Source organism: Vibrio sp. MACH09, assembly GCF_033238805.1.
Taxonomy (GTDB): Bacteria; Pseudomonadota; Gammaproteobacteria; order Enterobacterales; family Vibrionaceae; genus Vibrio.
Window position 1 is genome coordinate 1,439,779 of record NZ_BSFZ01000002.1, and the last position, 57,671, is coordinate 1,497,449.

58 protein-coding genes (2 of these 58 only partly in view) are annotated in these 57,671 nt (G+C 41.4%); 24 read left to right on the top strand and 34 right to left on the bottom strand.

Annotation, left to right across the window (positions count from 1 at the left end; translation table 11 throughout):
• The 3 genes in view from CHJ_RS21710 to CHJ_RS21720 are tightly spaced (at most 38 nt apart) and all read right to left on the bottom strand, a layout consistent with a single transcriptional unit that may run on beyond the window.
• A protein-coding gene (locus CHJ_RS21710; protein WP_317919011.1) for a sugar ABC transporter ATP-binding protein crosses the window boundary here: on the bottom strand, positions 1–91 show its beginning. Its footprint begins 1,409 nt before the window's first position; 91 of the gene's 1,500 nt are visible here — the first part of the coding sequence; its start codon is at positions 89–91; the stop codon falls past the left edge of the window.
• 14 nt (positions 92–105) lie between these two features.
• Entirely contained in the window at positions 106–1,743 is a 1,638-nt protein-coding gene (locus CHJ_RS21715) for a hypothetical protein (protein ID WP_317919012.1), read from the bottom strand.
• Between the two features lie 38 nt (positions 1,744–1,781).
• Positions 1,782–3,371 carry an FGGY-family carbohydrate kinase gene (locus tag CHJ_RS21720; RefSeq protein WP_317919013.1) on the bottom strand — a complete coding sequence of 530 codons (1,590 nt, stop codon included), beginning with the start codon at positions 3,369–3,371 and terminating at the stop codon, positions 1,782–1,784.
• A gap of 223 nt (positions 3,372–3,594) precedes the next feature.
• Between CHJ_RS21720 and CHJ_RS21725 the strand changes: the two genes are divergently transcribed.
• Entirely contained in the window at positions 3,595–4,587 is a 993-nt protein-coding gene (locus CHJ_RS21725; protein ID WP_317919014.1) for a substrate-binding domain-containing protein, read from the top strand.
• Between the two features lie 535 nt (positions 4,588–5,122).
• Here CHJ_RS21725 and CHJ_RS21730 read toward each other — a convergent pair.
• Entirely contained in the window at positions 5,123–6,166 is a 1,044-nt protein-coding gene (locus CHJ_RS21730; protein ID WP_171752516.1) for a GMP reductase, read from the bottom strand.
• 372 nt (positions 6,167–6,538) lie between these two features.
• Here CHJ_RS21730 and CHJ_RS21735 point away from each other — a divergent pair, with 372 nt between their 5' ends.
• The gene (locus CHJ_RS21735) at positions 6,539–7,048 is read left to right on the top strand and encodes a DUF2301 domain-containing membrane protein (protein WP_317919015.1); all 510 of its coding nucleotides are present in this window, start codon (positions 6,539–6,541) and stop codon (positions 7,046–7,048) included.
• A 56-nt stretch (positions 7,049–7,104) separates the two neighbouring features.
• Here the strand turns inward: CHJ_RS21735 and CHJ_RS21740 are convergent, their stop codons facing one another.
• The 7 genes from CHJ_RS21740 to CHJ_RS21770 all read right to left on the bottom strand — a co-directional run bounded on the left by CHJ_RS21740 (position 7,105) and on the right by CHJ_RS21770 (position 13,082).
• Positions 7,105–8,598 (bottom strand): NAD(P)H-hydrate dehydratase, encoded by a 1,494-nt coding sequence (locus CHJ_RS21740; RefSeq protein WP_317919016.1) that lies wholly within the window; start codon positions 8,596–8,598, stop codon positions 7,105–7,107.
• A 68-nt stretch (positions 8,599–8,666) separates the two neighbouring features.
• On the bottom strand, positions 8,667–9,101 hold the full coding sequence (locus CHJ_RS21745) for a PAS domain-containing protein (RefSeq protein ID WP_171752519.1): 435 nt from the start codon (positions 9,099–9,101) through the stop codon (positions 8,667–8,669).
• Positions 9,101–10,105, bottom strand: coding sequence for a response regulator (locus CHJ_RS21750; RefSeq protein ID WP_171752520.1), 1,005 nt, complete (start codon positions 10,103–10,105; stop codon positions 9,101–9,103). The genes CHJ_RS21745 and CHJ_RS21750 overlap by 1 nt, the downstream gene beginning before the upstream one ends.
• Before the next feature lie 363 nt (positions 10,106–10,468).
• Entirely contained in the window at positions 10,469–10,702 is a 234-nt protein-coding gene (locus CHJ_RS21755) for a hypothetical protein (protein ID WP_171752521.1), read from the bottom strand.
• A 222-nt stretch (positions 10,703–10,924) separates the two neighbouring features.
• The gene (locus tag CHJ_RS21760; RefSeq protein WP_171752522.1) at positions 10,925–11,275 is read right to left on the bottom strand and encodes an NADH:ubiquinone oxidoreductase; all 351 of its coding nucleotides are present in this window, start codon (positions 11,273–11,275) and stop codon (positions 10,925–10,927) included.
• Positions 11,276–11,642: 367 nt separating this feature from the next.
• Positions 11,643–12,305: an HAD-IA family hydrolase gene (locus tag CHJ_RS21765; RefSeq protein WP_411861579.1), complete on the bottom strand. Its 663-nt coding sequence runs from the start codon at positions 12,303–12,305 to the stop codon at positions 11,643–11,645.
• A 258-nt stretch (positions 12,306–12,563) separates the two neighbouring features.
• Complete coding sequence (locus tag CHJ_RS21770) at positions 12,564–13,082, bottom strand: hypothetical protein (RefSeq protein ID WP_171752523.1); 519 nt, start codon at positions 13,080–13,082, stop codon at positions 12,564–12,566.
• Positions 13,083–13,433: 351 nt separating this feature from the next.
• Between CHJ_RS21770 and CHJ_RS21775 the strand changes: the two genes are divergently transcribed.
• Both CHJ_RS21775 and CHJ_RS21780 read left to right on the top strand, forming a co-directional pair.
• Positions 13,434–13,904 (top strand): CreA family protein, encoded by a 471-nt coding sequence (locus CHJ_RS21775; protein WP_171752524.1) that lies wholly within the window; start codon positions 13,434–13,436, stop codon positions 13,902–13,904.
• Between the two features lie 406 nt (positions 13,905–14,310).
• Positions 14,311–16,059, top strand: a complete 1,749-nt coding sequence (locus tag CHJ_RS21780) for a formate--tetrahydrofolate ligase (protein WP_317919017.1) — start codon at positions 14,311–14,313, stop codon at positions 16,057–16,059.
• A gap of 81 nt (positions 16,060–16,140) precedes the next feature.
• Here the strand turns inward: CHJ_RS21780 and CHJ_RS21785 are convergent, their stop codons facing one another.
• Positions 16,141–16,758: an OmpA family protein gene (locus CHJ_RS21785; protein ID WP_317919018.1), complete on the bottom strand. Its 618-nt coding sequence runs from the start codon at positions 16,756–16,758 to the stop codon at positions 16,141–16,143.
• A gap of 155 nt (positions 16,759–16,913) precedes the next feature.
• Between CHJ_RS21785 and CHJ_RS21790 the strand changes: the two genes are divergently transcribed.
• Together CHJ_RS21790 and CHJ_RS21795 are read left to right on the top strand one after the other, a co-directional pair.
• A complete protein-coding gene (locus tag CHJ_RS21790) occupies positions 16,914–17,543 on the top strand; it encodes a thioredoxin domain-containing protein (protein WP_317919019.1) in 630 nt (209 codons plus the stop codon).
• Positions 17,544–17,553: 10 nt separating this feature from the next.
• On the top strand, positions 17,554–18,027 hold the full coding sequence (locus tag CHJ_RS21795; protein ID WP_171752527.1) for an FKBP-type peptidyl-prolyl cis-trans isomerase: 474 nt from the start codon (positions 17,554–17,556) through the stop codon (positions 18,025–18,027).
• A gap of 69 nt (positions 18,028–18,096) precedes the next feature.
• Here the strand turns inward: CHJ_RS21795 and CHJ_RS21800 are convergent, their stop codons facing one another.
• Entirely contained in the window at positions 18,097–18,702 is a 606-nt protein-coding gene (locus tag CHJ_RS21800; protein WP_317919020.1) for a beta-phosphoglucomutase family hydrolase, read from the bottom strand.
• 61 nt (positions 18,703–18,763) lie between these two features.
• Here CHJ_RS21800 and arfB point away from each other — a divergent pair, with 61 nt between their 5' ends.
• The gene (arfB, locus tag CHJ_RS21805) at positions 18,764–19,183 is read left to right on the top strand and encodes an alternative ribosome rescue aminoacyl-tRNA hydrolase ArfB (protein WP_171752529.1); all 420 of its coding nucleotides are present in this window, start codon (positions 18,764–18,766) and stop codon (positions 19,181–19,183) included.
• Between the two features lie 57 nt (positions 19,184–19,240).
• On the opposite strand, the gene torS is transcribed toward arfB, so the two are convergent.
• Positions 19,241–22,132: a TMAO reductase system sensor histidine kinase/response regulator TorS gene (gene torS, locus CHJ_RS21810; RefSeq protein ID WP_317919021.1), complete on the bottom strand. Its 2,892-nt coding sequence runs from the start codon at positions 22,130–22,132 to the stop codon at positions 19,241–19,243.
• Between the two features lie 83 nt (positions 22,133–22,215).
• Here torS and torT point away from each other — a divergent pair, with 83 nt between their 5' ends.
• From torT to CHJ_RS21830, 4 genes are all read left to right on the top strand, one after another.
• Positions 22,216–23,250: a TMAO reductase system periplasmic protein TorT gene (torT, locus tag CHJ_RS21815; protein WP_317919022.1), complete on the top strand. Its 1,035-nt coding sequence runs from the start codon at positions 22,216–22,218 to the stop codon at positions 23,248–23,250.
• A 58-nt stretch (positions 23,251–23,308) separates the two neighbouring features.
• Positions 23,309–23,767, top strand: coding sequence for a methylglyoxal synthase (locus CHJ_RS21820; RefSeq protein ID WP_171752532.1), 459 nt, complete (start codon positions 23,309–23,311; stop codon positions 23,765–23,767).
• Between the two features lie 389 nt (positions 23,768–24,156).
• On the top strand, positions 24,157–24,303 hold the full coding sequence (locus CHJ_RS21825; protein ID WP_171752533.1) for a hypothetical protein: 147 nt from the start codon (positions 24,157–24,159) through the stop codon (positions 24,301–24,303).
• Between the two features lie 41 nt (positions 24,304–24,344).
• Entirely contained in the window at positions 24,345–24,473 is a 129-nt protein-coding gene (locus CHJ_RS21830) for a hypothetical protein (RefSeq protein WP_301338353.1), read from the top strand.
• 288 nt (positions 24,474–24,761) lie between these two features.
• Here the strand turns inward: CHJ_RS21830 and CHJ_RS21835 are convergent, their stop codons facing one another.
• Positions 24,762–25,118 (bottom strand): VOC family protein, encoded by a 357-nt coding sequence (locus tag CHJ_RS21835; protein ID WP_317919023.1) that lies wholly within the window; start codon positions 25,116–25,118, stop codon positions 24,762–24,764.
• Positions 25,119–25,161: 43 nt separating this feature from the next.
• Positions 25,162–27,231, bottom strand: a complete 2,070-nt coding sequence (helD, locus tag CHJ_RS21840) for a DNA helicase IV (RefSeq protein WP_317919024.1) — start codon at positions 27,229–27,231, stop codon at positions 25,162–25,164.
• A 434-nt stretch (positions 27,232–27,665) separates the two neighbouring features.
• Here helD and yccS point away from each other — a divergent pair, with 434 nt between their 5' ends.
• The 4 genes from yccS to CHJ_RS21860 all read left to right on the top strand — a co-directional run bounded on the left by yccS (position 27,666) and on the right by CHJ_RS21860 (position 31,519).
• Positions 27,666–29,864 (top strand): YccS family putative transporter, encoded by a 2,199-nt coding sequence (yccS, locus tag CHJ_RS21845; protein WP_317919025.1) that lies wholly within the window; start codon positions 27,666–27,668, stop codon positions 29,862–29,864.
• 288 nt (positions 29,865–30,152) lie between these two features.
• Positions 30,153–30,314, top strand: a complete 162-nt coding sequence (locus CHJ_RS21850; protein ID WP_171752537.1) for a hypothetical protein — start codon at positions 30,153–30,155, stop codon at positions 30,312–30,314.
• A gap of 96 nt (positions 30,315–30,410) precedes the next feature.
• The gene (locus tag CHJ_RS21855; protein ID WP_317919026.1) at positions 30,411–30,710 is read left to right on the top strand and encodes a hypothetical protein; all 300 of its coding nucleotides are present in this window, start codon (positions 30,411–30,413) and stop codon (positions 30,708–30,710) included.
• Between the two features lie 149 nt (positions 30,711–30,859).
• The gene (locus CHJ_RS21860; RefSeq protein WP_171752539.1) at positions 30,860–31,519 is read left to right on the top strand and encodes a PilZ domain-containing protein; all 660 of its coding nucleotides are present in this window, start codon (positions 30,860–30,862) and stop codon (positions 31,517–31,519) included.
• 44 nt (positions 31,520–31,563) lie between these two features.
• On the opposite strand, the gene CHJ_RS21865 is transcribed toward CHJ_RS21860, so the two are convergent.
• The 6 genes from CHJ_RS21865 to CHJ_RS21890 form a co-directional block, all read right to left on the bottom strand.
• Positions 31,564–34,140, bottom strand: coding sequence for a LuxQ periplasmic sensor domain-containing protein (locus CHJ_RS21865; protein WP_317919027.1), 2,577 nt, complete (start codon positions 34,138–34,140; stop codon positions 31,564–31,566).
• A complete protein-coding gene (locus tag CHJ_RS21870) occupies positions 34,137–35,234 on the bottom strand; it encodes a substrate-binding domain-containing protein (protein ID WP_317919028.1) in 1,098 nt (365 codons plus the stop codon). The genes CHJ_RS21865 and CHJ_RS21870 overlap by 4 nt, the downstream gene beginning before the upstream one ends.
• A gap of 166 nt (positions 35,235–35,400) precedes the next feature.
• Positions 35,401–36,555 (bottom strand): conjugal transfer protein TraF, encoded by a 1,155-nt coding sequence (gene traF / locus CHJ_RS21875; protein ID WP_317919029.1) that lies wholly within the window; start codon positions 36,553–36,555, stop codon positions 35,401–35,403.
• A 178-nt stretch (positions 36,556–36,733) separates the two neighbouring features.
• Positions 36,734–37,027, bottom strand: a complete 294-nt coding sequence (locus CHJ_RS21880) for a GIY-YIG nuclease family protein (protein WP_317919030.1) — start codon at positions 37,025–37,027, stop codon at positions 36,734–36,736.
• A 14-nt stretch (positions 37,028–37,041) separates the two neighbouring features.
• Positions 37,042–37,713, bottom strand: a complete 672-nt coding sequence (locus tag CHJ_RS21885) for a YceH family protein (RefSeq protein WP_171752543.1) — start codon at positions 37,711–37,713, stop codon at positions 37,042–37,044.
• Between the two features lie 56 nt (positions 37,714–37,769).
• Positions 37,770–37,937 (bottom strand): hypothetical protein, encoded by a 168-nt coding sequence (locus CHJ_RS21890; protein WP_171752544.1) that lies wholly within the window; start codon positions 37,935–37,937, stop codon positions 37,770–37,772.
• A gap of 374 nt (positions 37,938–38,311) precedes the next feature.
• Between CHJ_RS21890 and CHJ_RS21895 the strand changes: the two genes are divergently transcribed.
• On the top strand, positions 38,312–38,626 hold the full coding sequence (locus tag CHJ_RS21895) for a DUF496 family protein (RefSeq protein WP_171752545.1): 315 nt from the start codon (positions 38,312–38,314) through the stop codon (positions 38,624–38,626).
• 558 nt (positions 38,627–39,184) lie between these two features.
• Positions 39,185–39,439: a YgjV family protein gene (locus CHJ_RS21900; RefSeq protein ID WP_171752546.1), complete on the top strand. Its 255-nt coding sequence runs from the start codon at positions 39,185–39,187 to the stop codon at positions 39,437–39,439.
• 62 nt (positions 39,440–39,501) lie between these two features.
• On the opposite strand, the gene CHJ_RS21905 is transcribed toward CHJ_RS21900, so the two are convergent.
• Entirely contained in the window at positions 39,502–39,969 is a 468-nt protein-coding gene (locus CHJ_RS21905) for a TetR/AcrR family transcriptional regulator (RefSeq protein WP_317919031.1), read from the bottom strand.
• 423 nt (positions 39,970–40,392) lie between these two features.
• Here CHJ_RS21905 and CHJ_RS21910 point away from each other — a divergent pair, with 423 nt between their 5' ends.
• A complete protein-coding gene (locus CHJ_RS21910) occupies positions 40,393–40,704 on the top strand; it encodes a DUF406 family protein (protein ID WP_171752548.1) in 312 nt (103 codons plus the stop codon).
• A 273-nt stretch (positions 40,705–40,977) separates the two neighbouring features.
• Positions 40,978–41,577 carry a hypothetical protein gene (locus CHJ_RS21915; RefSeq protein ID WP_411861580.1) on the top strand — a complete coding sequence of 200 codons (600 nt, stop codon included), beginning with the start codon at positions 40,978–40,980 and terminating at the stop codon, positions 41,575–41,577.
• A 90-nt stretch (positions 41,578–41,667) separates the two neighbouring features.
• Here CHJ_RS21915 and CHJ_RS21920 read toward each other — a convergent pair whose 3' ends face one another.
• Positions 41,668–42,777: a 1-acyl-sn-glycerol-3-phosphate acyltransferase gene (locus CHJ_RS21920; RefSeq protein ID WP_171752550.1), complete on the bottom strand. Its 1,110-nt coding sequence runs from the start codon at positions 42,775–42,777 to the stop codon at positions 41,668–41,670.
• Positions 42,778–43,051: 274 nt separating this feature from the next.
• Here CHJ_RS21920 and CHJ_RS21925 point away from each other — a divergent pair, with 274 nt between their 5' ends.
• Positions 43,052–43,669, top strand: coding sequence for an AraC family ligand binding domain-containing protein (locus CHJ_RS21925; RefSeq protein WP_317919032.1), 618 nt, complete (start codon positions 43,052–43,054; stop codon positions 43,667–43,669).
• Between the two features lie 44 nt (positions 43,670–43,713).
• Here the strand turns inward: CHJ_RS21925 and CHJ_RS21930 are convergent, their stop codons facing one another.
• Positions 43,714–44,211: a hypothetical protein gene (locus CHJ_RS21930; protein WP_171752552.1), complete on the bottom strand. Its 498-nt coding sequence runs from the start codon at positions 44,209–44,211 to the stop codon at positions 43,714–43,716.
• A gap of 14 nt (positions 44,212–44,225) precedes the next feature.
• Positions 44,226–44,765 (bottom strand): nicotinate-nicotinamide nucleotide adenylyltransferase, encoded by a 540-nt coding sequence (locus tag CHJ_RS21935; RefSeq protein ID WP_317919232.1) that lies wholly within the window; start codon positions 44,763–44,765, stop codon positions 44,226–44,228.
• Positions 44,766–44,857: 92 nt separating this feature from the next.
• On the opposite strand from CHJ_RS21935, the gene nadE reads away from it, so the two are divergent.
• Positions 44,858–45,688 (top strand): ammonia-dependent NAD(+) synthetase, encoded by an 831-nt coding sequence (gene nadE / locus CHJ_RS21940; RefSeq protein WP_317919033.1) that lies wholly within the window; start codon positions 44,858–44,860, stop codon positions 45,686–45,688.
• Positions 45,689–45,825: 137 nt separating this feature from the next.
• Positions 45,826–46,158 (top strand): hypothetical protein, encoded by a 333-nt coding sequence (locus tag CHJ_RS21945; protein ID WP_171752554.1) that lies wholly within the window; start codon positions 45,826–45,828, stop codon positions 46,156–46,158.
• A 17-nt stretch (positions 46,159–46,175) separates the two neighbouring features.
• Here CHJ_RS21945 and CHJ_RS21950 read toward each other — a convergent pair whose 3' ends face one another.
• Positions 46,176–47,999, bottom strand: coding sequence for a hybrid-cluster NAD(P)-dependent oxidoreductase (locus CHJ_RS21950; RefSeq protein WP_317919034.1), 1,824 nt, complete (start codon positions 47,997–47,999; stop codon positions 46,176–46,178).
• Between the two features lie 171 nt (positions 48,000–48,170).
• On the opposite strand from CHJ_RS21950, the gene pyrC reads away from it, so the two are divergent.
• Entirely contained in the window at positions 48,171–49,211 is a 1,041-nt protein-coding gene (gene pyrC / locus CHJ_RS21955) for a dihydroorotase (RefSeq protein ID WP_317919035.1), read from the top strand.
• Positions 49,212–49,473: 262 nt separating this feature from the next.
• Positions 49,474–49,872, top strand: a complete 399-nt coding sequence (locus tag CHJ_RS21960) for a DUF2061 domain-containing protein (protein WP_317919036.1) — start codon at positions 49,474–49,476, stop codon at positions 49,870–49,872.
• Positions 49,873–50,015: 143 nt separating this feature from the next.
• Here the strand turns inward: CHJ_RS21960 and CHJ_RS21965 are convergent, their stop codons facing one another.
• The 7 genes from CHJ_RS21965 to CHJ_RS21995 form a co-directional block, all read right to left on the bottom strand.
• Positions 50,016–50,864: an ABC transporter permease gene (locus CHJ_RS21965; RefSeq protein ID WP_171752558.1), complete on the bottom strand. Its 849-nt coding sequence runs from the start codon at positions 50,862–50,864 to the stop codon at positions 50,016–50,018.
• Positions 50,865–50,868: 4 nt separating this feature from the next.
• Positions 50,869–52,149: an ABC transporter permease gene (locus CHJ_RS21970; RefSeq protein ID WP_317919037.1), complete on the bottom strand. Its 1,281-nt coding sequence runs from the start codon at positions 52,147–52,149 to the stop codon at positions 50,869–50,871.
• Positions 52,146–53,267: an ABC transporter ATP-binding protein gene (locus CHJ_RS21975; protein ID WP_317919038.1), complete on the bottom strand. Its 1,122-nt coding sequence runs from the start codon at positions 53,265–53,267 to the stop codon at positions 52,146–52,148. The genes CHJ_RS21970 and CHJ_RS21975 overlap by 4 nt, the downstream gene beginning before the upstream one ends.
• 131 nt (positions 53,268–53,398) lie before the next feature.
• A complete protein-coding gene (locus CHJ_RS21980; protein ID WP_317919039.1) occupies positions 53,399–54,313 on the bottom strand; it encodes a dihydrodipicolinate synthase family protein in 915 nt (304 codons plus the stop codon).
• Between the two features lie 78 nt (positions 54,314–54,391).
• On the bottom strand, positions 54,392–55,357 hold the full coding sequence (locus CHJ_RS21985; protein WP_317919040.1) for an ornithine cyclodeaminase family protein: 966 nt from the start codon (positions 55,355–55,357) through the stop codon (positions 54,392–54,394).
• A 66-nt stretch (positions 55,358–55,423) separates the two neighbouring features.
• Complete coding sequence (locus tag CHJ_RS21990) at positions 55,424–56,503, bottom strand: polyamine ABC transporter substrate-binding protein (RefSeq protein ID WP_317919041.1); 1,080 nt, start codon at positions 56,501–56,503, stop codon at positions 55,424–55,426.
• A gap of 148 nt (positions 56,504–56,651) precedes the next feature.
• A protein-coding gene (locus CHJ_RS21995) for an NAD(P)/FAD-dependent oxidoreductase (protein ID WP_317919042.1) crosses the window boundary here: on the bottom strand, positions 56,652–57,671 show its 3' portion. It continues 246 nt past the right edge of the window; the window shows 1,020 of its 1,266 coding nt (coding positions 247–1,266); its start codon lies off the right edge, out of view; it ends in the stop codon at positions 56,652–56,654.

Sequence of the window (57,671 nt, forward strand, 5' to 3'; positions counted from 1 at the left end):
CTTTACGTAGGTCAAAATTGACGCTATCCAGCGCTAACACCCCAGGAAAGCGCTTGGTAATCTCATTCATTTGTACGATCGTTGTGTTCATACTTCCGTCCGCTGTTATTTAGCTAGAAATACTTTCATATTTTGAGTTAACGCTTGTGCGACAAAAGCTGTGACTACGGTTTCTAAGTAGTCTTCCTCAACGTAAGCAACCGTTATATGGTTACTTTGATGACCAGCCATTAAATCGTTTTTCGATACTCCATCTAAGATGCAATTCATTAATGGCCATTCGCGGGTTGTAGCTTCAAGTCGACGAGTAAATTCAGCTTCAGGTAGCTCAAATGCTGATCCCGTACCTACATGCATAATCACTTGTTCACCTTCATAATGAGCTCGCGCCCAAATGAACTTGCCCGCTTTACATTGGCCTGCAATCGAGGAGCCGCCAAGAGGGAAATACATGGCTGGCTGACGATAACCTTGAGCAGATGAAATCCCCCCCTTTAGGTGTTCAAACGGTACCGAACCAGAAATTTCAAAATCCCAATAGAAGGTTCCTTCATACTCACTCCCCCAACGAATATCGTGAAGGGTCGTTTCTGATGGAAGGCTTAATGAATCTAACAATCGATAGAGCATTGTCTGCGGGATACCGGTTCCCATATCTACCTCATTGATACAAGGAATGGGTTTACCCTCACGGATAATCTCTCCATTTTCATCCGGGATAGGAAAGCGGGTAGTTGAGCCAATAGCGCCCTCAGCGAAATCAGATGCCGCGCAGCTATCTTTCAAGCCTTGTTGATATTGAACACCAACACTGGTTAAGCCAAATCGCTTAGTGAATCGAGCCATCGCAATCATCATTGCGCACTGTTCAAGCACTTGCTGACGCGTTAACTCTGTTTCTTGGTCACTGCCATAATGGAATGTCATTCCACGATCTTCATACCACTTTAAGCACTCTTCTCTTAGCTCTGGTGAGACCAAACTCATTTCATGCAGCAATGCTGACTGAGACAAAGCCTCCATCGGCATACCTATGTCTACAAGGCTCTTTTGTGGAAAGACACCATTCATCATCCCCATGCAGAAACTATCGAATAAACCCATAATTTCTTTATTCTTAACAATGTATTCTCCAACCTCACAACCTATTTTTGCAGCTGCTGTGCTCATCATTGGCGATTCAAATGTGACTTCATTTAAATACGATGTGTCGTAATTGATTTTTTTCGAAGAGAGCCAAGTTTCCATATTGTTTAAGAAAAACTCATCATCTAAATTTTCTGACCATAGACGTGAGTAATCTCGACCCAAACTCGTCAAGGTACCCGCCATGCATAGCGCGCCCACTAGCCCCGGCCATTCACCGTCAAAATTGGCCAGCAACAAAATAGGACCTTTATGTGAAACTAAAGAGGGAGCAAGGTGATGTGAGTATTGCCAAGCCGTCATCACCACCACTATGGGTGCATGTTCGTCAATACCCGCAAGGACATCACAACCTTCTCGTTGGCTGGCAATAAAACCATGACTGTTGTCAGCATTTACCTCGTGACCACGAACAACGTTATAACCGAAGGTTTCATTCATCACTTGAGTGAATTTATTCTCGAACGCATGCTGTACAGGCCAACATTTATTGTTTGCACTTTCACGAAGATCTCCTGGTGAGACCATCACAACAGTCTTGTCACCAACCGGCGCGCCTTTCTGTTTTTTAGGTAATTGTAGGGTTAATGTATCCACTTTAAACTCCGTTAAATTTGATAATAAAATTGGCTTTGTTAAATATTTTCCATCATGGTTTTGTACTTCATTTGGTCTTGATACATTTCTAAGAAAACTTTGTATTTGGCATCATGAAACGTTTTTCGCTCTCTGTTCGGCTCAATTTTTTCCCCTGTGCTACCCATTATTTTTGCGGCTTCCGCTAGACTCTTATGCACACCACTTGCGGTTGCTCCTAACATCGCGGCCCCTAAAATTACGGCTTCAGGCTCTGAAGGCAGAACAACATCACACCCTGTTATATCTGCATGTTCACGCAGCCATAATGGGTTTTTCGTGCCTCCACCACACATGGTGATTTTGGTAATGTCATGGCCGTTTTGACGCATTGCTTCGATAATATGGCGGGTGCCATAAGCAACAGACTGAATTGCAGCTAAGTACTCGATAGCCAAAGCGTCTAAGCTCTCGTCGAGACTTAATCCTGTAATCATTCCTTTTAGTGTGGGGTTTGCACGAGGAGAACGATTACCATGGTGGTAACCCAACATATGAAAATTCTGCATCAACTTTGAATTGTCTTGCTCAAGTTCAGCTACTTTCTGGTTAAGTATTTCGTAAACGGAACGCTTTTCTATTTCCGCTCGCTGGCGTAAAGAATGGTATTCAGATGAACCTCGTATCACATGATCAATAAGTGCACCGGCGGCACTTTGTCCACCTTCCAACAACCAATAGTCGGGTAGCATCGCGCCCCAATAAGGTCCCCAAACTCCCGGCACAAACGTCTCTTTTTTGGTAACAGTCATGTGACAAGATGACGTGCCGCCGATAACCGCTAATGTGGATTCGGGCTCATCACCTATAATGGCTAAACCACCAGCATGTGCGTCAATTATTCCTGTCGACACTGACGTATGAGTTGTTAACCCTAATTCGCTGGCGGCTTCGTTAGTCAGTTTTCCAACAAATGAACCTAGGTCTTCAATGGTTCCATCAATTTTTCCATCGTCAATAATGTCAGTAAGGTTCATCTTTTCTAATAAGCTGTGTGCCCATCTATTTTCATGAGACAAATAATTCCATTTACAGCTCTTTGTACAAACACTTCTTACGGATTTACCTGAAGCCTTAAATACTAAAAAATCAGCTAAATCAAAGAACTTAGATATATTTTCATATTTCTCTGGTAGATATTTTTTCAGCCATAAAATTTTTGGGAGCTCCATTTCTGGGCTGACTTCTCCGCCAACATATTTTAATGCATCATCTTTAGTAGAATTTATTTCATTCGCTTCTTCTATTGCTCGATGATCCATCCACATAATAATATTTTGTCTATTATTATTACTGCTAGACACTGTGGTTGGTTGATTGTCAGAATCTAATGCAACAAGTGAACATGTTGCATCAAAACCTATTCCAGACACCTCTTTTACGTCTATTTTACTTTCTGATACTGCATCTCTAACAGCGTTGCATACACTCTTCCAAATATCTGTTGAAGACTGTTCAACATGATCCGTTTTAGGTCGAAACTGGAGGATGGGATATACAGCCATCCCTAACCTTTTACCATATTCGTCAAATACACCTGCTCGGGCACTACCTGAACCAACGTCAACACCTATTAAGTAGTTACTCATCGAAAACATCCTTCTCTACAGCTTATTTTTATACTTGCTAACTCGTGTTAGCAAAAGTTATAGCAACAAGACACCTCTCTCTCAATGTATAGAAAGGTAAAATGTGATATAACTCTTTTTAATCTATATAAATGCAGTTAAAAACATGCTTTCTCGCACATTTTGACTTAGGTATTTTAGAAAATATATTTTGATTACGAGGTAAATACAGTTAGCAATGGCAATGACAATTGAACAAATAGCAAAAAACCTTGGTGTATCAACTACCACGGTAAAGCTTGTATATAATGGCAAAGCAGACAAATATCGTATTTCTTCTAAAACACAACAACGAGTAAATGAATTCATTGAGAAAAACGGCATTATAGTTAATCAAACCGCTAGAAGCCTTAAGCTTAAAAAATCAAATACTTTAGGATTGGTGGTAACTAGTGTAACAAACGTATTCTTTTCTTCTTTAATTGAACACTTTGAGAAAGAATCACGAAAAATAGGCTACCAGCTTATTACCGTATCAACAGATGGCTGTGAAAAAAAAGAAAAAGAAGTGACCGTTAATTTAATTGAACGTGGTGTTGATGGAATATTTATAGTACCAAGCTCTGAAAACCAGCAATTAGATACAATAAAAAAATTTACTCAAAAGCCGATTATTTTCTTAGATCAAGATTTTAAGGTTAAAGATCAATCGGTAGTGATGAGTGACAACTACCAAGCGTTCACAGAACTGACACGGGAGATCCTAGCAAAAAAAGTGTCTGAAGTTTATGTGGTGAGTGGTGACTCTGAGTTGCCATCTATCCGAGCTCGTTTACAGGGCTTCGTTGATGGCTATAAATCTCTCAATCAACAACCTGTTTCAAATTGGCTCTACGCGGTTCCTAAAAATAAATTTCAGGATGGCTATGAAGGAATGCAAGCGCTGGTTAGGGAGAACAAACGTGTACCTGAAGCGGTAGTATTTTCGTCATTACCCATACTAGAAGGTGCGCTGCATTTCCTTAAAATTCATAAAGGTGTTATTCCTAACTCCCTTGTGATCGGTACGTTCGATGAACATACCATGCTGGAGTTCCTACCCAATACCGTGGTCTCCGTCCAACAGGATTCCGCCTCAATAGCTCACAACGCATGTAAGCTGATGCAAGAGAATATTGATAAAAATCCGGTTTCCAAGAGAATTATTGTCCCAGCTAAGGTGATAAGCAGAGGTTAGCGATTTAGAGGGGCAAGGTAATCATTTCCATTTTACTAGTGCGTACAGCGTGATGCCCCGCGGTGAAGGCATAGCCAAGATTCTCAGGCCTCAACTACCGAATTCTATTTGTAATATTTGGTTACTTTTACAGCAATACAAATATCGCTTTATGCTTGACGATTGGCGGCAGAAACACCTATATTGAGTTTGTGTGTGTAGCATGACGCCAAAACAAATAAGCCCTGACTCTCAATCAGGGCTTTTTTGTTTCTGCTAGGTGCCGAAGTGCCGCCCTTCCGGACAGTCATTTTACTGAAATTAAACTTTCAAACAGGATTTCTAAAGAATTCTTACACTTTAGCCAGTGTGGCCGATCAGGTGAAAGCAAAAACGCCCCGTAAGGCGCTTTATCTTTATCTCAGTTCCAGCTCTTGTTCCTGAACTTTGTGGTGGTGCACCAGCATCAGCAGAAACATACCTATTTCATTGTTCAGGGCATGATCGCCAGTGGTATCAGTGCAGAATTTCTATCAGCTTCCGACTCTTCTAATGTTTACTCTTTACCGTAAACATTATTCTCTTGTTCTTGAACACGGATAAACGTCGTACGCTTGGTAAGTTCTTTAAGTTGTGCAGCACCAACATAAGTACAGGTTGAACGTACACCACCAAGAATATCGGAAATGGTTTCATGTACGCTACCGCGGAATGGAATTAATACTGTTTTACCTTCAGCAGCTCGATATTTTGCTACGCCACCAGAGTGCTTAGACATCGCCGACTGAGAGGACATGCCGTAAAATTTCATGAACTTCTCATCATTCACAGTAACAACATCACCACCCGACTCTTCATGGCCCGCAAGCATACCGCCAAGCATGACGAAATCTGCACCACCACCAAAGGCTTTAGATACATCTCCGGCGCATGTGCAACCGCCGTCTCCAACAATACGACCACCTAAGCCGTGAGCGGCATCCGCACACTCAATAATGGCAGAGAGTTGTGGGTAACCAACGCCCGTTTTAACTCGAGTGGTACAAACTGAACCCGGACCAATACCTACTTTTACAATATCTGCGCCAGCAAGAATTAGCTCTTCAACCATATCCCCTGTTACAACATTACCCGCTGAAATGACTTTATCTGGAAACGCTTCGCGTACTTGAGACACATAATCAACTAGGTGCTCTGAATAACCGTTCGCAATATCAATGCAGATGAAAATGATCTCATCACTAAGATCCATTATTGCTTTGGTCTTCGCGAAATCATCTGGAGAAGTTCCTGTCGATACCATTATGTTGTTCAATGTTTTTGAGTCAGCTTGCTGAACAAACTGTTTCCAGTCATCAACAGAATAATGTTTATGTACCGCTGTCATGACATTATGTTCCGCTAACGCTTCTGCCATTGTAAAGCTCGCAACGGAATCCATGTTTGCAGCAATAACGGGTACTCCAGACCATTGACGACCACTATGCTTGAAGGTAAACTCGCGGGTTAAATTTACTTGAGAACGACTTTTTAGTGTTGATCGTTTAGGGCGAAACAGTACATCTTTGAATCCGAGCTTAAGTTCTTGTTCGATACGCATGGTATTTCCTTGTTTAAAGTTATGTGTCTTTATCACTGCTTTTTTGAGTCATCACTGCGTAATTAGCTTTAGTTGGTCGACAACGTTTAGTCGTCATCACACCTAACTAAAGCTATATAGAATTTGTTGGCAGACATTTTCTATATTGCGGACACAAAAAAACCGGAGCGTTGGCAGACGCTCCGGTTTTCAACATTATAGGTTGTGATTTAATTGTTGCAAGACTGATAATTTGATTTTTTTTGTGCTACGCTGCTGGAGATTTCATATCCAAATTACCTGAATTATCTATTCGCCAAAATCCATTAGTGTCATCTATTTTTTGCGAGTAACCTTCTCAGCACACGCTTAAATAAGTTAAGGAGAGCAGCAATGGCTGATCCACATATTGAATCTCCTATGGATTGGATAGATCATACAACGGTAATCATCTACCGACTTGGCCTCACCTTAGCGATTCCAACCGTGGCACTGCTCCCTTGGGGTATCGATTTACCTATTCAGCAACTTATTATGTTAGCTGCTGCAATGTGTGCCTCTTCACTTCATATCTATATGAAGTCGTTTCGACTGTTGCTACAAATGGCCACGTGGGTGGGACTGGTGTTAGTGATACTCGGCTTCCCGATGATTGGTTTGGGCGGCGCATTTATCACACTGGGAGGACTCTGCTTTAAAGAGTATTTCTGCTTTAAAATTCCTGGGTTACCATTCCAACCTCTTCTACTGGCTGGATTGTGGTTTGCGATGCAATTTGGTTGGACAACAGAAGCTAAAGTTATCGCTTCAGCCTCTGCTATTCTCTTTTTGATGGTCAGCGTCGCTAAATGGCGAATGCCGCGACACTTTGATATTGGCGATAAAAACAATTATGAAGTTTAGTGCTCTATACAGGTTTAGAGCACTTTTATATTTTAGAACAACGCGTATTTAGAACACTAGCAAGTCGCTAAAAGTTGACGTAAATAGGGATAGAGATCACTCGCTAGCATCCCTATCTCTCCATGCTCTTGAACGCATCGATCCGCTGCCGTTGAATGCAGCCATACGCCAAAACACGCCGCTTGAGTCAGGGTCAGATTTTGTGCCAGTAATCCAGCAATGACGCCAGATAACACATCTCCCATCCCACCGGATGCCATTCCCGGATTCCCCGCATTACAGACATAAAGCTGTTTTCCATCATAAATAAGGGTACCGGCTCCTTTTAACACCGCAACACCACCATATTTGCGTTGCAGCCTCATAACAGAGCTAAAACGATCATTTTCAATCTGATCAATGGTGCAATTAAGTAATCTTGCAGCTTCACCGGGGTGAGGGGTAATAATGCGTCGGCTATTAAAGTCTGGCACTCTGGCTAACAAATTGAGTCCATCAGCATCCACTACCATGCGTTTTTCAATGCTGGCGGAATAACCCATTAATGAACGTCCCCAACTGGTTGTCCCTAGTCCCGGTCCAATTAACAGAACATCGGCCCAGTGTAGATGATCATTGATTTCGTTACTGTTACCACGCCAGTCGAACACCATCAATTCCGGTCTTGCACTCACAATTGCTGAGACATTTTCCGGTTGGGTAACAACACGAGTCAATCCGGAGCCTGTTCTAGCACACGCCTCTGAAGCTAACCGTATCGCACCAAACATGCCTCGGTCGCCTCCCATGCAAAGTACTCGGCCAAAATGTCCTTTATGACTAGTTGGTTTACGTCTGGTTAAGCAACCACCAAGAGATTGAACGGATAACAGTAAACTAGATGCTTCTATTTTCTGACTGAAATCATCGGCAATACCTAGACCTGCGAAGACAATTTCTCCACAGTAATCTCTCGCACATCCGGTAAATAAACCTTGTTTACTGGCAATAAAAGTGATGGTTTTATCGGCTTCTACCGCACAACCAAGTACCGCACCAGTATCTGCGCTCAATCCTGATGGAACATCAATAGATACAACAGGCACCGGTGACTGATTGATTAACTGAATAATCGATTGGTATTCCTCTCGAACTGCACCAGAGAGGCCAGTGCCGAGTAAACCGTCAACGATGAGATCAATATCATCAGCGAGTATCGTCTCTGGCTTGGCAATTTGTCCATTAACAGCAAGCCAATTGTCTCGCGCTTTTGCCGCGTCCCCTTTGAGCGATTCTTCACTGCCCATTTGCCACAAGGTCACCTTGTAGCCATGCAGCAAAGCTAGCCGAGCAGTGACGTAACCATCACCGCCATTGTTGCCAGAACCACACAGCACCAGAAGATGTTTACAGCCTGAATAACCCGCTACGATACTATTAAATACTGACTTTCCGGCCTCTTCCATCAGCTGATATATCGCTCTGTTTTGTTCCGATGCAATCAGCTGTTCACCCTCTTTTACTTGCTGAGCAAGGTAAAGCTTACTTCCCTTTATTTCCACTCGATACATCCTAGTTGCTGTATTCCAATCACTCTATATCACTCGCAGATCGGTTTGGGTTATCTGTTTGGTTGTGGTTATGACTTCGCCATCATGGCTTCTGCTGTCGCATCCTGAATAGACAAAAATAGCGACTTAACTTCACCGGTCGGCGTTCGCATCGGGTTCAGTGTGACGTTCTGATACATAAACTCAGCCTGTTGTGTAATAGGCCTTACGTTTCGACATTTAAATAGATAAGGACGTTGTCGCCATGTAATAAAGCTTCGACAACCTAAACCATAAACAGGCTTAGTTTTTATGGTAAACCACTCTTTTGGTATCTCTGGGAACACTTCAAAAATGGTTTTTCCCAAAACTTCATGAGATTGTTTGCCACTGTGGTGGGTCATAAATCCATTCCAAACCTGGATCTTATGATCGGTATCCAATACCACTAAGCCGAGATCCACATTTTGTACCATATCCACCATCCAGTGGAACTGCTCAAATTCAGCGGGAAGACCTATCATTAAAAATCCTCCATCAAGTAAGACAATTTGTTGTCGAGAAGAGGCAATGACTCATCGACAAACATAAAGAGTAGATCACACCGTATACTAGTGTTATCAATGGTGTAGCTTACTTCGAACGTCATGGTTCTGGTAAAGCTGCCCGTGGTCGATTGAATAACCGATTCAATGGGAATATGTTGCCCAAGCAATACAGGCTGCCCTTGAAAAAAGCGAACCTCAGCTTGTTGGCCTAAGCCATTTAAAAATGAACCTACCAATATGTTTGATACATCCATCAAAAGTTCAAGCTCTTCTAGCTCTTCACTATCCGCTGGTACCTTCATCAAACTTTTAAGGTCAGAAATACTAGAGTCACTCAACAAAACTAACGCTTCACCTGCAATGCCTTCACCACTAAAACCTTGGCACACCCCTGACACTTGGTCATTTTGAGCAAGATCTTCGAGAGCCATATGAAGCTCAGTCACCTCAAAGATATTCACATTTGGCAAAGGTAAGTGGACAAAGACGTCAAAATGACGAGCCAATGCATCTGCCGCTCGCCCTATAGAGACGTTTGCTACTTCCATGTAGATATCGCGACGTTTCAACATCGGCAGTTCGACTGCTTTTGCTGGCGCAATATGGCTGGTTGCCGCTGGCGAAACTAACTCTTTAAGAACATCGTTAAGAACGGTTTTATCCATAGGTTTTTGGATAAAAGCCTTGGCTCCGAGTTCATTTACTTTTGCTTTTGCTTTTGGTTGTATATCGCCAGATACCACCACAACAGGCACGTCAATCTGACGAGTTTGAATTTCTGCTAATGTTCCGTAACCATCCAGCTCTGGCATGGTTAAATCCAGGAACATCAGTTCAAATTTTTGTTCGGCTAGTTTTTCCAATGCATCAATGCCGTTTACCGCGAAGGTAATCTCAGCATTTAGCGAGGTAGGAAGCGATCTTGCCATCTGCTTTCGAGCTAAAGCAGAGTCATCACAAATTAGTACTGAATAAGTCATTTATCACCGCTACACTCAAATTTAATTAATCTATATTAGTATACTCAAATCTTCTAAATATTCAGAACAACTTCTGAGTTTAAATGGTTTAATTGAAAGAAATATACCCAAATGCCCTCATGAAGCGCTCGTCAGTGCCATATCAACGGGTCAGAGACAACGAAACACTCGCCAGAAAAAGAGCTTGATGTTGTTTACTCTGTATTTTAATTGATGAGTAAAGCATTGACCCAAATGGTGATTAAATCAAAAAAGCCAGCTCACTTTTGAGCTGGCTTTCACTAATTCATTCTATCTGAGTAAAACATAATGAAGCGACTTTTATTCATGCCGTTCCAATTTCAATCGACGCCATATGATAAATTACGGCCATAACGTTAATATGATTATTTTTAATACAAAGGCAAACACAACCATAGAGATGCCTAACCGATACCATTTAAACTCCGCTACAGACATCGGCACTCTTTTATAAAACATTGTCGCAACGCCTTTCCAGTCGTTACTTCGTTTACCGTACTGCATTATCCCTGTTAGAACAAAAATAATCCCGACAATTAAGAATCCTTTCTCAATCCAAAATAGACTCGTTTCCATAGCTGTTTCCTTACATCACTATTTTGTCATTTGTTTCAATTGCAAAGTTAAAATTTAAGTAGCGCAATCTCACCAATCAAACAACACACTCTTTTAGCCATTAGTTTAGCCGCTAACCTTTGATAGAGCAGTTGGACAATAGTCTAATACGCATTAAAAAAGGCCAGTAAATACTGACCTCTTTATAATCGTTTAACATTTCTGTTTATACTCATCTGCCCATTATGACGAAGGGGCAACAGAGGCAGTAATGCTGTCTCGATAAGTAAACCACAAATAAGTGACAACAATTGAGAAGAATAGATAAGAGAGTGCAAAAACTAATGGTGAGGTTATTAATGCTGTTTGAACACCAATCACCACGCCTGCCACTGTGATCATTATCTTAGAGAATAGACCAATAAGTAACAGTAGTACGGCAAGCTCCGGGAAGCGAGTAGTACGAAAAGCAAACCAGTAACAGGTACCGACGGCTAAAGAAGCAACGGTCAGTCCTAACATAAAGGAATGGAGATGGTCAGCGGAGATAACACCGGCAGATATCGATGTCATAATGATTAAGAAAAGTTTCATTTTTTACCTCTCATACAGCTTAACTTTACGCATCCTTTCATATTTGCAATCTTATTTTGCGTGGCATTTTCCGGATTTTCAACGCTTTTACAAGCCCTTTTATGCAAATTGCGCAAAAATAATTCTCACCTCAATATCTCGTTACATTCACGCAACATTGAATGACTGTAACAGACTGTTATACGGTTAATTTTTACAGTTTTGTTTAATAAATGTTAAATTACCTAGGAAAACAAATAGTCATAATTAATTTGTAAATATTTATGTCATATCGACCAACAATGACTTTGTTTTTCGCTTTTGGGGGACAAAATGCAAAAAAGCCAGCATTATGCTGACTTTTAATAGGAGATAAACCGAGTAGACGTTAACTGACTAACGTAATCAATTGAGAGATATTGCTAATCTCAATGATTCCTTCATCCGTGAGTTGATCTTTATAAGGGTGACTTCTTAAATGAATGGTTTGAATACCCGCTCGTATGCCGGCTTTGACACCTTTAGCGGTATCGTCAATGTAAACACACTCATCTGGAGAGAAGCCCATATTCATTGCGGCATAAAGTAATAGATCCGGTTCTGGCTTCCAGCTATTGGCATCAAAAGCAGAAAATACATTGCCATTAAAACGACTCTTCAGTCCGGTGAGGTCGAGATAAAACTCAATTTTACTTTTAGGGCTGTTAGAGACCACGCAGTATTGAATATCCTGTTCATTTAGCTGCGACAATAACGACTCTACACCCTCTGATGCTTTTAACGACGCCTGGAACAGTACTTGAGTTTGTTCCCGATACATAGGTTCAAGTTCGTCAAGGCTAACATTGACGCCCAACCTATCTCTGGTTTCAGTTAGAATATCCGCTATCTTTCCGCCTCTAAAATGTTTCTCAAAATCGTCGTAACTCACCGAGTCATCAAACGAAGAGAATACATTCACAAGTGCTTGGCAACACAAGGGCTCACTGTTGATTAGTACACCATCACAATCAAAGATGACACACTTAACTTTATTATTTTTTGTCATCATAATTTATTCACTTTTCTGTTTAAGCTACTTCCTTTCAAATCAGTCATACTCATTATCAAATCTCTAATTAGTAATCATGACTGATTGATCAACAAGACAAACGGTGTAAGCAGCATTTGACTTGCACATTTATAATAAGTCATTGCTTTCTATACTGAACAACAAAGCGGTGGGAATGATGTCTGTATCCGTACAAAAGAATAAATTTTCTAGCCGGATCACTTAATCAACTATAAAAGGTATAGAGGTGAATGACAGTTATGAGCTCGTTTGACCTAAAGCCAATGTGTAGGAAGAGCAGTTATATTGACTATTTACGATCTCGATAAGCTGATCAGCAAACTGCGCCTTAATTTCCTCATCATCACAATTAGTGGCTATATCTGAGATCAGTAGATCGCCATTATGCGCTGTCAGCAACGCGCAAATCACCGGCGTTCCTTTTTTAAAGCCAATATACATCGGTTGATCAGGGGATAAGGATATTTGGGCAAAGAACTCTAGCACTACCGCTTGCTCTTCCGCGTTCGGCCATTGAGAGGCTTGTAATTGAGCAAACATCACCGTAAGGCGGTGAAAATCAACTAAATAGATATCATCGATAAATTTGCTTTCCGTTAATTTGGTCTGAACGGTACGCTGGCTATATTCGACATTAATCTGACTTTTTAGGTATAGCGCTTTGCCTGCTAGGCTCTCAGGAGTTGGGTACGCAACATCAACATGACTTAACAGCCATTGATTCTTTTTTTCAGTAACTATGTCTTGAAAACTCATATAACCTGGCCATTGTTGGGAAGAATAAAGAACGGATTAACCCCAAATATCACACACAGTGGCATTACACACATCCGATGTTGGGGAAGAACTGCACGCTGCAAGCATACAGAGCATTAAAATTAACAACAAGTTTCTCATTACTTTGCTCCAAAAATAAATGACTTATGCACATGGCGGCGCCAAACACTCTTTTACTATACAGGCATTTTAAGTTATCAAGTGACTTGGGTATATAGTCAAATAGGTGTTAATATTATTTACCTAATAACATCCACTGATGTTTTGTTTTGGGTTTGATTCTCTCAAAAGAGTTCATACCGTAAGCATTTTCCAACGACGAGCCCACTTATGTATAAAAAGATACTATTAATACCTGCATTAGCGTTAACTTTATCGGCATGTGACAAAAATGAGGTCGGCGATGTTAGCCTTGGAATGTTCACTATGCAGGACATTAAGCTTAATCACTTGGTCGACCCAATCGTCACTGGCGTAACTTGCCACATTGCGTCTGTTGAAGATGATTTAGCCTTTGCGGATCCATCTGACTCTTCTATTGCTTGTCGCCAAACGGGCGAAATAACGGCAGAAATGATCGCCAATATCGACACAAGCAAGTCGGGAGAAGTGGTGTTTAAGAAGTCGAAAAGTATCTTTTTCAAATCGATGAAAATTAGACGTATCTTTGATAAAGAGAATCAAACACTGATGTATTTGTCTTACTCTACAAAAGAGACATCAGGTAGTTTCAAGCACAGTCTCTCTACCGTGCCGTTGTGGGGAACCAAAGCTTATCAAACAGTGACGAATGTAGAGTAATAGACACAAGCGTCCGTTTTACTCACACAGATGCAAATTAGAAGCCACGCGACCTTGAAGTGACCTTCAATAGGTACGTGGCTTTATAACAGAACGAATACTCTATAGTGTTTTCATTGTACAAATTACTGATATTGCCATCATTAATGCTAGCTTTTCATCAAGTTTCTGGCACAAAATTAACACACTACAGTTTGATTCCATGATAATATTCTCACCCTCATTGAACCCACATCACTAGAGTGACAGCAGGTTCAACACTTGTACTGAATCTAATAACTAACTGAGCCGTTAAAAGTTGACCAATGTACCTAATGCACTCTTACGTGCAGCTAAGGTAACGTATGCTTACTTGTTGATTACTTAGCTATCAAATTTTAACACTGGTTCAGTGATAGAGGTGCCTATGCAAAATGACATCCAGATCTGTCGTAATACCCCACTTCAAAACATTGCCAACATCGCTAAGAAGTTTGGTCTCAACGCTGAAGAGTTTTCATCTCACGGGGAGCATAAAGCAAAAATCTCACTAACCAGTTTAGAAAGAAATAAAAACAATAAAGACGGAAAACTTATTCTCGTTACAGCGATTACGCCAACCCCTCTTGGTGAGGGAAAAACCGTCACCACCATTGGTCTTGCCCAAGGCTTAGCGAAATTAAATCACTCTGTTGCAGCTTGTATTCGGCAACCTTCTATGGGGCCGGTGTTTGGCGTTAAAGGGGGTGCAGCAGGCGGAGGATTCAGTCAAGTCGCACCAATGGAAGAGTTGAACTTACACCTTACCGGTGATATTCATGCGGTTACCGCCGCTCACAACTTAGCGGCAGCGGCGATTGATGCTCGCCTCTATCACGAAGAAAAACTAGGCTATACCGCTTTTGAACAAAAAACCGCATTAACAGCCGTTAAAATCGATAAAGAGAATATCGTATGGCGACGGGTGATGGATCATAACGATCGCGCCCTACGAATGGTCACGATTGGTAAAAACCAGCAAGATAAAACCGTCAACGGAATAGAAAGAGAAGAAGGCTTTGATATTTCTGCCGCGTCTGAGCTTATGGCAATACTGGCATTAGCAAGCGACCTACGCGACTTACGCCGAAGGATTGGTGCTATTGTTTTAGCCTACAACCTCGACGGTGAACCAATTACCGCAGAAGATTTAAACGTTGCAGGGGCAATGACGGTCACCATGAAAGACGCCATTGAACCGACGTTAATGCAAACACTTGAAGGAGTCCCAACTCTTATCCATTCAGGACCGTTCGCAAATATCGCTCATGGTAATTCATCCATCATTGCCGACAATTTGGCCTTAAAACTGACCGACTATACCGTCACTGAGGGTGGATTTGGTTCTGATATGGGCTTCGAAAAAGCCTGTAACATTAAAGCGACCGCTTCTGGTAAAGCACCAGATTGTGCCGTGATTGTCGCTACCCTTCGTGGTCTAAAAGCCAACTCCGGCGTTTACAATCTAAAGCCCGGACAAACTCTTCCAGAGTCCATTTTTGATGCTGACATTGACACTTTAAAAGCGGGTTTTAGTAACCTAAAATGGCACATCGAAAACGTCACTCGCTACGGCGTACCCGCTGTTGTAGCGATTAACCGCTTTCCACAAGATAGCCAGCAAGAATTAGATTTATTGAAATCTTGGATTGAAGAGTTACAACAACCAGTAACTGCAGAAATAAGTGATGCATTTAGTCAGGGGGGCGAAGGCGCCATGTCTCTGGCTAAAAAAGTCGTCAAAGCATGTGACAACGAGTTTACGTTTCAGCCTTTATATAGCAATGACGATAGCTTAGAAAACAAGATCATGACGGTGTGCGAAGTTGGATATGGTGCTCGGCAGGTCAACCTAACGACAAAAGCAAAACAACAATTGCGTCGTTATAAAGCCCTAGGTTACGACAAGCTCAGCGTCTGTATGGCAAAAACGCCTTTGTCCATATCGACAGATCCTAGCGTGAAAGGGGCGCCTAGAGACTTTGATGTTGATATTCGTGAATTAAAGCTCTGTGCGGGTGCGGAGTTTATTTACGCACTATGTGGAAATGTAATGACAATGCCCGGTTTACCGGAAAAACCGGCATTTATGAACTTGGATATTGATGATGAGGGCAACGTTGTTGGTTTAAGTTGAATGCGGTGAAGCTATGCGTTTCATTTAAGCAATTAGCAATTATCGAGTTAACTGAATCACCCTCTATTAATCTTATAATTGCTAATTATTCGCTAATATAAATGTTAGCTCTACACGGCGATTGCACGCCTTGCCCGGTACCGTGCTGTTATTACAAGCTGGTGCATGTTTTCCATAACCACGGGTATAAATCGCCCCAGAGCTCACTTTACCATTCATTAACTGCTGTTTTACTTGCAAGGCTCTATTCTCTGACAACGAGTCATTCAACTTATTGGTTCCAGTGCTATCTGTATGTCCGTCAATAACAATATCTACATTAGGTTGATTGGCTAAATATACAGACAGCGCATCTAACCACTGTTTAGAGCCTTTAGATACCTTGCTCGAACCAGTATTAAAGTTAATCTTCTGTTTCAATTTGATCATTAAGTGCCCACCAGGCACCACTTCGTGCTCAATGCCTTGGCTCGACAAAAAGGCTAATAATCCTTGTAGCTCTTCACTGCGGCGCTGTCCATATGGCCCTTCAACACTCGGTGTTGACATGTTCGCAACCGGTTCGTCAGGTTCAGCCCAATCGGGGTGCAACAGTTGTGACTCATCGCGGGGGGCGGTATCTAACATAGACATGGCTTCCATATCCATACTACCGCATCCGGCTAAAACCAATAATAGTAATGCACTCAATATTTTCACGGATTCACCATGTTAGATACTTTCAAAAATCCAATAACTATAGCTATCGGCTGAAAATTGATATTCTTTACAGCTAAGTTTTGCAAATTGAGGCTTTTTTCCTTACCAGTGAAATTGTAGAATCATAAGCCACGTTTACAAATTGTTAATATAGCATGCATAAAAAAATCTTTACTGCCTTAATTACTTTAGTCTCAGCTTTGATCTTAACGGCTTGTAGTGAGAGCAACACACCTCAACTCGACAAGCATTTTTCAAAACTTCCTCATGATGTGACTTCTTATGGTCTATCCCCTATTACAGAGGTATTTTCACTGACTTGTGGTCACTGTCTAAATATGGAAGAGCACCTTCCTGAAATAGAAAAGCTGACAAACCAAACCATTGGTAAAGTACATGTCACTTTCAACCAAAGTGCCAAAGTTAGCGCGATGTTTTATTACACCGCAGAAATGCAGTTTGGCAAAAAGCCACCAAGCGAATTTTTGCAACGTCTGTTTAAAGCAATGCAACAAAGGAATATCACCGATCAAGATCGTCAAGCCCTACTTGAAGGCATTTATACCGACGCAGGCATAATCAGCCCTTATCAACTGTCTAAAAAACAGTCTGCTTCCATGCTACAACTTGTCACCGTTGCAGAAGAGATCTCTAGTAAAGCTGACATTAATTCTGTTCCAAGTTTTATAATTAAAGGCAAATACCTGTTGAATACAGAGGAACATAAAGATATTCAACAGCTAGCCGACACCATTAACTTTATTCTTTCTGACCCTAATTTATAAGGAACTAGGCATGTCCAAAATTATCTTCCCGATCGTTATATTGGTTTTAGCGGGATTCTTTATTTATCGCACTTGGAACAACAATAAACTGGCAAACGAGAACTTTGAGCTAGGGCAAGCATTTTTGGCAGAAAACAGTCAAAAAGAAGGGGTAATCACCACAGAAAGCGGTTTGCAATACCAAGTGCTACAACAAGGAACGGGAACCGTTCATCCGGGCGCGAACACCACAGTGAAAGTCCATTACCATGGAACATTAACGGACGGAACCGTATTTGATAGCTCAGTAGAGAGAAATGAACCTATCTCTTTTCCACTGAATAAAGTGATTAAAGGCTGGCAAGAAGGTGTGCAGCTTATGGTTGAAGGCGAAAAAGTCAGACTGTTTGTACCAAGTACGTTAGGCTATGGTAAATCAGGTTCTGGTCCTATTCCCCCAGCTTCAGTGCTTATTTTTGATGTAGAGCTGCTAGAAATACAGTAACAACGACTCTAGTAATTGAAAATGGCGGACACACCGCCATTTTCATTAGAACTGACCCGCTTGATGACTTTAACTCTGCACAAGTGGCATGAATTCAAAGCCAGAAGCGGTCACCAAGATACAATCCATTCCAGCTGCATGAGCAGCTTGCATTCCCATTTCAGTATCTTCAAACACCACACATTGTGAAGACTTTATGGCTAAGTTTTTTGCCGCCAGTAAGAAAGTATCCGGTTCAGGCTTATAATTCTCTACTTCACTAGAGGTAACAATACTATCGAAATAGTCCGTTAATTTATGGTCATCGAGCAGGCTCAAGGCATTTTGTCGCTGACTACCTGTGCCCAGTGCAATTTTTTTGTTTCCGTGAACGGCGCGAAGCACATCAAATGTATGCGAAATAACGTTGCCCTTCTCTTCTAACGCAGCAAAACTTGCCATTTTATAATCTGCGACCTGATAGACATCTAACGTTTTTGAATAACGAGCATTGATCGCTTCCGCTATTTTGAAGCTAGGTTTGCCACCCATACTATGAATCCACTCTCTATCAAAAGGGACATTAAAGTGGTCAGTGGTGGCTTGCCATGCATGCAAATGTGAAGGCATTGTATCTATTAAAGTGCCATCCATATCAAAAATCACGGCTTGATATTCGGATAGGTCAATTTTCATCGCGTTTTCCTGTAGAATTGATGTCGGGAGTATACCCAATAATAAAAGAATAAGGATCAATATGTTAAAAATTTCTAATAGTGTTGAACTCAGCGAATGGGAGATTCAACTCACAGCAATTCGCGCACAAGGTGCAGGAGGTCAAAACGTTAATAAAGTTTCCAGCGCGATACACCTGCGTTTTGATATTCAACATTCAACCTTACCGGACTTTTATAAGCAGCGTTTATTGCAGTTAAAAGATCAACGAATTACTAAAGAAGGGGTTGTAGTCATTAAGGCACAGCAACATAGGACTCAAGAGAAAAACCGTGAAGATGCCTTGTTTAGATTGCAGCAGTTGATTCAGTCGGTTGCTAAAGTGGACAAAGTTAGAAGAGCTACCAAGCCGACGAAATCGTCACAGAGAAAGCGTGTCGACAACAAAACACAAAAAGGAAAACTAAAAGCGCTACGAGGCAAAGTCCGTAGCGCGGTCTAACCCACGAACTTGACCTGCTTAAATCCAATTAACCCCATACCTGTTTCATCACCATCCTTAATCAAAAAGCTTCCTCACCACTCGTATTGACTGTTCCAGTACATTGAACAATTTATCCCTGTTTTGCTGATACTGAGCAATCGGATCTGAATTCGATTCAATTTCTAAGCAAAGTTGATGAAGTTCATTCATTCCCATCGACCCTGCGGATCCTTTCAACTTATGCGCAAGCTGTTTTACCAGTAAAAAATCTGCCTGCTGTTCTGCTTGTTCCATTTGTGAAAGAATATCGTGACTGCTGTTGTCAAAAAGAGTGATTAGCTGGCAAATTTTTTCATCTCCCAGCGCGAGTCTATCCTCTTCAATTACCGCTAAATTTACCGATGACTGAGTGTCTGAGGTCTCTTGAACCATTTGGGGTAAAAGCAGATCTCGTTCTTCTATACATGCTTGAACCAGATCTAACAAATTCTGTTTATTAATCGGTTTTGGCAGATAAGCATCAAATCCGGCTGCTAAATATTCTTCGACTTCCTCATTAAATACGTGGGCAGACACAGCCACCATTGGTATAGGTTGACTATCAGGACGAAGTTGTTTCTCCATCGCTCGTAAGTTTTTCATTAACTCAACGCCATTACAATCGGGCAAGTTAATATCAAGCAGTGCAATATCAAACGGTTGCTGTTTAAAGAGTTGCTCCGCATGAGCTCCATCTTCAGCGATCACCGTATTGTGGCCCGCATTTGATAAGAAGCCCTCTGCAACCAAACAGTTCACCGGGTTGTCTTCTACCATGAAGACTTTCGCTTTAAGTCGATTTGTTGCTTTTGATTTTGTTGATGGCTTACTTATGGTTTCACTGGTCTTATCCAATGGAATAGAGAACCAGAACCGGCTGCCTTGACCAGGTTCAGAGTCAACATTTATATCGCCACGCATTGCTATCACAATTTTTTTGCTAATTGCTAGCCCTAAACCTGTACCGCCTAGTTTCGCTTTTTCACTACCCACTTGAGAGAAGGCATCAAACAACAGTTTCTGTTCTTCTTCGTTAATGCCAATTCCACTATCCGTTATTTCAAAAATAACTCTTTGCGGATCTTGAGGATCTAAACTAACGTATAACTCCACCTCACCTGTTGAGGTGAATTTTATCGCATTGCCGACTAGGTTGTTTAGTACCTGACTGATGCGGTTTGGGTCACCAATCCAAGAACCCGCCAAGTCACTCTCTATATGTTTATAAAAGCCTAGCCCCTTCTCAATAGCTCTACTTTCCATCAATTGATATATATCAGTGACCACGTCAGAAAGGCTGAATACCTCTTGCCGAATCTCTAGCCTGCCTGCTTCTATTTTTGAGTAATCCAACACATCATTTAAAATGGCCAACAGCGCGCTACCACTTCGGTTGATCACGTCTACGTAGTAACTTTGCTTTGAGTTCAAACTGGTGGACTTAAGTAGTGTCGCCGTTCCTAACACACCATTCATTGGTGTTCTAATTTCATGACTCATGGTGGACAAAAATGCTGTTTTTGCTCGGTTGGCTTGCTCCGCTTCTGAGCGAGCTAACGCATGTTTTTGCACTTCCTGATTTAATCGATCATTTGCGTTTCGTAGCTGTTTGGTTCGTTCAGTTACCGTCTCTTCTAAATGCTCTTTATGTTGCTCTAATTCTAATTTCGCAACCGCTTCACTTTTGGCAACAATTTGCAGCTGCTCTGCCGTATCCCGCGCGGTAACAATGGCTCTTCCCATTTCCGCCAGTTCGTCTTTACCCTTAATTTTAAGAGAAAAATCCAGCTCACCACGAGCAACCGAACGAATTGCATCTGAATACTCATGTAATTTTTTAATCACCGATAAGTACACAACATTCCACAGTATAAAACTCACCGAAATCAAACCGAGTAGCGATAACACCACAAGTGACCACTTAGCATAGATAAGCGTTTGATTTACATCTTCTACCGCGCTGGCGGTGTCGGCATTTGACTCATCCACCAACAAATTAACTGTCTGATTTAACTCTGAAAACTGTGTTAAGCTCTGTTCTTTTAATCGCTCAACGTTTTGAGCATTTTTATAACGTTGCTCTAACAAATCAAATACCCGCTGACGAATAACCAACTTATCAACCAGTTCCTTCATCTGTTCAGAACGAGTGGGATCCTCTACTGACAAAATACGCCGCTTCATGATGTTTAGGTTGCTGTTAAATTCTGAACTCAATTGCAAAATACGGTCAAAATCGGTAACCGTTTTTGATTCTTCGATTTGAGTTAGCATCCTAAATGCCAGCAAATGGAGCTCATGGAGACGTTCAGAGAGATCTAAGTCCACTTCTATTAAATTATCTAACGCGGTATAAACTTGTTCTTTATTACCTTTATCCACTAAATCATAAATGTGAGTGACATTGGCAACGGCAATGGTACTGGTATTGGAGACTTGTGTGCGGGTGAGTGTTTCCAACTCATCGGCAAAAATTCGCATTTCATCAACTTGTATAGAAATCTGGCGCTCAAAATTGAGTTTTTTTTCAACGACGACACCTAAGTCTGCAATGGTATCAATAACACTTTGGACTCGTTCTTCTAGCGTATCAAGTACATCAATATCGAAAGGTTTATCTCCTAATTCTTTGATATTATTTAATAGCAGCTCAAGTTCACTAACCATTTGGCGGCCAACCTGCTGGCGCCCCGTCTCTGTTTTCACATCGGCTAAATAACGAACTGAGGAGAGAATACGAGTACTATGTTCTGATACTTCCCGTGCTTGAATCATCGCAGGCATGGCTGAATCCACAACCTTACGCTCCGTTTGAGCAACAAAAGAGAAACCTGAGGTACCAATAGCCACGGCTAAAATTAGCAAGCCTGCCATTGATGCAAAAGATAACAGAAGTTTTCTGCCAATACTGGCTGATGCCAACAACATAGTAAAACCTTGAAATGAATACTTCTTAACTTGAACTTTATAGGATATATTTTATTGAGTGATCCGCAATAACCCATTGGCAGATGTTATACCTAAAACACGTTACTTATTGTCTTTCTCTTATTACTGCCATTTTATTCGGTACAAACAGTGCTGCTTATGCGCAAGATACTGCGTATGCGGACAATAGCTCCAAATCTCGCAACAAGGTTTGCGCAATCTACCCTCACCTTAAGGATTCTTACTGGATCTCCGTCAATTACGGCATGGTCACTGAAGCGCAAAATAAAGGCATTAATCTAAAAGTGTTCGAATCCGGTGGCTATCCAAATATTAATAAACAACGAATACAGCTGATGAACTGCCGCCAATGGGGGGCAGATGCAGTCATTCTCGGTACCGTTTCCCCCGACGCTTATAAAGGTCAGATCGAACAGATTATTGGCGACATTCCTCTATTCTCGACCGTCAATAAACTGTTGGTAAGCGAAGAAGAACAGTCAAATTTAAAAGGTCAGGTGGGAGTAGATTGGTATTGGATGGGTTATTACGCAGGACAGTACCTCGCACAAAAACACCCTACTGGTTCAGGAATAGTTCGAGTAGGCTGGCTTCCTGGACCTAAAACCAGTGGAGGCACCAAACCCTCAACACAAGGGTTCTTTGACGCAATAGAGCACTCCGATGTGGTCATTATGCGTACATTCTGGGCAGATAATGATAAAGAGCTTCAGCGCAACTTGATTCAGCAAGTACTTGAAGTACCAAATATCGATTACATCGTTGGTGGTGCGGTAGCTATAGAAGCGGCAATTAGCGAAACCAGAGCAGTAGGTAGAAACCGTGACATCGGATTGATTTCTACTTATTTAAGCCATGGGGTTTATCGTGGATTACTCAGGAATAAAGTACTATTTGCCCCCACGGATAAAATGGTAATGCAAGGCAAACTTTCGGTTCAACAAGCTTATGCCTATTTAAATGACAAAGAGTTTCAAACTAAGATGTCACCTAAAATCGAGAAGTTAACCTCTCACTCTTTGGAACAAACCATTATAGAAGATTCGCTGTCTCCTTCTGAATTTCGGCCTATTTTTAGCACCGGGACTCAAAAGTGATAGCAACAATTTACAAAAATATATGTCGACGGACGATTACACGTTAACGGAAACTAAAATGAAAAAAACCACTAGAACCATTCCTGCACACAAGCACATTGCTTTAGTTGCTCACGACCATTACAAGCCAGAGCTACTTCGCTGGGTTTTAGAGAATAAAACCAAACTTCAAAGCCATTTTTTATATGCTACTGGCACCACTGGTACCATGTTAAGTAAAGAGACAGGTCTAGCGATAAAAAGCATGATCAGTGGCCCTATGGGTGGTGATCAGCAGCTTGGTGCACATATCTCTGAAGGAAAGATTGATATGTTGATTTTCTTTTGGGATCCACTAAATGCGGTACCGCATGACCCAGATGTTAAAGCGTTATTGCGTATTGCCAGCGTATGGAACATTCCTGTCGCAACCAACCGCTCATCTGCAAAATTTTTATTTGAATCTAAACTTCTTGATGAAGAAGTGGTAATTGAAATTCCAGATTATGCTTCTTACCTAGCGGATCGTACTGAGTAAGCAATCCTCTTTATTATAATTAATTAAGCGTTATTCCGTTGAATAGCGCTTTTTTTATGCTTGTCTGTTCTGCCCGTTAACAAGAAACACCTCATTGAGTCATTGTCGCTAACCCTATCTTCCGTTCAGTTTTAAAGGCACCCCTCCAAAGATTCTCTCTTCTTGGCCGTTCCCTAAGTCAGAAAATTTTTTTATATCAAAATAACTCTCATTAGTTCAGTTCCACCCATAAGGGTAAATATGTGAATAATTTCCACCAATAACGTCATTTCAAATGAGTTAATCTAATAAAACGCAATTAAATGTGAAATATATCTTGTATTGACCACTAAATGTGATTAGAATCACACTCAAATTGAGACATACAACAAACAAAAGAGGAAAATTACATGAAAAATAATATTGCAGAAGCGTACTTAGGTCAGAAAGCAGCAAAAAAAATGGCAAGCGAACTTAATAAGAAAACGGATGGCAAACAAAAAAATAGTCTTCTGGCTGCGATCATGAGAAGAAATGCACTAACCGTTAGCGCTTAATAATTTTAGAACCGTAAACTTTTCACCAATAGGAGAACTTAATGAAAAACAACATTGCCAACGCTTACATCGGTATCCGCAGCGCAAAAAATTTCAGCAAAAAAGAAAAGAAAGAAACCAGCAATTTAATCTCTGCACTACTCATCAGAAACGCAGTCTACTGCCACTAGTTCGCAGCAAGTAAATTTAGCTTATACAAGAATATAGATATCAACGTTAAGCCACCGTATCTAATACCAATAAAAACAATTAAATCATGCAATATCAATTGCTTGTTAATTTGTAAGTCCAACCAATCATGGTTGCCGACATTCACTTACAATTGACGAAATAATTTTATCCTTGGTTAACGTTTAAATATCTATTATTTCAGAAAGTAGCTAAACAGACACTAAATAGCCGTTTATTATAAACGGCTATTTTGTTTAGAATCATATGGCTGTATTCAATTTAGATGGTTATTTCTCACTCCAAACCGCCATTTCATTGCCACTAGGCTCAGTAAAATGAAAACGTCGTCCGCCGGGGAACTCAAATATCTCACGAGTTACCGTTCCACCAGCTTGGATTATTTCTTGTTCTATTGCAGCTAGATCATCGCTATAAAACACTAGTAAAGCACCACCAGTTTGCTGGGTAGACGTCGCATCAGCACGGAAAAAGCCACCCATTAAACCATTTGCTACAAACGCGGTGTAATCATCACCATAATCTTCAAACGTCCATGCAAATACATCGCTAAAAAAGGATTTCGTTTTACTTAAATCAACAGCGGAAAATTCAATGTAGTTAATCGACTTATTATCAAATTCCATAACACTCTCGCTTTGTTACCGGTTTTCTATATTAATTTATCAGCTAGTTTTTCTTTACAATAGCATAGCCGTCACTTATCAACTCTTCCACAAAACACGATTGTGATGCACCACTTACGATCCATACCTTATGTTTTGCCCGTGTTAGCGCCACATAAAAAAGCCTACGTTCTTCAGCATGAGGGTAATTATCACTATTGGCGCAAATAACGGCACCAATATGAGGTTGTCTTTCGACCGCTGGGAACTGCCCTTCGTCAACACCGACGATAAAGACGTAATCAGCTTCTTTACCTTTACTCGCGTGGCAGGTCTTAAAGTCTAACTGTAGCTGGCTAAATGTCGCACTCCAGTCATCAAAGGCATCGGGCTTATGATAATGATTTCGACCAAGCATCAGAACCGATACAGGCTCGGCACATTTTCTATTGAGATCCGCTAACGTTTTCTCCAATTTCTTATTGGCAATAACATAGACAGCTTTCTGCTTCTGGTTAGTAAAACTCGTTATCTCTTTTGCCAGTTGATTGCTGTTCTTCTGAATAAAGCGATCGGCAACTTCTGCGATTTTAGAGTTAAAGCGATATCCAATATCCAGTGAATGAATAGTCGAACTTACAAAGCGATCGGCAAAGCCTGTGGTTAAATCTACGTCGGAGCCGGAGAATTGATAAATGGATTGCCAATCATCACCGACGGCAAACAGAGAGGCTTGTTTGCTCTCTTTTTTATCAGTACATAACGCTTCAATTAACTGCAGACGATCAGGAGAGATATCTTGGTATTCGTCCACCATAATATATTTCCATGGCGATTTAAATTTACCGCTTTGAACCACCTTAGTAGCCCTCGTGATCATAGAATGAAAATCAACAAGGTTATTCTCCTTTAACTCTTTCTGCCACGCTTGATAGCAAGGCCATAGCAAAGAGAGTTCGCTGTTTAGGCGAGGATAATCAGCATCAGCAATGAGTCGTTGCTGTAACTCTTTTTTGCTCTGATGCGCCATGCATAGGTGATCCAGCTGATTGCTTATCCATAGTGTCAATTTAGGGTTCTCAGTTTGACCAATCAGTTCATCGTCCCCTTTTAAATAAGCAATCGGCCAGTTTGAAAGGTGTTTTTGCCAACGCTTGTAGTTTGCGGCAACCGTCCATTGTTCTTTTAACCACGCAGAGCACCACGCTTTTTTCTTGGCATCATCGGTTGCTAACGGAGAGAGTTGAATAGGCTCTGACAGAGTCGTATTCAGTATTTTAAGCCCTAACTGATGGAAAGTATGTATAGCCACCTTTTCTGCGGCTAACCCTATTTTGTCAGACACACGAGACTGCATTTCATTCGCAGCATCGCGACCAAATGCTAGCATTAGCATCTCTTCAGCTTGAGCTAGGTGGCTCTGTAATAAATAGGCAATTCTCGAGGTTAACACGCTGGTTTTTCCGGTACCTGCCCCTGCCAATACCAGATTATGATCATTGTTCAGCAACACCGCTTGCTGCTGAGATAGGTTAAGAGGAGAGTGCTCTATTTGATTAAATAGTACCTCCCAGTTTTTCCGCTCTTGCTCTAGCCAATGTTCATTTCTTTCATCGACGTTGTTTTCTATGTTATCTAACCAGCTTGCAACAAATTCCAGCGCCTCTGGCAGCTTTTGCCTCGCTTCTTCCAACGATATGCTCATCTGTTGTAGATCATCAACCAACATGTCCCGCCATTGATATAAGCTAGAGTCAGCTAGGTAAGCGGGTTGTTTAATCAATAATCTTAATTCTTCTTCCCATTGAGGCAATTTAGTGTATAGCTGACTGCACTGCTGTTTGTGCCACTGCTGATATTTTTCTAACGCTTCACGGGCAAACAACTTACACCCTTTCCAAGGTAAGCCTTGAACTTGCCATGCGACTCTCTTGTTCTCTTCATTGTGAGCATAAATCGTTATGGTTCCCCAAAGCAGGCCACGCTCTATTTTGATCTGGCCATTCCATACAGAAAACGGAATTTTTTCTTCAACACGAGGAGATGAAAGAATCAGACTCTCTGGCTGTAAAGCTATTTGTCTATACTCATCTTGAAGAAAAAATTGAGCAGAACTGTTTGCTGTTAACTCCATGTGGCCTTATTACTACCTTAGTCCGGAAATGAATATGTAGAGTACTATAGGTTTCACTAATGGAGAAAGAAAGAGTTGCAATTAACTTATACTCAAATGACCTCAAGTTAAAAATTCAGAGCAACATCAACAAGTTCAGTTGACAAGAGAGAGCCCAAGCCCTCAATCGTAAAGTTGTCTGCTGCAAAAATAGCCATTTGGATTGGCCGCCAATAGCACAACTTTATTCCTTCCTGAGCAAGCCGTTTAATACCATTTCAATTAATCTAATTCAGCTCTGTTTTTTCTACAGGAACAAAATTCAATCACTGTTGATGAAAATCTCTGTTTAAACTGGCTATTACATTGAATAAATACTGTTTTTTTATTATTTATTCTGTCATTCACGATATAATCCCATCAACGTCATATTCTTGGTTAATTAGATATCAACTGTGTATAAAACTCACAACATCAGGCCGTTTTTAGCCAATCCAACCGTTAGCTACAGCGCACTCATTTTTACAGCGTTAATCGGCGCCACTATTCCTTCCTTGCTGTTTAAAGAGATCAACACCATTACCCCATTAATATTGGGTGTCATCGCCGCGGCATTAACGGAGTCTGATGATAATTTCAAAGGCCGCATTAAGGCTCAATTCTTAACTTTACTCTGCTTTGCTATCGCCACTTTCTCGATAGAGTTGTTGTTTGACTACCCTATTTTCTTTGCCATCGGGCTTTTTAGCTCAAGCATACTGTTTATCATGCTAGGAGCCATTGGTCCTCGATACGCCAAGATTGCCTTCGGTTCACTTTTAATCGCCATTTACACTATGTTAGGAGCCGATAAAAGCGTTAACTTATGGTTTCAGCCAGCCCTGTTGCTAGGTGGTTGTTGCTGGTATTTTTTGTTATCAATGATCTGGTATGCGGCAAAACCAATGCAGCCTGTGCAACACAGCCTCTCAACTGTTTTTGAAGCGTTGGCGAACTACTTTCAAGTAAAGCGAGAGCTATTTCATCCGGTTTCCGGATTGATCCCTCAACCTTATCGAATTAACGAGGCACAACTAAATGCCAAAACGGTTGCCGCGTTAAACCACTGTAAGTCGACCTTTTTAGCTCGTTCGAAAAGAGGACAAGTAGACGGTCCCAGTGACCGCTTTCTCAAGATCTACTTCCTAGCACAAGACATTCATGAGCGGGTAAGTTCCAGTCATGCTCGCTATCAGGATCTTGCTGAGGTTTTCCGGTTCTCAGATGTGATGTTTCGCTTTAAAACCCTATTGGAGATGCAGTCTATCGCATGTAGTGATATATCTAATTCTATACGCCTCGGGGTGCCATATAACCATGGTAACAAGACAAAAGCGGCGTTAGCTGAGCTTAATGACTCCATCGTCCACATCGAACAGCAAGGCAACCCAAACTGGCAGGTGTTTGTTCCTCAACTTAAGTATCTTTTTAATAATCTCGCCACAATTGAAGAGCAGCTTTCTAATATCGACAACCCTGATGCACTTCCTGAAGAGATGGAAGATACGTTAGAGGACACAGAAGCGCATACTATAAAAGCGATGTGGCAACGAATAAAAATAAACCTCACACCATCGTCACTGCTGTTTAGACACGCTATTCGTCTATCATTGGCATTGACCTTTGGCTATTTGCTTATCCAAGCTTTCGCTATCGACAATGGGTATTGGATTCTATTGACCACTCTTTTTGTTTGTCAGCCTAACTACAGTGCCACAAAACAGAAGCTTATTTCCCGAGTGGTTGGAACTACAGTTGGCCTGTTAATGGGTGTTCTGCTTCTTTATCTGTTTCCTTCCAACACGGTCCAATTGGCCGTTATCATCTTATCTGGCGTAGCCTTCTTTGCTTTTCGAGTCAATAACTACAGCTACGCAACCGCTTTTATCACTATTCTTGTGTTATTTTGCTTCGATCAATTGGGTGAGGGTTACGCAGTTGTATTACCAAGGCTGGCGGATACCTTAATAGGTTGCGCACTCGCGGTTTTATCGGTCAGTTTTATCTTGCCTGATTGGCAATCAAAACGGCTACATAATGTTATGTCGGCGTCCATCACTTCAAACAAGTTATATTTGGCTCAGATCATCGGCCAGTATCGCATCGGAAAACAGAACGATCTTCAATACAGAGTGGCCCGACGTAAAGCGCATAATCAAAGCGCCCTACTTAGCTCAGCCATTAATAATATGTTGATGGAACCGGGCAAGCATCGCGGAGCAACCGAACACAGCTTTCGCTTTTTAACATTAAACCATGCCTTGTTAAGCTATATTTCAGCACTAGGCGCACATAGAACACGGTTAGATGATCATGTTACTCACCAACTGATTCTTGATGCTCACCGAGATATCCACGCGCATTTGGACGCCATTAGCCAACAATTGGATAACGAATGTGAAGCCTGCTTTATTGATGGAAATAACGAGCTTGTATCACAGAGATTAAATCAATGGCGTGATGATCAAGGTCCTTCTGCCAAAATGGTACTACAACAACTTCATCTCATTCACAAAATGCTACCGGAGTTACACCAACTCGCTGACGCTCTCGCGAGCAAGCCAGTCAAATTATCAAGAACGAAGGTAAAACGAAGAAGTAAACAGGCAAAGTAACCTCGTGCTATACGGGGTTGACTCTGTCGTTACTGTTCACCGCCGTAACTTGACCAATATTTCACTGACCAATCAATCTGGCTTCTCCTATTTAAACTTAAGGGTTCTCTTACATTTTTCGGACAATCCTTTACACAATCCGTACAAGTTGTCGTCGCTCTCGCTTGTATAATGTTTGTTAACCTAAAATTCACTTTATTTACGATACTCTTTGGCTATTGAGTTCATTGAAGTTTTAGGTTCATTTTGATTATCGGTTGAAATAGGCATTAAACGAGAGGTGACATTATGGGTCAGCAACAATTTGAACAACTTCAATCCGATGTTGTGATGTTAACCGCTGAACAACTCAAAGCACTACAAGATCAAATTGAAACAGAGTTGCTTAAAGAGCAATCTCCTCTATTAACTGAAGAGGAACTGACATTGATCTCTAGTTTATTTCGTTAATTTAGTCATCAAAGCGGCAAAATTTGAACAATTTGACATTAACGATTATTCTTACTATAGAACAGTAAAAGGTCATCAGACCTTGAGGATAGCGTCATGCCAGTCTCTTCCGTACAATCTGGTCAGCAAATAATACAGCAATCTCAAGCCATGGCGGATGAGGCCGCTCAAGAGATCGCTGAAGTTTCTAAAAGTAGTGACTTAGAGTTTAATAAGGTTGATTCATTGAAAGAGAATCAGCAACCAGACCAGAGTAAAGAGATGAAAGAACGCCCTGCATCGTTAGAAGATGCGCTAGCTAAGTTAAATCAATCACATACTTATTCTCAAGTGGGAACTAACGTTGTTCGTCGCTCTGATGAAATGGTTGGAACAATTCTCAACACACAAATATAATAACTTCACCCAAAGCTCATTTAATTTCTACAACTTATACCGTACAATAAGTTGATACTAACTGCGCAATTACTTCACTAACCATCTATTATTATTAGGTAATTAGCAGTGCGTTTGGATAAACTTTCAGCAATAGATCAAGGATAGGCATGAACTCTTCTCCCGCTAAATCAAAGCAGATAAAAGATTATTTAGAATTTGGCATGAAGCTATCCATTCTCATCAAGTTTGGCCCTCGTGATGAATATACACTTCAATCGACATTAATAGGCATGAAGGAAGGTCAATTCCTGTTGCTGGACCTTGCTCCTAAAGCTGTTGAAGATCTTATTACCCGCAAAACTAATAACGTACCTGTGGTCATTAGAGGTATTACGGATACAGAGTTAGGGGACATTATTGCCTTTAAATCGCAAATCATCACAGTGGTATCGCGCCCTACATGGCTAATGTTTGTCAAATTACCTTATAATTTTGAAACAAAACCAATAAGAGCGAATAAGCGATTTAAGTTGAGTTTGCCTGTTGAGGTCATTCATGAAGGAGAGAGCCATAAAGCGATACTTCGTGATTTGTCTTCTTCCGGATGTGGTATTTTATTTGAAAAACCAATAGAGCTAGCAAAAGGCATGGATGTTACGATAAAACCAGCTCTGGAGCACTTTCCCGAAACATCGCCAATTTGTAATCTCGTCAATGTTAGAAAACTTAACAATGGTCTATTTGTCGGCATCAAGTTTGATCAAGAAATAGAGTTAGTGGACAACTTAAAATACGAGATTTTTGAACACGCCATCGTTAATCGCTAATTCTTCTGAGCAGTCGCTCCTCATAACATCAACGGTATGAGTGATTAACTGCTCGGTTGTAAGTGCGTTTTATAGTAAAGCAATGCATCGTATAACGCCGCTTCTTTAATTGGTTTTACCATCACATAATTTGCCCCTGCATCGACAAACGCCAGTTTAGTACTTTCAAAGCCATCAGCAGTACACGCAAATATCGCGGTATTTAGCTTTAGTTCATTGCGAATAATAGACGTCACTTCAATGCCACCTAAACCTGGCATTTGATTATCCATTAAAATCAACTGATACTGCTGCTGTTTTAATTTCTCTAACGCTTCTAACCCATCTTTGGCCCAATCAACCGTTAAGCCATACTTCTCACAAAATGCTTTCGCAATAAACGCATTGGTTTTGTTATCTTCGACTAAAAGCACTGAAATAGGTTCATCAAATAATTGCCCCTTATTTGCTTCAATTCCAGGCAATGAACTTCCCGATTCCGTACTCTCAATATCCACCATTAAGTTTAATCGTATCGTTGTTCCCTGATATTCAGTACTCTCTATTTGAATATCACCTCCCAACATCTCTACCAGTAATTTTACAATGGAGAGCCCAAGTCCACTCCCGCCATATTCGCGAGTGATGGTACTTTCGGATTGAACAAAAGGTTCAAAAATAGATTCTAGATTCTGTTTGGATATGCCTACGCCTGTATCTTCAACAACAATCGTTAAACAGTGGTCATTCTCGTTCACTTTTTGTAGCGAAAAGCGCACTGATATTGAGCCGGCATGGGTGAACTTAACGGCGTTACTCAACAAATTGAATAGAATTTGGTTCAGCCGTACTTGGTCTGTTGATATTCGGGCGTCACTTGGTAACTGGTTTTCTACAATTAACTCAATCTGTTTCTCATCGCACAGCGGTGAGTAAATTCGTTCAATCGAACTCACTACCGTTGAAAATTGAAAAACCTTCTTGGTAATACTTAACTTTCCTTGTTCTATCTTAGAAAAGTCCAAAATATCATTTAACACCGCCAATAAGTGCTCTCCACTTTTATGAAGAACGTCTATCTTCTCTAACTGGTTTTCTTCATGGGTGGATTTTTTAAGTAACTGAGAAATACCAAGAATGCCATTAAGAGGAGTACGTATTTCATGGCTCATTCTCGCCATAAACTCAGCCCTCGCCGTTACTGCCTTTTCCGCCTCTAGTCGAGCATAGTTACTCTGCTTCTCAGCGTCGATCAGAGAGGTAATATCTAGCCCTTGACCAATAATCGAGTGCACACCATTTTCCAGCAAAATAGGTGACAAATTCCAGCGGTACACCTTATTTGATATTGGGATGTTAACCCCCGTCAATACTTCGCCGGTGGCTACCTTATCGATATGGTTCACGATACGTTGCTGAAACGTTTGGAATACGCGTTCTATATGAATATCATTTTCTTGAAAGGCCTTCTCCGCTGCTGGATTCATACGAATGATCTTGGCTTTGCTATCCCAAACAATAATCGGTGACAAAGCAAAATTAAACAGATCCTGAAACAGCTGCTCTTTTTCAATTAACTCTTCAAAAGTATTTTCCAGCGTATGGCCAATATGATCAAACTCAGAAACAATTGACCCTTTAAATGGTGATACCTTTCGCTGATCTCTAGCGATTTGAGTGTAGGCAACTAATGCTGCCAATTCTCCGGTTAATCGTTTCTGAATCAATACTCTAGCTAACAGTGCTGTTGCAAGAATGGAGAGTATGGAGAAAAACAGCCCCAGCTTGTAGTTATCTTCTAGCAGTAGAATACTGGCGTTATCTTGCAGGACATATAGGCTGATCGGCGTCTCTATACCATCAATTTTTAACCCTATGTTGTTAAATAGATAATCGCTATGCTCGTCGGTAGGTATAACGGTATGTGCTTGTATGCTGTTATTCGCGTCACTGTCTGATTGCTGCGTCGGCATTATAGTGGACGCCACTCGCTCACCATCTACCAACAAAACAATGTCTTGTGTATTACTAACGCTTTTTAGGCTTTCAACCATTGAGAAGTTATTATCAAGCACCACCACAATATAAAACCTAGCCAGCACCTCGCCATTATAGGCTTTAATAATTGGCATCCTACGAATGAGTAGGTGCTTGTGATCATCTTCTGTTCCTAACGGGGTGAAATGCCAATTATTGTTATAAGCCACTTCGGTCGTCAGCTGTTTGAGTTTTTCACTCTCAATACCAAAGAATAGCGCGTTACCATCATCCCAATATAGCTTGTTATCTCTAGTGATAAATCGAAAGTCTGGAGTATTTTTTAGATCGGCTTTTTCTACCGAAAAGAAATAATCATCAATTTGTGCTTGTTCATTTTTCTCAATAAATTCTTGTAAGGTAACACTTTTCGCTTGGCTATTTTGATGGGTTGTCATTGTCCCCAGTTTGTAATCGAAGAGGCTTTGCAACAGCGTAGAGGTCTGAGTGAGGTTTCTTTCTATTTCTTGATTCACCGCCGTTGCACTGTATTGAAAGCTAAAGCCAAGCAACAACACCACTAAGACAGTAAATACCAAAAAGATCAGCCGAACCGTTAAGCTGGCCATTGATCTTGGGTTATTGCGATCTGTGGTAAATATCATCGATCCGAGTACCTAAATGCCCTTTGCTTTAACATATCAATTCTCTGTGGATTATCGCTTTTGCTAATGATTTCAAAACTACCAGAATAGACGGTGGGAACCTGTTTTCCTTCCAAATCCCACTTTATCGCATCCGCCATCGCAACCCCGGTGTCATCATTCATTCTCATCACAGTGACATCTAACTCGCCGTTCTTAATGGCCTCAAGCTCAGCGGAGCCTCCACCCCAACCATTAACTTTTACGTTGTGCATGCCTAAATCCATTATTGCTTGTGAAGCACCTAGAGCAACATCCGTTGAGCAGGCGTAGACAAATTGCAGATCAGGATCTCGTGTTAAAGCAAGTTTGGTAGACGCATAACCGCTCTCTTTGGTGGCCTTGGTATAGAATGACGATGCTAGACGGTAGTTATCTTGATTACTCATGGCGTGGATAAAAGTGTCGCCTCTCGCGTCACTAATATACCCTTGAGAAAAGTACATTACGGAATATTTAGAGTGTGGTTTAACCGCAACTTTAAAATATTCCGCCAGAGCAAGACTGCCGAGCAAATGGTCGAAACCTACATATAAAAATGGTTGTTTAAACTGCCACGCACGCACCGGTGTGGTGATGTTTTGCAAAATGAGCTTTGTTTCCGAGCTATGCAGGACATGTTCAATAAATTTACGATGCCGGCCAGTGTCGAGGGTAAAGATTAAGTAATCGGTATTCTTCGCCAATGCTTCATTGAGAGATAGGTTTTGCTGACGAGCATCCTCGTTTGGCTTAGTCAGTACTTTTTCAAGAACAAACTTTATCTTGAGCTCGTTTAAGCGCTGTTCAAATGCTTTGATGTTTCTTCGCCAGTAATCAGAAACCTGTTCCCCTGGATACACCACAGAAACCACAATGGGCTTTATTTGATTACCTACCATAGGAATAGCAGTGCTGTTGACAGAAATATCTAAGCTTTGCGTTAGCTTTTTTTGCTCTGGAAAGGCTTTAAGGTAGTCAGGATAAGTCCAGTAACCACTGATATTCTTCATCGCATAGCTAAAAGGAGAAGCCGACAGTAGCACCAATAACATGGCAGAGATAATTGTCTTCATAAAATGGAGCTCACGTTATTGCGTCAGAAAAAACCGAGAATAAACATAAGTGTAAGTGACAACATAGCGATAAGGCAATCCAAGCAACAAAAAAGCCGTCATAAATCACCATGACGGCTAACAAAACTCACTATTGACCTTATATAAACAGGTTACTCAAACTAGTTTAGAAGGTTAACGCCAGATTAGCAGATGCCCCAAACTCATTACTATCCGCGTAAGACCCAGCCAAATCGATATTGACAACGTCAAATGGGCTAATACCAATACCGGCAGTGATTGAATTGTCCAAGGTGTTTTTAACATCGATTTGGTAACCGACTCTTAATTGTGCCCAGTCCCATGCATTGCCTTCTATACCCATGCGAACAAACTGAGTATCATCATCGACATTATTGTAACGAGACTGTTTAGTCAGATCCGCGTCTAATGCTGCTGTAAATAGCTGCGTAGCGTAAGCACCACCCACGGTGACCTGTGGCGTTAATTCATACTTAATCGCGGGATTTTGAGTCTTGATACTCTGTTTAAATAGGTCTTTAATGCTGACACCTAGCCGCCACTGCTCTTTTTGCCAAACGGCGCCTAAATCTAGGTTAAATGCGTTTTCCTTTCTTTCACTTTTGTCATAATCGTCAAGATCAAATTCCTCTACAGTCACAGATTCATAATAGGTTTTTAACTGCTGGTATTTTGGTGACAAACCAATAAGTACACTCTGATCTTCTTCAATCTCTATTTTTTTGGCAAACGCGATACCCACTTCTGTATAACCAAATGCGGCCAATTCAACTTTTGAATTTTCATAACGAGTTTCTGTATCTGCTTGGCTATCGCTCACAAAAGCTGCAATATCTGTCACACCGATGACTTCAACATAACCTCGACTGAATACATTTATCGCTACTTTATCGTTAGGGATAGCCACAGCAATACCGGCGTTAGCGGTCACTGTCAGCGGTTTATCACCATCAAGATTATCCAAGTGGGTATTAAGTTTGGCGATATTCGATGCGCTCGGACTCGCTTTAAAAGCATCAATGGTATCCTGTAAATCATCCACCTCTTTTAATGTTTCGTCACTGTCTCTTAGACTTGCACTGATCGCCGGTAATAGAAGCGCAACATCATCACTCTGCCGATAGTTTGCCGTTAACGCAGGGTTGTAATAGGGAGCAACTAAGTAGTCGGCAGATGCCACACCAGTGTTGCCCATTCCTGCTCCTCGACTGTCTGCAACACTGGTTGCCGCCAGAGCCGAACCGGATGCTATTGAAACGAATACTGCCAACAAAGTTAAAGACCTAACCGAAATTCTCATATCTACCACCTGACTATTCTATGAATTGTTATATTCATTGATAATATCAATATAAATGGAAAAACCATATAAATACATTAGTAGTAACTTAACTAATTTCACATTTTCGAGATGGTTTGTCGGACTGTTTTTTAGCTGTTCGGTAGAAAAGGCGTGATGGTGGCAAACGACGATAAAATTACTTGATTGATAATGTCGCTTGCTCAGCGATGATTCGTTCTTTGTTCTTCTTAGAAAATTGCTTAATTTGGTACTCTAAACGTAAAGCATTACTTTGACTGTCTAGCTGTTGACTCCACTCCAATACTAAAGGGCCTTTGCCTCTCAAGTATTTAGCGCCTTTACCCTGTTGATGCATTTTAAAACGACGGGGAATATCGGTAGTAATACCGCAATATAGAGATCGGTTTTGGGTACGGATAAGATAGACCCACCAAGTTGAACGTTGTGGGTCTTTCTCGTTCTCTTCCATTTTGCTTAACATGGCTATAGTAGAGAGTTAACCAACTCTTTTAACTCAGACAGTTCAGACTTGAGTTCTGACACTTCAGACTTTAACTCCGCTATCTCTTGTACCAATGGTTCAATTTGGCTATTTGCCCGGGAAGGAGCGAGCGGGGTTTCAGCCATATTATCCACATCGACTTGGCCGCAGAATTGGTGCATATAGCGGGATTCTCTTTTGCCCGCTTCTCTTGGTAGTTTCACTATCAGAGCGGTTTCAGCTTCTCCTTGAGACATTTGATCAAGAACGCTTTCTACCTCTTTAACATCACTAAACTGACATAAACGGTTGGTACGAGTTCTTAGCTCTCCCGGAGTTTGAGCTCCCCTCAATAGAAGGCTACATACAATTCCTTTCTCTTGGTCTGAAAACTGAAGGTCACCAAATTCAGTATTACAAAAACGGTGCTGATATTTGGAGACGCGGCTGTTGAAACTGCTCTCATCATTAACAAGGCGTCTTGATATTAAATGGTCGACAGCATCGAGAACATCCGACTCTGACAATGCCATTACCGGTTCTCTATTGCTTTTTTGATTACAGGCATTGGTCAGACTATTTAATGATAAAGGGTATTGATCTGGTGTCGTGGCTTCTTTCTCTAGCAAGCAGCCAATCACTCTTGCTTCAATTTCATTCAACTCAATTTTCATTATTCATCCTTTTCACTAGAGTTGTTAACCTTGATAGTACTAACGTTATGTGAGAACTAGTGTTCATGCAATACAGGGATACGAATCAATTCACCTTTTTCATTAATTAGCGCAATAGATGAACGATTAAGCTCAATATCGACTGACTGCAACTGCTTACGAGCTAATTTATAGGACTCTTGTAATCGTTGTTTACTCTGTTTTTGCGCTTGTTGTTTTATCATCTCACTGGTTATCCGGCTTCAAATTGACTGGTCTGTTTTGCTCTTAATGTACTAAATTGTAATTTTACAATGAGGCCGTTAATCAGTTCAATCACTACCTCGTCTCAACTCAAGATAACAAAGCCATACTTTACTAGCTAACAAATATCTTCAAACTAAGTGATGGTATACCCCAGTAAACTCATGCCGCTTATTTAGCGACGGTTTATTGCCCCCGCTCAAAGCACTGATTAAGAAGCATCATCATTCTACAGCGTGAATCCGTAACAATTAGCAGAAAGCAATAAAACGAATATCCTTGATTTAAAGACTGTAATCGAAGCGATCAATGTGCTTTAATTCCATTTATTAGTCGTTATTATTTAGGATATTTTATGAACAATGTATTTGAAATTGTTAATCAGGCACGCCGTAAAAACAAATTAAAGCGTGAATTACAGGACAACAACAAGAAAGTTCGTGATAACACGAAACGCGTCGAGCTTCTTGATAATCTACTCGACTATATCAAAGCAGATATGTCCCACGATCAAATTGTTGCTATCGTTAAAAATATGAAAGCGGATTATGAAGATCGAGTTGATGATCACATCATAAAAGGTGCTGAAATTTCTAAAACACGTCGTGACATCAGCCGTCGTATTCGCGAGCTTACCGAAGAAGATAAGCAAGCCCAAGGGAAAAAGTAACCCACACCCTTTATCACTCATATACTCAAATAACCTCAAGTTGTTTGTTCAGCGAGAGTTTATTGGTTTCTGATCAAGGCACCGATTTGAAGACATAGTCATTCTACGGCAAGAATCGGTAACACAGAGCAGGAGCCAATAAAACTCGCCCTTTGGGAGCGCATCAACATACCCATTTCTGCGTCAGATAATCTTGAAAGAGGATGCCATTCCTTCGATTATTTTTCTTCAATCGAACCTGTTGATGAAGCTCTGAATCCTTCACCTTGAGATCACTTGAGTATAACTATAGAGCCCCTCATTGACGGGCTCTTTTCTTCAAAACAACTTCTTTTCTGTATATTTCTTTTCAAAGTGATAAAGCAAAATGACGTAAAACGTTTGCGTAATCGCTAACTCTCTATTTCTTCATTTTTGTGGCTTTCATCACAGACTTTAAGCTGATATATTCCGATGCAGATTTAATACGAACCATTCGAGGCATGGAGCTTCCTCAGTTATCTCACGACGAGAAGAATTGGTACCGAGCAGTCGGCATTCAAGATAGAGGGTAATATAATGGATTTTAATATGGTTGAGATTATGGGTTACGTTGCATCAATTATGGTTGCAATCTCTTTAACGATGAAAGATATCGTTAAACTACGCGTACTAAACTTTATTGGTTGTAGTTTTTTTGTGGTTTACGGACTGATGATTGGCGCGATGCCTGTTGTGGCAACTAACGCATTTATCGCTTGCGTTAACGTCTACTTCTTAGTGAAGATGAACCAAGAAAAAAAAACCGCACAAGCTGAAGGCGTTAACGCTTAAACCAGCCAAAATTATAATAAAAAAGCTCCAATATTTTGGAGCTTTTTTATTACCCAATCTATCTAACCATTGCGACTCAAATAAATAATATACTCTCCTAACAGCGCCTCAAGTTCGCTAACCGCTTTATCTCCAAAATCATCTTGCAACCGCATTGCTAACTTTTTAAGTGTGTTCAGTTTTATTCCATTGCTGCTATTGTTTCTCATCACATCGTAGGTTATCACCCTCAATATTGACCGAAAGCGAGGCTTAGATAACGCATCATTCCAGCTTTGAATAAAGTCTGTAAGTTGCTTGTTCAGCACCAAGTACCGGGTTAGTTTTTGATAGATTCGCTCTTCCATTGCCACCAGAAAATCCGTTTTCTTAGCAAAGTGATGACTTATTCCTGTTCTTGAAATTCCGGTTTGGCGGCTAAGTGTTGTGTATGTCATGTTGTCATAACCCATTTTAAACAACTGCTTTTCAACGGCTTGCAAAATCATATTAATCGTTGATGCAGTATCTTCTCTGCTACGTTTTGGCATATAAGATCTCTTTTATGTAATTTAATGATAACAATGAGAAATTGCGTAAAGCGTATTCAACATTTCCGTCAAGAATACTAGGTTGGAAACGCCCCCAATATCAGACAGGTCTTATTTGCAAACAATATTGGTTAACCGCTAATCTTAGCGAGTAGACAACGCTCATTACCAGATTCTACTTTCATGGCACACAAACCGATTCGATATCCGCTCAACGCCTATTGTTTATTTTTACCGCTAACGCAACAATCCAATATAAATAAACACATATAAAAAAAATGGGAATAGCATACAGTTACTTTGTCCTTGTTAAATATGCCAATTTTTCTACAAAAGGCTATTGGTACCATACGATGTTTTACTGGATAGATGCCGCTATGCTAGGTAATATATGCGTTTACATATTAAGTAAGTGAGGTCGTGATGACAGAGGAAACCATAGCAACAAGCGCAGAAAATGAGTTATGTGAAGCGTGTGGCTGCAGTGCTGAAGTTGGTTTCATCATTAAAGAAGGTGATGAAGTAGCGGAAGTTTCTCTTTTTGCAGAATCTAAACAAGCATTAGAGGCTGAGTTTGAAAAATACACAAGCCTAGCTAAGTCAATTAATGCCGACGTTCAGTTTGAGACATCAGCGCTGACGGAACAATCCACAGAATTACATTCTCGATTCAAATTTGATGTTAGTGCTGAAAAACTGATATTTGAACTTAAGTGTCGTACGCTTTCTCGCTAAAATTTATTTTCTTTAGCCACATAGCTTACACTATGGCTCGTTGATCGTTCACCACATTCATTGCCAATATATGATGTAATGTTATTCAAGTTCGCAGCAGTGAAATGTCGTGTAACGACATAAATCAGCTGATAAAGCAGTAACAAAACCGACAAATGCTGATCAAAGGGTTTATCAGAAAGCGAGTTAAATGCTCGCTTTTATTTTATCAAAAAAGTGGAGTTTTCGACTACTCGGCCGATAACCAAGTCAGTCCCCCACCGAGAGGTAGCTATGAACAAACTGCTGTTGTTAATCACATTAGCCATGATGCCTCTGCTTGCAAGAGCCGAATATCTAGATCAGTACCAAATTCTTAATCACTTAGATAACTACGGTAATTTATACCTGAGAAACAAGCCCTATACCTCTTTGCCTGACGGGCTGACGGTAAAAGGAAACCTGAACATATCTAAGACCAGCATAGAAAGGTTGCCAAAGGGGCTCACTGTAAAAGGAAACTTAAATGCCGCAAACAGTAGGGTTAAGTTCGTTTTACCCGGCACTAAAATTACCGGCTTCGCCAACTTTCTTGGCGCATCAATAGAAAATTGGCCCACGGGTGTTAGCGTTGGCGGCTATATTAACTTTACTGATACTGCATTAAAAACATTGCCACCTGCTCTGCATGTCAATGGTGACTTAAGTGTCATGAGAACGCCTATAGATGCACTGCCAGAGAGAATATTTATAGAGGGAGACTTGTACATTGGAGGCTCTAGAATCACGACATTTCCTGATGAAATGACCGTTAATGGCAATATTTTTCTTGGTGGGAATCAAATCAGCAAGTGGCCAAAAAATCTGACGTTAGGTGGTGCTGTAGCAAGGTAGTTATGTAGTTATGTAGTTATGTAGTTATGTAGTTATGCTAAGACGAAAGAGAAAACAGGAGCGGGTTAACAACCAACTCCCTTATGCTCACTAAGCTTTACTGTTCATGACGGGATTGGCGTACATATTAATTAAGTAAGGCTGTTCAGCTTCTGATAACTGTGCCAATTTATCATTAAGAGCGCTTTTCACCTCTTCAGTAATTGACTCATCCGACTCACCGGCAGCAAGTAAATTCATTGGATAAAGTTTATATAAGCTATGTATCTGCTTATCTATCTCTTTCGCTAACGCTTCAGGATCAGAAAAATCTTCACTAATGACATCACCAAACGCGACATGGACTTTTCCTTTGTAGCCGAGTATCCCTTGAATAATGCTATCTATATCTTCAAACTCTGTTTTCTCATAACCACCACAGCTCTCTTTGGCATATAGCTCTTTTGCTTTGGCGATATCACAAGGGTCGTTTTCATAAGAAACAGCAACAGGAACAATCTTTAATGAGCGAATATACTCATTAAATGGCGTTTTTGTTTTACGGCCATTCACATGAAACATCTTTAAAATGGCTTGATCGGTTGAGTCATTACCATCTTTCGCTCTGCCTTCTTTTTGAGCAATCCAAACAGAGTTACCCGTATCCAGTGAATGCTTAATATAAGAAGACAATAAGCTAAGTGCTTTCATTAGCTCTCTTGGCGCTTTCGCCGATCGCTTAACAATAAAACTCTTATTGATGCGCATCAGCTCAGTTACACATTGCTTTTTAAGTAGGTTATCACCGATAGCAATACGAACCGTTTTGTGACTGTTATTATGCAGGCCGTAATTCACTAAGGCAGGATCCATAGCAATGTCACGGTGATTGGAAACAAATAAATACGCAGTATTCTTATCCAGTTCATTTAAACCAGAGTACGTCACGCCATCCGTGGTTTCATTAAGAGCCTTAGTCAGGTACTTCTCAATCTCAACTTGAATATCATATACGCTATTTAACTTGCTCCACTTAAATTTTAAATACACTTTCACAAAAGGTGCCAGTATATTTTTTAACCAATTGGAATGATGAGCAAATCTGTGGTTAAGAATAGCATCAATAAATTCTTGGTCATTTATTAAGCGAATAATTGAAGGGCCAATTTCACTGTCGTTATACGGCCTAATTTCTTGGTAAATATCGTTATCTGGGTTCATATAATTATACGTATTTTTCAAATCGGGCTAATTCTACGCTCACTTTGCATCGTTCGCAGCTTTATAATCCACATTCTGCATCAGGTCAGACCACAAACCAAACATTATGTTCATTTACTTTATCGCCTGTTGTCCTTTGGCGACTATTTTTACCACCATTTGTTATTAAACCGATGGCATGACACACTGCACTCACCTCCCGCTTTTTGTCCCATTACATATTGGCAATATTAACCAGACCATGTAATCTATGCGCCTCAATAACGAGGTCCTCATGAACTACTCAATACAATACCAACGTACCCCTCATCCTTATATGACGGTAAGCCCACGTAAAAAAAGAATTAAAAACACCTTACTTATGGTGCACAGCGGCACGGTATTGATCAAAGTGGGTAAATCGGAATACGCGCTTAAAGCCAACGATCTATTTTGGTTACCTATTGGTAGCTTAACCTCGATTACTTATTTTCCTCATGCAGAGACATCAAATATTGATTTTTCAGTACGATTAAAGGAAACGTTCCCTTCAAAGGCGGGATACATCACGCCGTCTGCATTAACACAAGCATGTATTGATAAACTTTATCATCAAGATATTGGCGAGCAGTATCGCTTGGATCTATTGCAAATCTTAAAACATGAATGCCAGATTATTGCACCAAGTTTATTCGTCAGTAAAACCAGCGCCCAGTTTAATCAATGGACTGTCGATAGCAATCAAGGTTTAAGCCAAGAACTGCATATGGCTTTGACTATTCGATACGCTAGAAAGCAACTACTTTCAGGGGGATCACGCCAGCAAGTTGTGGACACTCTTTTCTCAGGTTCGCACTCGGTATTTGATCAGATTTGGCAATCGGTAATGGGTCAGGAAAATAGCTCTAAATAGCTCTAAATAGCTCTAAATAGCAGCTTAGCTATATATTAAACCAGTTAGAATGGCCACTCTAACTGCAGCATGACATCTCCTTGATAGTGATTGTGCCAACGATAATCCATTCGCATTTTAGGGCCATCGCTATCAGAATCGCCAAAAGCAACACTGAATTGTAAACCGTGGTTACTCAACCATTCACTATAACTCATCTCTTGCTCTGAATCTGACAACGCGTCTGGAAGCCATAATCCTAAACCAAAAAAACTCTGCTTTACTCGGCCAGTAACAATAGGATCATCCAACGACTGATCTTGCCAGGTGGCCCAATAATCGTTGCTGGTTAGTTGATAGTCGAGTTGAGCACTTTGATAATAAGGTACACTACTAGAGAAAGCGGCTAAATGCCCTACCGAATTACCATCAGGAATATGACACGCTTCAGTAATGGAAGAAGATTGAAGAACCGTTAGGCCAATATTCGATTGGCAAGAACGACTATAAGCAGGCAGAGTAACAACTGAAAGGGCTATGATTAACGCTAAATTGGAGTTCATTCTACCTTCTTAATTTATCTCCAATACAGCTTATTCTCCATAATAAAGTTTTGTACTGAATCTGTTGTTAGATGAGATATCGGCTGTTTATTGGCCATATTTGTTCGGATATCTGTACTTCTAACGGATATTTTTTCCGGGCACGCTAATACTGACCACTTCATTAATATATCGCTGGCCCGGTAAAACTTGTCAAAGTTAAGTAAATTGTCAGGCCCTAATATAAAGGTAATGTCAGAATTTGGATTTTCGGTTTGTAATTTATCTAACACCGCATAAGTGGTAACACTTTGATCCGGTTTATGAAGCATTTCTTCAACGGTAGAGAGTCGTACCGTATTCAAATCAATATCCTCAATAAACAACGCCACCATTTGGCAACGAAGTTCAAAACTCAGCATTGTTTTTCCCCATGCATGGGAAATACTCGGCACCAACAATACTTGATCAAAGTGTGTTAAAGACTCAATCACACTTTTATGACCTAAACTGGGGGGATTAAACGCGCTTCCAAATACCGCTATTTTGCGCGGAACTTCGCCACTGTTACTCATTTGCTCTATTTTCACTATTTTCTACTAACTCGGATAAGGTATGATAATACCATTAGTTAGCATTTAATATTACCGAAGGAAAAGGAATCTACATGGAACACATGATTCGCGATGAGATGCGCGTACTGCCATCAATAGAACCCAGCACAGAAATAGAACGCCGTGTGGCTTTTATTAAACAGAAGTTACTTGACTCAGGTTGCAAAAACTTAGTTTTGGGCATTAGCGGTGGCGTTGATTCAACAACTTGTGGTCGTTTGGCACAGTTAGCTGTAGATAGCTTAAACCAGCAATCCCAAACTCAAGATTATCAATTTATAGCTGTTCGCCTTCCTTATGGGGAGCAAAAAGATGAAGATGAAGCGCAATTAGCGCTAAGCTTTATTAAGCCTAGCCACGTTGTAACCGTAAACATTAAACAAGGTGTTGATGGACTTCACGCAGCGGCAAATAACGCGTTACAAGCTTCTGGACTATTACCTCAAAATCCCGCTAAACAAGATTTTGTAAAAGGAAATGTCAAAGCACGAAGCCGAATGATTGCTCAATATGAAATTGCAGGTTATCTCGGTGGATTGGTCATAGGTACCGATCATTCTGCAGAAAACATCACTGGTTTTTATACTAAGTTTGGTGATGGCGCTTGCGATCTAGCACCGCTATTTGGTCTGAGTAAACGTCAAGTAAGAGAGTTGGCTGAAACACTAGGAGCCCCCGAATTACTGGTCGCCAAAGTTCCAACGGCAGATTTAGAAGAACTCACTCCACAAAAAGCAGATGAAGATGCACTCAATCTAACTTATGAGCAGATCGATGACTTTTTAGAAGGGAAACCCGTTCCTCAACAAGTTACCGACAAGATCATCGCAATCTATCAAGCGACACAACATAAAAGACAACCTATTCCAACTATTTATGACTAACCTTGTTTTTGTCATTGCTAGATAGAAAAAGGTGTCCAATTAAATAAATTGGACACCTTGTCTCATATACACAGTTCCATTTATCGCCACAAATTGCTAATCTACTTCTGTCTTATAGCAGCTATTAGGTCGTATTAATGGCAACCAACACACCAAACCATCTTCACTCTTTAACTCAACTGGTACCCGGTACTAAAGTAGAGCACCTGCTAACAGGGCAACAATTTGTAGTAACAGCCAACAACGGTAACCGAGTTACTGCGGTCTCAAGTGTTTCGCTAGTGACAGTCAATGACTACGCCCATACTGAATGGATCTGCGCCACCAGCAAAAAGCCTCTCAATAAATTGAAAGTTGGTGACATCATTACCAAGCAACACTCTTATGTCATCACCAGCGTTTCTGATTATCTACTTCATGCCACTCGCAGTATTGAAATCACCAACCCTACTGAGTACTTGATCGTTTAATTTAGGTAACACCTAGATTAATCGACAATTTCCACATCTGTTAATGGAACGCTGCAACAGGCTAGTATTTGTCCAGAGTCTCGCTCTTCGTCTGTAATCGCAGCAACATCTGCATGCTCGACTTCACCACTTTCTAAGGTGACTTTACATGCACCACACAAACCTGCCCGGCAGCTATTTGCAATGGCTAAACCGGCTTTCTCTACTTGTTGTAATACCGAACTCTGATTATCCCCTTCGACCATAGCGCCATTTAAAGAGATTAATACTTTTTTATAAGCTTGTTGTTCGGCCTCTAAAGTAAACTGCTCCTGATGATATTGGCTGGTAGGCAATCCTAGCTTAACCAGCAAGCTTTTGGCTTTTTTCATAAAGCCATTCGGCCCACAAACAAACACCTGACGTAAAGGTAAATCTGGAATATGTTTAAGGTGAGATAATGCAAGGCGGCCTTTTGCGCCAGGCCAGTCATCATGAGCCTGACTCAGTGAAATGATAATTTGCAGCCCTTTAAAGCGTTCATGAAGCTCGTCCAACTCTTCTTTGAAAGGAATATCTTCTAGCGTGCTACACTGATGATAAAACACCACGTTGTCCATCTGCTCATGATCAGCCAGGTAACGTAGCATAGAAATCATTGGGGTCACGCCGCTTCCTGCCGATAGAAGCAGTAGAGGGTTTGAATGGTGCTCACTTAAATGAAAACTGCCTTGTGGCGTATCCGCTTCTAATACATCGCCAACATTGAGGTTATCTAATAACCAATTAGAGACTCTTCCCGCATCAACTCTTTTTACCGAGATAGCGTAGCGCCCCATTCTACTTGGTGTTGAAGATAAGGTGTAATAGCGGCATATTTTCTCACCATCAAACATCACCTCAATAGGTAAATACTGTCCTGGTAAATAGCCTGGCAATACCCCTGATGTTGGTTCAAACCAATAGGTAACAAACTGACGAGCCGTCTCTTCTTTGGCAACGCAGGTTAGCGTTAAACTCTGCGGCTGATTATCGGCGTAGTACTCTTTCTCTTTGTACTCTAATACTTCAACGACATCGTCAACGGATATTGAGCCTTCATTAAGAGCGACAATATTCTGACCAAAGTACACACCGCCATCTTCATTCGCCCGGAATGTAGACAGTGTTTTGAGTGGTTCCTTCGAGGCCTTAGCAATACCTGACGTATGATCAACCGTCGTTAATATGCAGCGTTCACAAGGCTTAACAACGTCAAACTCTACCTCACCAATTCGAATCTTTTTCCAACTGTCTTCAATAAAGGCTTCATCACCAGTCACGACAATATTAGGCCTAAACTGTTGCATAAACTGGGTTTCGGATGCTCGCTGGTTTAACTCACTTAGCGACGCTTCGCTAATCACCAACAGCGGATAACCATCTGCGAATGACACGTTGTGACCCAGTTTTTCTCTTACTCTATTTGACTGCTCTCCGGTGTAAAGCAACTCCGCTTTATCCCCTACAACTTCACTGATCCACTGGTTTGCTTCATCGGTTGTTTGGTAAGCAAAAAAGATATCGTTCCATACTTGAGTCTGTTTCTTTTTCATCGAGAAATCAGAGAAGGATAGAGTTAAAGTTTCTTTTCCCTCATAAGCCAGATGCAAACCGTTGTTGGTCACATTGGTATGTAAAGTAACCAATTGAGGGTGAGAGCGGGCAGTTATCATTTTGCCGTCAGGCGTTGCTATCATAAAACGACGATCAAAAGAGAGCCCTTGTTTTTCTACCCAAGAGGTCGATATGTCGATACCTTGAGTCGATTTAATTGGATAAATAGTTATCTGAGAGAGTGTTGATTCTGTTTTTACTGACATAACTTCCCTTATTATCCGCGCGCCAAACGCAAACGTTTTCTTTTTATTGATTTATTAACGAATTTTGATGAAATATACCACTTTTTGCTCTATTATCCTGTCGCCTAAGCATTGAGAAATCACTTATCTACTTAGGCTCCAGATTTTATCACACTTATAAAGGGAGCTTTTATGACCACACTAACTATTACTCGCCCAGATGATTGGCATGTTCATTTACGTGATGGTGCGGTTCTTAAAGATACTGTTGCTGATATCAGTCGCTACAATGGCAGAGCAATTGTAATGCCAAATACCATCCCTCCAGCAACAACAACCGAGCTCGCTTTACAGTATTATCAGCGAATCAAGGCGCATAATACAAGTGCCCATTTCGAACCGCTAATGACGCTTTATCTTACTGATAATACGACAGCAGAAGAGATTCTAAAGGCGAAGGCTACAGGAAAAATCGTTGCAGCTAAACTGTACCCTGCAGGGGCAACAACCAATTCAGATTCTGGTGTAACTGATATCGACAAGCTCGCTCCGGTGCTAAAAGCCATGGAAGAGTGTGGCATGTTACTGCTTATTCACGGTGAAGTGACTGACCACGGTGTTGACATTTTCGACCGCGAGAAGGTGTTTTTAGATCAAGTGCTCACTCCGATTGTCACTCAGTATAGCCAGTTAAAAATCGTTGTTGAGCACATTACGACGTCTAACGCAGTCGAGTTTGTAAAAAGTGCCAGCGATAATGTTGCAGCAACAATAACTGCACACCATTTGCTTTATAACCGAAACCATATGCTGGTAGGTGGCATACGTCCTCACTTTTATTGCCTGCCAATACTCAAGCGCGGTAGTCATCAACAAGCGCTTATCGAAGCCGCCACCAGTGGCAACAAAAAATTCTTCGCAGGTACAGATTCCGCACCACATACCAGAGGAAATAAGGAAACCACCTGTGGATGTGCAGGTTCTTATACTGCTCATGCTGCAGTAGAACTGTATGCTGAAGTATTTGACAAGGAAAACAAGCTTGAAAACCTAGAGGCCTTTGTCAGTTTTAACGGAGCAGACTATTACGGTTTACCTCGCAATACAGGTTCAGTGACGTTAACCAAAGAAGCATGGCCAGTGCCTTTATCTCTGCCATTTGGTAATGATGAAGTGGTTCCTGTTAAAGCCGGTGAAAACATCGAGTGGACTGTTAGCGATACAGATGCTTAATTACAGGTCTTCAAAAAAGAACGTGATAAAATTATAAACGCGGCGCATAAGAGCACATCTACAAGCGCTCGTTACTCAAGTTTTTATGTTGAAAACTGATCGATAGTAAATGCCAGCAACACGCTGCTGGCATTTATCAATTCTTGTTCCACTATTGATTGTTAAAACCTATCAACAAGATAGAGTTAATCTTATTTACTAAATGAGAATAATTATCAATAATGACATTATCAAATCAGACGAACCGTTTTAGGATAATGCCATGTTCAAGACAATCACTTTTGCCGTTATTCACTTTACCATTGCTACCTTGGTTGCCTATACCTTAACCGGTGACTTCTTACTTGGTAGTGTAATCGCGATGATTGAGCCTTCGATTAATACCGGCGCCTTCTATCTACATGAGAAGGTTTGGCAAAAAGTAGCCTTTCTAAAACGCCATGAATCCATAACTCAAGTTAAAACAGCCAGCTTTGCCGTCATTCACTTCAGTGTCGCGTTTACGGTAACTTTTGCATTAACAGGGGATGCTTTCCTAGGCGGTTTAATGGCCACAATAGAACCTGCGATAAACTCAATCGCTTATTTCTTCCATGAAAAAGTGTGGTTAAGAAAATCGCAAAATACCGAGGCTATCAATAGACATGCAATCGCGCTATAGAACAGAGGTAACACGCTAATAATACACGTGTTACCCAGCTCTCAAGCTTAGATTCTAATTTAAAACTGCTACGCTAGTTTAACGCTTCAGCCTCGATAAAATAGGCTGCACTTATCATTAATTTCGTCAACTCAGCAAGTAAGTTACTCACTAATACCGCGGATCTTGGCATTACGACGACGTAGCACTTCTAAAGTCAGCAACAGTGCAACGGACATCAAGATCAATAAGCTTGCTACCGCTAATATGGTCGGGCTAATTTGTTCTCGAATACCAGACCACATTTGACGTGGCACTGTACGTTGCTCAACACCGGTGATAAAGAGCGCTACCACTACCTCATCAAACGATGTTCCAAACGCGAATAAACCGCCGGATATCATTCCCGGTCGAATTAGTGGAAAGGTAACATGTCTGAAGGTATAAATTGGGTTAGCACCCAGACTATACGCAGCACGAACTAAGCTATGATCAAAACCACTTAAAGTCGCAGTCACCGTAATGACCACAAATGGTGTACCCAAAGCAGCGTGCGCGAGAACAATCCCAACAAAAGTCTGAGACAAATCCAAGCGAGTGTAGAAGAAATACATTGCGGCTGCAGAGATGATCACAGGCACAATCATCGGTGAAATCAAGAACGCCATAATTGCACTTCGGAAAGGAACATTATTGGCGGCCAATCCAATCGCAGCTAAAGTCCCGAGTGTTGTGGCAACCACCGTAGCACTTAGTGCTATCAACGTACTATTTTTAAGAGCCATCATCCACTGATGATTCTCTATCATCTCGACATACCAGCGCATTGAATACGCCTCTGGATCAAGGTTCAACATTCCTTCGGTAAAAGTGAAGTAAGGCGTCGCATTGAACGAGAGAGGAACAATAATCAAAATAGGCGCGATTAAAAACAGAAAGACTAGGGTACAGAAACCAAGGTAAGCAAAATATGCCACTCGCTCACCTTTGCTGCAATAACTCGGTAAAGACATTCCTTTATCCTCCAACTTTTATATTGTTGATTCCAACAACGCAGTTAAACACATAAAACAGGAGGGTAACAACGGCAAGTAACAACCCTCCGAGCGCTGCAGCCATCCCCCAATTGAGCGAGGTTTGCATATGGTAAGCGATCATGTTGGAAATCATTTGACCACTTCTTCCGCCAACCAGTGCGGGGGTAATATAGAAACCAATCGATAGAATAAAGGTTAACAAAACACCGGCCCCTACCCCTGGCAAGGTCAGCGGCATGTAGACTTTGATAAACGCGGTAGCCGGAGCAGCACCAAGAGAACGCGCTGCTCGAAAGTAACTTGGGCTAATGCCTTTCATTACACTGTATAGCGGCAAGATCATAAACGGCAATAGTATATGAACCATAGCGACAATTGTGCCAAAGGTGTTATGAATCATTGCCAAACGATCATCACTCAGGCCTGACCAGATCAGCAAATCATTCAGTACACCTTGGTTCTGTAACAGGACAATCCAAGAGGTCGTACGCACCAGCAGTGAGGTCCAAAAAGGCAACAGCACCACGATGAGCAACAGATTCGCCTTTTTATCAGGCAAGCTGGATAAAAGGTATGAAACTGGATACGCCATTAGCAAACAGATTAAGGTGATAGCAAGCGACATACCGAAAGTTTTCATAAATAGATCGACATAGACCTGACGTGTTTCTGGCTGCATGGTAATAGAGCCTGACTCGTCGTAGCGCATATCTAACGCCGCCAAATAGTAGCTAAGAGTATAGGGAGCGCTTAACGTCTTAATTGCTGACCAATACTTGGTCTTAGCCCAACGTTTATCGAGCGTTTTAATTTCCTGCAATGAACTAGGCATTGCGCTGGCTTTGCTGAGCTTTCTTCCTGTTTTCATCAGTAAGCTACGCATACCTGAAACTTCTATGTTCAATCTACTCGCTAACTTGGGTAATGACTTATTTTGATGAGCGAGTTTCAGTTCTGCCATAAAAATTTGTTGCGTCTCAAGCGTAGGCAAACCATCGTAATCCCACTGCTCAATAGATTGAGACGTTTCAGGGAAGGCGCTCGGCACACTTTGGTTATCCACGCTGCGATAAAGCATTTCAACTAGTGGAAAAGCAAACGAGACACAAATAAATGCCACCAATGGTAGGATCAAAAGTACTGAACGAATCTGTTTCTTGCGTTCCGCTTTTTGAAGCTGTGCTTTCAATGTCGCTGGAGGTTTAGACAGCTCATCCGCAATGGCTGTCACTGACTCCAAGCTCGTTAGCTCTCTACTCATGCCGCCGCTCCTAATGGCTGAGTGATGGAGTCATTATCAAGTGCATGACAATCGTCACTATGCCAACCAATACTATATTCTGCCCCTGGGGTAAAACTGGCCTCGTGGCTACGAGAGTTGGTTACTTTAACCACTAACTCTCCGATTTCTTCAACATCAATCACTAGCCTGTGGTGATCTCCATGATAGATAAGCTCTTTCAGAGTACCTGTCACGATGTTGTTGCACTGATCTTGTTGAGGAGCGATGGAGATTTTCTCAGGACGGATAGATAGCAACGTTGTTTGTTGAGGTTGATTAACCGCAACGGCAGTAGCAAGAACAGTTTTACTGCCAACTTGAACCTTACAAGTCCCACTGTTTAGAGATTCAACCCGGCCTTTAATTTGGTTATTCTCACCGATAAACTGTGCGACAAATGCATTGCTTGGAGATTCATACAGCTCCGTCGGTGAGGCAAGCTGTTGCACAGCACCATTATTAAACACTGCGATTCTGTCTGACATGGTCAGAGCTTCATCTTGATCATGAGTGACATACAAAATGGTAATTCCCAGCTTTTCGTGCAGATGTTTTATTTCCATCTGCATCTGCTCTCGAAGCTGTTTATCTAACGCTCCGAGGGGTTCGTCCATTAGCACCAATTTAGGTTCAAACACTAAGGCACGTGCCAGCGCGACACGCTGTTGTTGACCACCAGACAATTGTTTAGGGTAACGATTAGCAACATGATTTAGCTCAACCATGTTCAACGCATCCGCCACTTTAGCTTTTACTTGTTCGTCTGACATGTCGCGTACTTTAAGCGGAAAAGCGAGATTTTCTGCAATCGTCATGTGTGGAAATAGAGCGTAATTTTGGAACACCATACCAATATCACGTTTATGCGGAGCCAAATTGTTAACGGGAATACCGTCAATATAAATCTCTCCTCCCGTCGCTGTCTCAAAGCCTGCCAGCATCATTAAACAGGTCGTCTTCCCTGAGCCCGATGGACCAAGCATAGTGACAAACTCTCCCGGCTCAATTGCCAGATTAAAGTCCTTCACTACTAACGTTTCACCATCATAAGTCTTCTGCACATGTTGGAAGCTGACGTATTCCTTTTGCAATGTCATTGGTCGTCCCTTTTTATTAAACCCTTGGTTTAATCCAGATAAGTAAAAGACTTAACCTCATAATAAGCCGTTTACGTAACTGGATTAGGGCGGACAGCATGCCCGCCATACATTAGCGTCTGTTGATTACTTTATAATTTATACTTACTCAAATCTGGTCGAGTCGCTATCGATTGTTCAACTAAGGCAATCACTTCTGCTCGCTCCTTTCCTTTCAGCATTTGTCTCGGAGCTCGAACCTGCTCAGAGCCTCGAGCACACACCTGTTCAGCCAACTTAATGCACTGAACTAAGGTTGGGATGGTATCTAATCGAAGCAGCGGCAAGAACCAGCGGTAGATCTCTAACGCTTCCGCATATCGCCCTTGGCTAGCCAGTTTATAGATGGCGACCGATTCTGCTGGGAAAGCATTTGTTAAACCAGATATCCACCCCGTCGCACCTAACATAAGAGATTCTAGTGCAATATCATCCACACCACTGAATACCGTAAAACGATCATCAAATCGATTATAAAGCTCTGTAATACGACGTGTATCTGTTGTCGACTCTTTAACCGCTACAATATTGTCACATTCAGCAAGCTGAGCCATAAGATCCAAATTAACATCCACACCATACGACACCGGGTTGTTGTAAATCATGATGGGCATCTCTGGTGTCGCTTGTGCTAATGCCTTGTAATAATCCACGGTTTCACTATCAGAAGTACGATAAACCATGGCCGGCATGACCATACAACCGTCTACGCCGATCTTTAATGCGTCTTGCATATACTGAACAGCCGCAGTAGTTATCGACTCTGCTGTTCCTGCAATAAGAGGAACACGACCCGCGACGACTTCTTCTGCAGCGGTTAATATTTGGCGCTTCTCTTCAGGATAGAGAGCACAATTTTCCCCTACCGTGCCTAAACAGATAATGCCGTTAACACCGTCTTTAATTTGGTTATCAATAACGGTTTGAGTCGCATCTAGGTCAATGCTTTGATCACTTCGAAATTGAGTACTGACCGCTGGGTAGACACCTTTCCAATCAACTTTCATTCTTACCTTCCATTTGTATATTTTATGCAATTTTAGAAAACACACTGAATGTTTCCCACAGTATTAGGGCAAACCCCGTTAAATAATTTGTTTTTGCTGAAGGATGAACTTCACTCCAGCGAGATCAGCAAGTGCGCTACCTACAGATTTGTATAATGTGATCTCTTGTGACGATGTTCGACCAGAGCAACGGCCTAAGCAGAGATCCGCTAATTCTCCTTTAATCTCCTGCTCAGAAAAAAGCCCCTCATCAATCGGAATCAACAAATCCCCTGCCTCGGCTAATACATTAATTTTACTATCAACGAACACCGACGCCCGAGACACGGTTTTACTATCACATTCACGTTTGTCTTGATCATGATTACCGATAAGATCGACATGGGTACCCGAGTTAAGTTGATGCCCATCGAAAAGCGGCGTTTTTGAGCCTGTTGCACAGCAGATCATATCCGTAGCCATCAGATGCTCATCCACCGATTCAATAACGTTCACCTTATAACGCTTCTCTTCCGGCAAAGAGAGATATTCATGACCCGATTGAATGGCATCTACCGTTGACGCTGCCTTCTGTTTATCTCTTCCCCATACCATTACCTGTTTTAACGGTCTAACCGCCGCATAAGCCCAAGCAATATAAGGCGCTAAGTTGCCCGTTCCACAGAGAATAAGGCTGGATGCGTCATCACGAGCTAAGTAATCCGCCGCCAACGCCGAAGCCGCAGCCGTACGCCAATACGTTAACACCTTGCCATCCAACAACGCCAAAGGCTCACCATCGCTACGGTTAAACGCCAGTATTTTAGAAGAGAGACTGTCTTTGTCCTTAGCCATGTTGTTGGGAAAATAAGTGAACGCTTTAACGGTAATTAAACTCTTATTCCATGCCGGAAGAAGAGCAAACGCATCATAGTTTCCCTCTTCCAGTGGCATCACATTGCGTTGAGGAATTACCGCCTGTTCTTGATAAGTTTCACGCATAGAGCGAATCAAACCAGACATCGACAAACTCTCAACGACTTGCTCTGCTTCTAGATAGATCATTTTGCCTCCAGCTTTACGTTTGGAGTGAGAGCAAGCCCACTCCAATTTTCTATTCGTTTTGCGGATTTAGTTAAGCAACCAAGTGTTGAACTCTTCATTCAACTCATCTGCATAATCCGACCACCACTCATCATTAATCAAAAATGCATTGGTGAAGTTAGCAGGCGCTGTTGGCAGACTTGCCAGAGTCTCTTTGTTAATCAGCTTTGACGATGATTTACGCGTTGGGCCATAAGCAACATATTTTGCTTGGTCTGCCAATGGTTTAGTACCAGAAGAGAACTTAATGAACTCTAGCGCTAGCTTGGTATTTGGGCTGCCTTTTGGAATGGCCCAGCCGTTCATATAACCGAGTTGATGATCCCAGATAATTTTGAATGGCTGACCTTCTTCTTTTGTTGCACTATGAATACGGCCATTAAACGCCGAAGCCATTACCACCTCTTTGTCCGCCAACATTTGAGGAGGTTGCGCACCGGTAGTCCACCAAATCACATCCGACTTGATGGTGTCTAACTTAGCAAATGCTCTTGCGCGACCTTCTGCTGTCTCTAACATTTCATACACCTCTTGTGGTGCAACGCCGTCAGCTATCAATGCCCACTCAAGGTTACCTTGCGGCATTTTTTGTAATGCACGGCGGCCGGGATAATTTGCCAAATCGAACAGGTCCGTTAGTTTACTTGGTGCAGATTTACCGTTAAACGCTTCTTCATTGATCGTCAGTACCGTCGAGACCACAATGGTGTTAACTGCACACTCATGAATTGCACCCGGAATAAAATCTTTAGCCGCTGGGGTTCCGTCAGATCCCGCAGGTAAAATGCTTGGGTCGACGGTTTCAAGTAGCCCTTCAGCACAACCACGGACAATGTCCGGCTTATCGAGAGAAACTAAGTCCCAACGCACTTTATTCGCTTCGACTTGCGCTTTAATTTCTGCAAGGCCACCACTAAAGTCTTCTGAGACAAGATCTACACCGGTCTCTTCAATGAAGGGTTTGTGGTACGCCTCTACTTGGCTCTTAGTAAATGCCCCGCCCCATGAAACAACGGTCAACTGTTGCTCTGAGTATGCTGCACTAGATGTTCCTAACAGCATTCCAGATACCAAAAGTGCAAGTGAAGTGGATGTCTTTCTTGACATGATGTTGTGCTCCTTTTTTGTTGTCTTATCGGGACACTCCCGAATTTATAGACGCCTGGATACCGCTGTTAGGCATCGTTATATAATTTAACTTTTTATTAACATAATGCACTTGTATATTTTATACAATATTTAATTTCAAAAAAATTTAACAAAAGCGATCTAGCTTAAATGGTGAAAGATTAACCACTGTTTTTTGCTGGTTAATAAGCTGGCTAATCAAATCGGCAGTGACTGCGGCTTGAGTAAGGCCAAGATGTTGATGCCCTAGAGAAAACAGAATCTGACCCGTTTTATCCTGATCAATAATAGGTAATGAATCGGGCAGTGAAGGACGATTACCCATCCAAGTTTCCCCCATTTCTGCAAAATCGATATCGTCAGTTAATACCTCTTTAGCCAACCCTTTTAGCATTTTTGCTCGCTTATAATTGGCCGGAGAATCGAGGGCAGCGTACTCCACCGTTCCAGCTAGGCGTAACCCCTTCTCCATTGGAGTCATTATAAACTTCCTGTCAGCGGAACTGATTGGAAAGGGTAATAACTGTTTTAATTTAGGCATCATAAGATGATAACCACGCTCTGCCTGAAGAGGGATAGAAATACCGGTAATCTTTTTGATTAATGGCACAGATTCCGCCCCGCATGCCACCACAGTATAGTTTGTCGAGTGAGCATCATTTTGTGTAACCACCACGCCGCCGTCAGAGTATGAGTAGGCATCAGTTACATCTTCATTTAGCCAGACGCCACCCAACTCAATAAAACAACGCTTTAGCTCAAGGCACAGTGTATAAGGGTTCAAGCTATGGGACGTGTCAGGAAAAAACACTCCGAATTTTACCTTATCAGAAAGATTTGGTACTTGTTGGTGCAGTTTATCCGCCTGCCAAACTTGATAGCGAACTCCCCGACTGTCTAACGCTTTAAGCGTCGTTTGATAACTGCCAAATAGTTTGTCACTTTCAAAGCAAAGCAGAGATCCCTTGTGAATAATCAGCTGAGACAGCCCAACTTGTTCAAGCAATAACTGCCAACTTTTCATTGCATGAGAATTAAGTTCCGTTAACGCTTGTGTGGCATGTTCGGTTGGAGACTTCCTCGCTTTCGACAAAAAATGAAGCATCCAGCCAGCGGTTTTAGGCAGATCTTGAAAACGAATTGAAAC

What these genes read in the sequence shown, in the direction of transcription:
- CHJ_RS21720 (WP_317919013.1), bottom strand. Translation starts at nt 3,371, where the DNA reads ATGAGTAACTACTTAATAGGTGTTGACGTTGGTTCAGGTAGTGCCCGA.
- CHJ_RS21725 (WP_317919014.1), top strand. Translation starts at nt 3,595, where the DNA reads ATGACAATTGAACAAATAGCAAAAAACCTTGGTGTATCAACTACCACG.
- CHJ_RS21730 (WP_171752516.1), bottom strand. Translation starts at nt 6,166, where the DNA reads ATGCGTATCGAACAAGAACTTAAGCTCGGATTCAAAGATGTACTGTTT.
- CHJ_RS21735 (WP_317919015.1), top strand. Translation starts at nt 6,539, where the DNA reads ATGGCTGATCCACATATTGAATCTCCTATGGATTGGATAGATCATACA.
- CHJ_RS21740 (WP_317919016.1), bottom strand. Translation starts at nt 8,598, where the DNA reads ATGTATCGAGTGGAAATAAAGGGAAGTAAGCTTTACCTTGCTCAGCAA.
- CHJ_RS21745 (WP_171752519.1), bottom strand. Translation starts at nt 9,101, where the DNA reads ATGATAGGTCTTCCCGCTGAATTTGAGCAGTTCCACTGGATGGTGGAT.
- CHJ_RS21750 (WP_171752520.1), bottom strand. Translation starts at nt 10,105, where the DNA reads ATGACTTATTCAGTACTAATTTGTGATGACTCTGCTTTAGCTCGAAAG.
- CHJ_RS21755 (WP_171752521.1), bottom strand. Translation starts at nt 10,702, where the DNA reads ATGGAAACGAGTCTATTTTGGATTGAGAAAGGATTCTTAATTGTCGGG.
- CHJ_RS21760 (WP_171752522.1), bottom strand. Translation starts at nt 11,275, where the DNA reads ATGAAACTTTTCTTAATCATTATGACATCGATATCTGCCGGTGTTATC.
- CHJ_RS21765 (WP_411861579.1), bottom strand. Translation starts at nt 12,305, where the DNA reads ATGATGACAAAAAATAATAAAGTTAAGTGTGTCATCTTTGATTGTGAT.
- CHJ_RS21770 (WP_171752523.1), bottom strand. Translation starts at nt 13,082, where the DNA reads ATGAGTTTTCAAGACATAGTTACTGAAAAAAAGAATCAATGGCTGTTA.
- CHJ_RS21775 (WP_171752524.1), top strand. Translation starts at nt 13,434, where the DNA reads ATGTATAAAAAGATACTATTAATACCTGCATTAGCGTTAACTTTATCG.
- CHJ_RS21780 (WP_317919017.1), top strand. Translation starts at nt 14,311, where the DNA reads ATGCAAAATGACATCCAGATCTGTCGTAATACCCCACTTCAAAACATT.
- CHJ_RS21790 (WP_317919019.1), top strand. Translation starts at nt 16,914, where the DNA reads ATGCATAAAAAAATCTTTACTGCCTTAATTACTTTAGTCTCAGCTTTG.
- CHJ_RS21795 (WP_171752527.1), top strand. Translation starts at nt 17,554, where the DNA reads ATGTCCAAAATTATCTTCCCGATCGTTATATTGGTTTTAGCGGGATTC.
- CHJ_RS21800 (WP_317919020.1), bottom strand. Translation starts at nt 18,702, where the DNA reads ATGAAAATTGACCTATCCGAATATCAAGCCGTGATTTTTGATATGGAT.
- arfB (WP_171752529.1), top strand. Translation starts at nt 18,764, where the DNA reads ATGTTAAAAATTTCTAATAGTGTTGAACTCAGCGAATGGGAGATTCAA.
- torS (WP_317919021.1), bottom strand. Translation starts at nt 22,132, where the DNA reads ATGTTGTTGGCATCAGCCAGTATTGGCAGAAAACTTCTGTTATCTTTT.
- torT (WP_317919022.1), top strand. Translation starts at nt 22,216, where the DNA reads ATGTTATACCTAAAACACGTTACTTATTGTCTTTCTCTTATTACTGCC.
- CHJ_RS21820 (WP_171752532.1), top strand. Translation starts at nt 23,309, where the DNA reads ATGAAAAAAACCACTAGAACCATTCCTGCACACAAGCACATTGCTTTA.
- CHJ_RS21825 (WP_171752533.1), top strand. Translation starts at nt 24,157, where the DNA reads ATGAAAAATAATATTGCAGAAGCGTACTTAGGTCAGAAAGCAGCAAAA.
- CHJ_RS21830 (WP_301338353.1), top strand. Translation starts at nt 24,345, where the DNA reads ATGAAAAACAACATTGCCAACGCTTACATCGGTATCCGCAGCGCAAAA.
- CHJ_RS21835 (WP_317919023.1), bottom strand. Translation starts at nt 25,118, where the DNA reads ATGGAATTTGATAATAAGTCGATTAACTACATTGAATTTTCCGCTGTT.
- helD (WP_317919024.1), bottom strand. Translation starts at nt 27,231, where the DNA reads ATGGAGTTAACAGCAAACAGTTCTGCTCAATTTTTTCTTCAAGATGAG.
- CHJ_RS21850 (WP_171752537.1), top strand. Translation starts at nt 30,153, where the DNA reads ATGGGTCAGCAACAATTTGAACAACTTCAATCCGATGTTGTGATGTTA.
- CHJ_RS21855 (WP_317919026.1), top strand. Translation starts at nt 30,411, where the DNA reads ATGCCAGTCTCTTCCGTACAATCTGGTCAGCAAATAATACAGCAATCT.
- CHJ_RS21860 (WP_171752539.1), top strand. Translation starts at nt 30,860, where the DNA reads ATGAACTCTTCTCCCGCTAAATCAAAGCAGATAAAAGATTATTTAGAA.
- CHJ_RS21865 (WP_317919027.1), bottom strand. Translation starts at nt 34,140, where the DNA reads ATGATATTTACCACAGATCGCAATAACCCAAGATCAATGGCCAGCTTA.
- CHJ_RS21870 (WP_317919028.1), bottom strand. Translation starts at nt 35,234, where the DNA reads ATGAAGACAATTATCTCTGCCATGTTATTGGTGCTACTGTCGGCTTCT.
- traF (WP_317919029.1), bottom strand. Translation starts at nt 36,555, where the DNA reads ATGAGAATTTCGGTTAGGTCTTTAACTTTGTTGGCAGTATTCGTTTCA.
- CHJ_RS21880 (WP_317919030.1), bottom strand. Translation starts at nt 37,027, where the DNA reads ATGGAAGAGAACGAGAAAGACCCACAACGTTCAACTTGGTGGGTCTAT.
- CHJ_RS21885 (WP_171752543.1), bottom strand. Translation starts at nt 37,713, where the DNA reads ATGAAAATTGAGTTGAATGAAATTGAAGCAAGAGTGATTGGCTGCTTG.
- CHJ_RS21890 (WP_171752544.1), bottom strand. Translation starts at nt 37,937, where the DNA reads ATGATAAAACAACAAGCGCAAAAACAGAGTAAACAACGATTACAAGAG.
- CHJ_RS21895 (WP_171752545.1), top strand. Translation starts at nt 38,312, where the DNA reads ATGAACAATGTATTTGAAATTGTTAATCAGGCACGCCGTAAAAACAAA.
- CHJ_RS21900 (WP_171752546.1), top strand. Translation starts at nt 39,185, where the DNA reads ATGGATTTTAATATGGTTGAGATTATGGGTTACGTTGCATCAATTATG.
- CHJ_RS21905 (WP_317919031.1), bottom strand. Translation starts at nt 39,969, where the DNA reads ATGCCAAAACGTAGCAGAGAAGATACTGCATCAACGATTAATATGATT.
- CHJ_RS21910 (WP_171752548.1), top strand. Translation starts at nt 40,393, where the DNA reads ATGACAGAGGAAACCATAGCAACAAGCGCAGAAAATGAGTTATGTGAA.
- CHJ_RS21915 (WP_411861580.1), top strand. Translation starts at nt 40,978, where the DNA reads ATGAACAAACTGCTGTTGTTAATCACATTAGCCATGATGCCTCTGCTT.
- CHJ_RS21920 (WP_171752550.1), bottom strand. Translation starts at nt 42,777, where the DNA reads ATGAACCCAGATAACGATATTTACCAAGAAATTAGGCCGTATAACGAC.
- CHJ_RS21925 (WP_317919032.1), top strand. Translation starts at nt 43,052, where the DNA reads ATGAACTACTCAATACAATACCAACGTACCCCTCATCCTTATATGACG.
- CHJ_RS21930 (WP_171752552.1), bottom strand. Translation starts at nt 44,211, where the DNA reads ATGAACTCCAATTTAGCGTTAATCATAGCCCTTTCAGTTGTTACTCTG.
- CHJ_RS21935 (WP_317919232.1), bottom strand. Translation starts at nt 44,765, where the DNA reads ATGAGTAACAGTGGCGAAGTTCCGCGCAAAATAGCGGTATTTGGAAGC.
- nadE (WP_317919033.1), top strand. Translation starts at nt 44,858, where the DNA reads ATGGAACACATGATTCGCGATGAGATGCGCGTACTGCCATCAATAGAA.
- CHJ_RS21945 (WP_171752554.1), top strand. Translation starts at nt 45,826, where the DNA reads ATGGCAACCAACACACCAAACCATCTTCACTCTTTAACTCAACTGGTA.
- CHJ_RS21950 (WP_317919034.1), bottom strand. Translation starts at nt 47,999, where the DNA reads ATGTCAGTAAAAACAGAATCAACACTCTCTCAGATAACTATTTATCCA.
- pyrC (WP_317919035.1), top strand. Translation starts at nt 48,171, where the DNA reads ATGACCACACTAACTATTACTCGCCCAGATGATTGGCATGTTCATTTA.
- CHJ_RS21960 (WP_317919036.1), top strand. Translation starts at nt 49,474, where the DNA reads ATGTTCAAGACAATCACTTTTGCCGTTATTCACTTTACCATTGCTACC.
- CHJ_RS21965 (WP_171752558.1), bottom strand. Translation starts at nt 50,864, where the DNA reads ATGTCTTTACCGAGTTATTGCAGCAAAGGTGAGCGAGTGGCATATTTT.
- CHJ_RS21970 (WP_317919037.1), bottom strand. Translation starts at nt 52,149, where the DNA reads ATGAGTAGAGAGCTAACGAGCTTGGAGTCAGTGACAGCCATTGCGGAT.
- CHJ_RS21975 (WP_317919038.1), bottom strand. Translation starts at nt 53,267, where the DNA reads ATGACATTGCAAAAGGAATACGTCAGCTTCCAACATGTGCAGAAGACT.
- CHJ_RS21980 (WP_317919039.1), bottom strand. Translation starts at nt 54,313, where the DNA reads ATGAAAGTTGATTGGAAAGGTGTCTACCCAGCGGTCAGTACTCAATTT.
- CHJ_RS21985 (WP_317919040.1), bottom strand. Translation starts at nt 55,357, where the DNA reads ATGATCTATCTAGAAGCAGAGCAAGTCGTTGAGAGTTTGTCGATGTCT.
- CHJ_RS21990 (WP_317919041.1), bottom strand. Translation starts at nt 56,503, where the DNA reads ATGTCAAGAAAGACATCCACTTCACTTGCACTTTTGGTATCTGGAATG.